Genomic DNA, 56315 nt, shown 5'->3' on the forward strand with positions numbered 1-56315 from the left:
TGGTGATGTTGCGTACCATGTTCCAGCTCCTGAATTCTTTGCCCAAGCTGTTTGTCAGCCGATGAAGTGACTATGACCCGATGCGCCTGAACCGAGCCGGAAGGCTCCATTTATCTACGGTTAATCTTGCAGGCATTCACGGTACAAAAGGGAAAAAGGGCCTCAGAAACCTGAAGCCCTTTGTCATTTTCGATATTCTGATTTTGTCACTCAGCGTGCTCCGCTGACACGCCCGCCGCATTCGTGAGTTTGCCCATTGGCATCGACCTTCAGACTGACATCATAAGCACTGGCGCCGCCCAAATTCATCCGGCCAAGGCTGAGAATTTCACCTGCCTGGGCGCTGAAGCCGCCCCCCTGATTGATATTGGTGCTATTGCCACCGCCAGCGCTTTTCACCGAAAGGCTGTATTGTCCGTGCGTTGCGCCATCGGCCCGATAGATTGCTTCGATACCAAGCGAGCCATTATGGGGCGTCGCAATCACGTCGCAGTGAGACGCCGCCTTTTCTTCCAGAATGGAGTGCGCCTGACTTACACTGGCGACGCCGACGATTGCGGCAGCTGCTCCGGCAATGGAAATCGCATAGGCCAGATGTTTTTTGCTTTGTGTAGCCATTTCTCGGAACTCCTGTGTCGGTTTTGCCGGAAAGGACGGTCTCCTTTCCGGCCTGTTGGCGCTCATGGCTGGTTAGCGGCAGGTCTGCACGAAGGCAGCGACATTGCCTGAACCGCCCTGGGAGACGTTAGCCGAGCAGTTTTTGCCGACCTGAACGCCGGCGGCGATGTTGCCGTTACCGTCCTGGGTCAGAATGGAGGTGTGATTATCGCCGAACTGGCCAACACCTGCGGCGTTGTTGCGGCCGTTCTGCCGGATTTCGGAATTGTTGTAATTGCCATCCTGACCGGTGGCAGCGGTGTTGCGGCGACCGCGCTGTTCGCTGACGGCCTGATTGTACCAGCCGTTCTGCACCACGCCGATATTGTTGCGGAAGCCGGTCTGGCTGCCACCGGCGGAATGGCCGAAGCCCCACTGGTGAATAAAGACATCGTTTGCAGTTGCAGGAACTGCGGAAAAACCCATTACAGCGACGAGTACTGCCGAGATCAAACCCTTGCGTGCCATGTTCTCTCTCCTGATCCTTCTGGGCTTTTGCCCGTGTTGCGTTAGAACACGATCAGGTTTAGCGGCAGGGTTCCGAACGCGCCCTGAAGGGCGCATTCAGAATTGGTTCATGTGGCAGAATCTTCTTCAAGCCACTAATATTTATGTGTATTTAGTTTTCACCTAGCTCGCGCGACGTGTTTTCAACCCATTGAGTTTATCGATGGCTTGCGCGCCAGCCGTACCGGAAAGCGGGGTCGAGGACTTTGCGGCAGGGCGCCGCCCTTCGGGCTGGAACGGCGCGTATTCGGGCCGCACAAGATCGAAAAGGTTCACATCGCCTCGCCACGCGCTCATCATATAGACCATGGCTGAAGGGTGGACGTCCTCAAACAATTGCGCAAACTCGGCAAGTGTCTTGGAGCGGTCCGCATCGTGACTTGTCGCGTGGATCAGGACCTTGAGCCCGTCATAAGATGTGCAACCAAAGGCCCGCAACACGACGAAAAGGGCGGCCCCGCTGGTATCATGGGCGATTTCGCCACAGCGGATTTCGTCAAGCCCGGTCACTTGCTTGAGCAAATGCGTGATGCGCGGACGGCGATTGTCGGACAACAGCTTCATAAGCGCCGTCGTGAACTCATTGGTTGCAACCGATATATGCTCGAATGTGCGCATCATCGGCGCCTGCGGCATCCGCCTGTGCGCGTAAGCGCGCAAAGTCTTGAGGCGCCCGGCTTCGGGCAGATCGAAAAAGGCCGGGGTCAAAAGCGCGGCATCGAAATCGTCGCGCTCGGAGAGCAGCCTTGCCACCTCGTGATCCATATGCGCGGAGCGGGTCAACGCGCTCAGATACGCGCCCTTGGGCTCGATTGCTGTGTTTGCGGCCAGCGCGCGATAGATCTTGCGGCTGTTGATAGGGAATAGGCGCGCCAGCGTAGTATTGGTAAGGTCCGGGCGCTGAGCGAGCGCAGCCAGCACATCCTTGTCGCCCTTGTCGATAAGGCGCATCACAATTTCTTCGGAAATCGACTTGGTACCAATCAGGTAGTCGTTCAGCGCAGTGCCAAGGTGGTCGATCACAAGCGCTTCAAGTTCCGGCGTAAGATTGTCTGCGGTTGCCAGCGTCAGCGCTGCCTTGCTGCGTGCGGATGGCGCGGCATTGGGAAACAGGCGTTGCGCGAGTGCCTCGAACTGCTCGATTTCCGAGCGCAGAGGGCGTGGGCGCTTGGCGAACGCATCGCAGGCCGCGACAAGCAAGGTATTGGCCCGCTCGACGCCGCCGGTCTCTACCAATAACTGAAATGTCTCATACGGCTGAAAGCCAATCATGGGCGACTCATTTTCGAGTTCAATTCAATTGTCGCCACTATTTCTCACAATTCGTTAGCGGACTATTAACCTTGACGAATTCTTAATGGGGCCGATCAAGAGCGATTGCGCGCCGGAATCCCGCACTGATTCCCTTTGGCTCGGGGTCGCTTTGATACGATGAGAGGTCACAATGGGTATGCTGCTTAGATTCAGTCCCAAGCCCAATCGATCAGCCAGCCGTTCAATTGCGACTGGCGCACCGATGGGCAAGGTCTTGCTGTTTACCGGCATCCGTTACGAGCGCGGCAAGGCACCGGCCACCGCAACACCGGAAAGCACTGCACGCCGCCGACGCAAGGGCTGAATAGAAATTGACCATGACTATTGATCGCGGCATCAAGGCCGCAGCAATTCTTGTTGTGTTTGCCGCTAGCCTGGGCGCTTGTGCCCGGCCGACGGGAGATTTCGGTCGCGCGGCGCCGAGCGTCATGCACGACCAGATCATGCCAACCATCGGCGCTTCACAGGCGCGCGGGCGCGGCGAGCCGGTTTCCAATTTCAACCAGACCGATCAGGAACGTGAAATGCACGATCGGGTCTGGCGCTTTCTTATTGCCCCGCATACCAAGGACTGGTTCTACGACACGGCGGTCGAGCTTCAGCGTACGCGGCTGACCGGAGCCACCGACATCAGTTTCAATCCTGACCGCTACTACAATCACCTGCGCTCAAGCGCCTTTGCGTCCTCTCGGATACGCTATCGCGCTGTCGGCAACGACATCGATATGGATCTGGCAACGATCCCGGCCACGTTCATTGCCATTTGCAACGTGATCGAGGTGGACCGTCAGCGCGGCATCGCCGTGTCCAATGTCGGCACACCCGAGAATGCCCAGCAAGCTGCCGCCCGAAAATGGGAAAACGATCAGAAAATCGCATGGTTCACGCGGGCGCTGGACTATCGGTATCAGGCCTACTCAATGGCGTTGGATCGCCTTCTCGTCGAAACCCCGCATGAAGAAGCCCGCATCGTCGATGAAAAACTGGCAGCACTTTCCCATTATGTGCGTCGCGCGAAGGCTCGTGACTTCTGTGGTGGCGGCTCGGGGGCGATTGTCAGCAAGAACGCGCCCATTCCCTCTCGGATCGAAAATGGACCGGTTTACCGCAAATAGAGCCTACCGGATCGTCAGGCACCGCAATTCATCGAGGACGCGAACGTAGCGCGCGCGCATGGCGCCATGCGCGGGAGCAACACGCAGGACCACAAATATCTCGTCGGTCGGGGTCTCAACGATCAGCATGCCTTCCTCGATCTCGAAGCGCTGTTCGGCCAAGAGCCGCGTCTGGGACGGGTTGAATATCCCCATATCGAGATAACCGCTCGAGCCCGACCGGTTTGTGGTCGAATAGATGACATGCCCCTGCCTGTTGAAGATCGCAACCGACCAGAAGCCAATCGGCAACTGACCGTTCACAACGCCAGGACCGTTCTGGAGCGAAAGCTGGCACACGCCATAAACCAGTTCGGGGTCCAGCCCCAGCGGATTGGGCTCGCCAGCCGCTATCGCATCGATCACCACAACATTTTCGTGCGCATTCAGTTCGCCGAGTCGCGTTGCAAGATCGCGCGATGCCATATCCGGCAGCGTCAGGATCACGACGAGGTGGATCAATCCACCCAGGATGACGCCAAACAGCACCCATAAGAGAAACCGTGCCATCAGCAGGCCTCCCGCGTAATCTGCGGCATTTCGGAAATCGTTGAAGTCCCACCGGAAAATATCGCAGCGTCATAAAGCGTCAGCGTCAGCCAGAACGGCCCACGACCGGCCGTCTCCAGCCAATTTCCAGCCGCGAGCCGCGGCCCGATTGCAGCATTGATCGATCCGTCCGCACCATAGGCAATGCGTTCGCTGTGCAGGGCCGCCTGCCCATCCGGCGCTGCCATCAGCGTGCCGTCCTCGTCCGTGGCGACAATGGTCCAAAAGCTTGCCCCCGGCACCCTGCCCGTCAGCCGGTAGTTGCAGGCGAGGTCAAGCGGCTCACCTTCGTTGTCGGCAAAGGCGGTGAACTGGATACCTTCGGCCTGCCCCAGTTGCATCAATCCGGCGCGCGCCAGGTAGGCTCGCGAATAAGGATCTGGCACAGGTTGCCCGATCTGTGGCCAACCGGCCCATGGCCCTTCCCGCACGGCCCCGAATATACGCCCGTCCGTCAACGCATAATAGCTTGCGCCAAAGCCGATAGCGATGGCGACCGCAAGCATGGTCAGCAGACGAAAGATGAATCCCAAGACCTATAGACTCTCACTGTCCCAAGCAACGGGCGCACTGGCCTGATCGATATTTTCAGTGCCGCGCACCTGTGCCTGACGCATTTTCTCTGTCAGATCAAGCAGCTTGATTGCGGCCGCCGGGGCAAGGCTCGGTGGTCGCTCGGCGCCAGTCTCCCCGTCTTCATCGCCATCGGCCTGAGCGATGATGAAGGGACGCGGCTCCATCTCGACGCCAAAGAGCGGCTTCACTTCGATATTTGTATGGGCATATTCCATGAATTTCTGCCAGCTTTGTGCAGGTAGCCGCCCGCCGGTGAGCCCGACTGTCGAACGATAGTCGTCGTTTCCGTACCAGACAGCAGCGACATAATTGCCCGAGAAGCCCACATACCAGGCGTCGCGATGCGCGTTGGTGGTGCCGGTCTTGCCCGCCGTGGGCACACCTTCCACAACCGCCCGTCCGCCCGTGCCGCCATAATTGACCGCATGGAGGATATCGTTCATTGCGAGCGCGACCTGCTCATCGAGCAGCCGCACGCGGTTCCGGTCGGGATCGGCTTCATAGATGACCTCGCCCCGGAGATTTGCGATGCGGGTAACGCCGAAGGCCGTCGCCTGGTAGCCGCCATTGGCAAAGACGGCATAGGATGAGGCCATGTCGATAACGCTGACCGAAGCCACGCCCAACGCCAGTGAGCGCGTTACGGGAAACTCGTTGCGAATGCCGAGCCGATGCGCCATTTCGGCAATCGGCTCGCGGCCCGTCTGGGTGGACAGGCGCACGGGTACGGTATTGATCGAGGCCGCCATGGCCGCGCGGATAGTGGTCGAGCCGCGATAGGAGCGGCCATAATTCTGCGGGCACCAGTTGCCGATACAGATGGGCGCATCCGAAATGCCAGTCCGTGGTGTGATGCCCAGCATCTCAAAAGCCGTCGCATAGACAAAGGGCTTGAAGGCCGAGCCCGGCTGGCGGGTCGAAGCTGTCGCCCGGTTATACTGGCTCTGCCCGTAATCGGTGCCCCCAACCATCGCCCGCACCGCACCATTGAGGTCGGTTACAACCATCGCGCCCTGCGAGACGTTAAATGCCGCGCCTTCCTCGCGCAGCACGGAAATGATCGAGTCTTCGGCATGCCGTTGCAATTGGGGGTCGATTGTCGTGCGCACGATGAAACCGACTTCATTGCTGTCGCCCACGATCCGCTTGGTTTCCAGAAAGGCCCAATCGAGAAAATAATTTGGCGAGTTTATCTCATGGGACCGGTCGATCGCTTCAGCAGGGCGGCGGCGTGCGCCAGTGACCTGCCCTTCGGTCAGATAGCCGGCATTGACCATGTTGGAGAGCACCACATTGGCGCGGCCACGTGCTGCCGCCAGATCGATATGAGGGGCAAAGCGCGTTGGCGCCTTGTAGAGTCCTGCGAGCATAGCTGCTTCGGACAGCGAAATATCCTGCACCGGCTTGCCGAAATAATACTCGGCTGCCGCCACCACCCCGAAATTGCCCCCGCCCATATAGGCGCGGTCGAGATAGAGTTTTAAGATTTCATCCTTGCTGTAGTTGGCCTCCAGCCAGAAGGACAGGAAAAGTTCCTTGATCTTGCGTTCGATGGTGCGCTCGTTGCTCAGGAACAGATTTTTGGCCAATTGCTGGGTTATCGATGAGCCACCCTGCAAACTGGTATCGCTCTGGGTGTTGGAGACGAGCGCGCGGAAGGTTCCGATCACATCGATGCCGAAATGGTCATAAAAACGACGGTCCTCAGTCGCGAGCGTTGCGTTCACCAGATAGTCGGGAATGGCAGATAGCGGAATGGAATCATCGGCGCGGATGCCGCGCCGTCCGATTTCATTGCCATAACGGTCAAGGAAAATAACCGAATAGTCCTCTGCCCGGTTGAACTCGCCCGATGCCGTTGCATCCATGGCCGAGAGCGCAAAGGCCGTCATCAGGACCGCGCCGATAGCGGCAAAGCTGAAGCCGTCCGAGGTCAGTTCGACGAAAATGCGTTTGAATCCGCGCACGGCAAAGATGGAGAAAAAATCCTGCAGGCGGATATAAAATCGCCCGAAGGCCCGAAAGCTGTCATAAAGAGCGGAATCGAGAGCAGCATCGGCCTCCAACAGGCGGGAATTGCCTTTGGAGCGCTTTTGCTTGGTGTAAAAAGGGTCCTGCTGCTTGCTCATTGGTCCTGACGCGGTGAAGAGAACCTTTCCCTATCTTATTGCAAGTAAAGGGTTTAGGTCATCACAATTATATGTATCTCATGCTGCCACAGCGTTAATTACGGGTAGAAACATGTCCTGGTGGGACGAAAAGCCGCTTTCGGCCATGAATGACGAGGAATGGGAAGCGCTGTGCGATGGCTGCGGCAAGTGCTGCCTGCTGAAACTTGAAGATGAAGACAGCGGAGAGATCTACACCTCCGACGTCCGCTGCAAGCTGTTGGACGGCGACACATGCGCTTGCATCGATTATCCCAACCGCCAAAAAATTGTGCCCGACTGCATCAAGCTAACGCCTGAGAAGACGCTGGAAATCAAATGGATTCCGACAACCTGCGCCTATCGCCGCCTCGCGGAAGGCCGGGGCCTTGCCTGGTGGCACCCGCTTGTTTCCGGCGACCCCAACACTGTGCATCTTGCCGGCGTATCAGTACGGGGCCGCACCATTGCCGAAGCGGATGTCGACACCGACGACTGGGAGAGCCATATCGCCGATTGGCCCCATTGGGAACCCGAAGACTGATCGGCACCCTTATCGCCTGCGTACTTGACCTGATCTGTGAGGTGCAAGCCAATGGCAATATCGGAGTCAAATCAGGGCCTTGCCGTCGTAATCGGCAGTTCTGGTGGGATTGGACGGGCGCTTGTCGATGCGTTACGTGACGCAAGCCGGTTCAATCACGTCCTGGGATTTTCGCGTTCCAGTTCGCCGGCGATCGATCTTGCCGACGAAACAATGATCGCGTCTGCGGCCACTTATGCCGCCGGGCTGGGGCCGATCCGCCTTCTGATCTGCGCAACCGGCTTTCTTCACGGCGATGGCTTTGAGCCGGAAAAAAGCCTGCGCCAACTCGATGCCCGGCATATGGCGAAGGCTTATGCGATAAATGCTATTGGCCCTGCCCTTGTTCTGAAGCATTTCGCACCGCTCCTGCCGCGGCAAGGCCGCTCAGTCTGCGCTCTGATTTCAGCCAAGGTTGGCAGCATCTCGGACAACCACTTGGGTGGTTGGCACAGCTACCGCGCGTCCAAAGCCGCTCTTAACCAGATCGTGCGAACCACGGCCTTGGAATTGGAACGGAGTAAACCGGATGCCATTGTGTTTGCGCTTCATCCGGGCACGGTAGAAACCCGATTGTCTCGGCCCTTCTCGAAAACCGGTCTCGACGTCCAGTCCCCCGCACAAGCCGCGCGCGCCATTCTCGATTGCGCTGAAAAAGTCCAACCGGAGGACAGTGGTAAATTTCTTGACCGAACCTATTCACCGCTGCCGTGGTGACGTCCTACTGTTCGATGATATCGACGCCCACATCGCTGTTTCTGGTTTCGACCGCGAGCACCCATAGGTCGGGATCGAAGTCGGTTTCCCGCCGGATGCGATCCATGATCGTCAGCGGGTCCTGACGGTCGTAGCGGACAACGAATTTGCGTTCGCCGTGACGCTCGCCAAGGACGGCTGACGAAGCTGGCACCATCAGCGTGCGCGTACCGTTAAGATGATCAATCTCGATCCATATCTGGCCGGCTATAGGGTCGCCTCTGCGCGCGACAACGCACAAATTACCCAGGTCGTTATGGCGCCGGACAAAGGCCGCGCACCAGATATCGCTGCGCAATTGGTCCATGATGATCGGCCTTGTGCATAAAAATTGAAGCGACAGACAAAGCGTGTCCAGGAAAAGTGTAAACGGTTTTCCGGTTCGGACACGCGACAAAACAAGAAGTTAGGGCAAGTCTGCGATTCAATGAAAAGCAGACTTGCCCTAGCCCTACATGTAGGCGCCAGCAGCTTCAAGCATGTCGACAAGATCGAGTGTCACTTCGCCGGTCGGGCGGTAGTTGTGGAAAATCTGGAACTGCCGGATCGCACGCGCTGTCGTTGCATCGGCTACGCCATTTACGGGCGCCTGCAGGAAGCCAAGGCGGTTCAGCCCCCGCTGAACGGTACTGACAAGATCCCGGTCGCGCGATGGTGGAACAGCTTGTGCGGCCTGTTCCTGATTCAGCGGATTTAGGCTCATCACCGTCTCGGTAATCGAAGGGGTCGCGGCGGTTTCCACCCGTTCGGGCATCGGTTGGCTCTCTTGCGCTCTTGCTTCGTGCCCCGTGGCAGGCTCGCTGTCCTCGATCAGCGCACCAATATCGCCCATTTGCGCCATGCCGACCATATTGGTCTGCGCGGACGGATCAAACAGCGGAGCTGCGGACTGCTGTTGCTGAGGCTGGGCCTGCGCCTGCTGTTGAGCGGGCTGCGGCGGCACGGGCGCTTGCTGCTGGGTTGCAGCGCCGTTTTGCGCGCCGTTAAGGGGCGCCCGTCGAACCGCATCGAGCACCTGGGGCGAAGCCGCGCCAGTGCGCGGCATATCGAACCGGCTTTCAAACGCGCGGATGGCGTCGGCGGTCTTGGGACCGTAAAAACCATCGATGGTGCCGTCGAACAGTCCCAGCGCCTGCAACTTTTGCTGCAGTTCGGCAATATCGGCATTGCCTACCGAACGGCTTTCCTGGGGCTGCACCGGTGCCGTCTGGGCCTGCGGTGTCGGCTGGGCGGCGGGTGCCGATTGCGTCGTCAGTCCCTCGGGCCGCTCGACCGGTTGCACCACAACGGGCTCTACCGGGGGCGGCGTGTTTATGCGCGAACCTGCATCGCCGCTGACAAAGAGCGGTGCAGGGTGGCGGGCATCCTGCATGAACAGAGCATTGGCGCCGCCCATCAGAGTCAGGCCGGCGACAAGCACGATACCAGAGGTCGCCATGGGTGCCTGAACGAACCGTTCAACGCACCAACGCACCCCTGCGCCCGCCAGAGCGGCGAGCGCCGAACCCAGAGCAAGAGGAATATGGGCAACAGAACCTGTGGTCATTTTGCGGCGCTTTTTCTTTCGTCTTCCAGCCATTGTGTTTCATCGTCGCTGGCTTGAGGGGGATGCAGGTGTTCGATACTGGCGGCAGGTCTGCGCCCGGCCGGTCCGTCTATGGGCAAAAGGATGGAAATCGTTGTCCCCTGCCCCACTTCCGAAAAGACGTGGAACTGGCCGTCGTGCAGGGCCACCAGTCCCTTCACGATCGACAGGCCAAGCCCGGTGCCTTCATAGCGGCGCGCCAGTCCATTCTGCGCCTGAAGGAAGGGCTCACCTATCCGGTCGATGGTTTCCGCGCCCATGCCGATGCCGCGGTCGCGTACCGAAATGTTGAGCATCTTGCCCTGCCGTTTCATCGACAGTTCCACTATCCCGCCATCATGGCTGAACTTTGTGGCATTTGACAAAAGGTTGATCAGGATCTGGCGGCAGGCGCGTTCATCGCCAACGATTTGAGGCAGGTTGTCGGGGACAAGGGCCTTGATCGAAATGTTACGATCCCGCGCTGCCTTGTCGACGATCTGGCAACAAGGCTCGACCATGCTGCCGGGGTCGAACAATTCGGCGTGAACCTCGAACTTGCCCGCTTCGATCTTTGACATATCGAGCAGCATGTTGACCACATCGAGCAGGTGATGCCCGCTTTGGCTGATTAATTCGGCATATTCCTTGTGCGCTGGTGTCAACTGCCCGCCGATATTGGCCTGCATCATGTCCGAGAAGCCGACGATCGCATTGAGCGGCGTGCGCAATTCGTGACCGATTGTCGCCAGGAAGCGCGACTTGGCCTCAGAGGCTTCCTCGGCGGCCATGCGGGCTGTGTTGATTTCCGATTCGGCATTCTTGCGCTTGGAAATGTCGCGCAGGATTCCGAGTACCTCATAGGTTTGCTCGGCATCGGTCTCGTCAACGACCGGCGACAGGCTGACCTCGACCCAGAGATAATCCGCACTGGCGCCCGGCTTGCTCGTGTCCCGGCGCATTCTGATGTCGAGCGCAGCATGGAGTCCGCGCGTACGCGCGTCGGAAAGCGCTGCCATATAGGCGGGCCGATCCATGACATGGATGCGCTCGAACAGTCCGTTGCCATCGAGTTCGAAAGCCTTGCAGCCCAGCAGCCTGGATGCGGAGCGCGACAATTGCATCATCGCGCCGTCGGCATCGTAACGCACGACCGCATCGCGGAAACTTTCGATCAGAAGGTCGAAGGTTTTCATCTGATTGCGCGCGGCAGCGGCAGCGGCAAAATTGAGCCGATTGGTGATGACGGCGATCACCATCACCGCTGCCGCATAGACGGTGACAGCAATGAACAGCCAGCCATTTTCAGTCTGCGTAAAGGGACTGGGAATCAAACCCGCGGTATGGAGAAAACTGGCAGCCAAGCTCGAAACCGGCACGGCCCAGGCCCAGCGCCGGTAGCGGCTTTGCGAGGTCAGCATGGCATATAGGGCCGCCATCAGACCCAGTGCCAAGCCAAAGTCGAACAGTGCAGGGTCCGTTAAGGTTAGCACGACGCTCATGCTGGCGATTGCCAGAACGTGGCACAACACCTGACCTTCGAGATTTTTCCGCTGGTGAAACACCAACGCGGCAGCGGCGCAGGCAAGCGCGGCACTGGCAGCGATAACCGGCATTGCGGCGCCGTACACCAGAAAATAAAGCGCGACCGGATAGGCGATCGCGGAAGCCGCCAGCATGATCATCGTGGTGAAGAACAGGGCCTGCCCGCGCAGCACGTCAGGCCGCGATGCCGCCCATTGCGGGGCTGCCAGAAACGTCCGAACTTTCGCTGCGGCAAATGGGTTACGCATAAACTACTCTACTCTAGCGCGACGGGAATCGCCCGCGCGTCTGGGGTATGGCCCCGGTATTGGCGCCACATTTTCACTCAAGCCCTAAAACACCCTTAAGTGTTTGGTCCTGAGACGTCGATTGGGCCGGTTTACGCCTGTCGGAGGGCGACAAACTGGCTTTAGCGTAAACAGATTCTTGCATAACGACCCGTTTCCGCATTGCTTCGAATTTCGATAAAATTTGAGATAAATTCGCGCTAAATCCGCCTTACAGCTTTTAGAATTGACCTCTATCTTCAGGACCAGACATCCAAGTCCGGTGCTGAAAGGCTCACAATGTTTCTGGTTCGCTCCGCATTCTGGCTCACCGCCGCATGGCTCGTAATTGCGCCTGCGCATCACGATTTCAGTGCGACCGCTGACGCTGCCGGCGCCGAGATCGTTAAGGGCGGACAAGCCCTTATCAGTGCCGGGCTTTCCAGAGCTCCGGAGTGCGCGAGCTTTGAATGTGCCGCTGGCCGCGCGATTCTTGAAACTGCGATCAACCAGCCGGCACAGGTGCCACAAATTGCACCACAACCTCATCTTACCGTTGCTGCTTCGCCCGTTCAGGCGCCGGTGCCTCCAAGGCGCCCCGACTGGGCAAGTTAGGACCAGAAGGGTCCGCCCGGAGCCGATAATAGTTCTGCCCATGCGGGCTCCGGATATGGCCGCAAACCTTCGACAAGCGTTTGCGGCCCTTTTTTTCCTCGGCGCGATGGCCTAAATAGCGCTTATGAACACGCCAGACGCCTTTACTGAAATTGCCGACAACCTCTCATTTCTCGACGATTGGGAGGATCGCTATCGCTATATCATCGAGTTGGGCCAGGCCCTGCCCGAGATCACCGATGCCGAACGCAATGCGGATAACAAGGTGCATGGTTGTGCCTCGCAAGTCTGGCTGGTCACACAGGCCAGCGAGGCCAACGGACAAACCGTCCTCACCTATCGGGGCGATTCCGACGCCCATATCGTGAAGGGGCTCGTTGCCATTTTGCTCGCGCTCTATTCCGGGCGTACGGCGCGGGACATTGCCGAAACGGACGCCCTGCCCATTCTCGATTCGATCGGGTTGCGCGAGCACCTGTCCACCCAGCGCTCGAACGGGCTTGCGGCAATGGTCAAGCGCGTGCGCGCCGACGCGCAGGCATTGGCCTAACCAATCTCACTGGGCATTGCGCCCGGTTGTACCCAGAAACGTGTCCCGCAGGTCTCTTGCCCACGCGCCAAAGGGGAAAGCCCCATGCGCGCGGCGGCAAGGTCCAGCGCCAGCCGCAGCACGATCTTGCCGCTGCGCCGTGGCCAGCCATGCAATTGCTCAACATCGTGAATGCCCATGTCATAGCCGCAAATGTCGCGCAGAACGCTTTGACAGTCGCGCGGCAGATCGGTGAGCAGGCTTTCGAGCCGCATACGGGCATCGATCGCCATATCGCTCACGCTATCTCCATTGCCCCGCAGGCCGGAAACTTTCGGCCCATAGCGCATTGTGACATTCTGCCGAATCTGCGCCTTTTCAAACAACCGGTGAATACGCAGCGCTGCTTCCATCTGATGAGACGCCAGAAAACGTGTTTCGTTCTTGCGCGCTCGTGCGAGTACGGCAACCGCAGGCAACGTGCGCGCCAGCGCCTCGGCTTGTGCCTCAATGCCCATGGACGCGCTCCAACTGCGAATTATAAGAGCATGGCGCGCGGCGAACCGTCGCAAATCCAAGTATCGCTTTTTCCAGTAGCGCAATTTCCCGCTCGGTTGCAGGGTCGTCACGCATGTCCTCGACAACGGCACACGCATGGGCAACCGTGGTACGATCCCTGCCGAAGTACCGGCCGACATCGGTCATGCTGATCTCGAGAAGCACATGGCTAAGATACATCGCTATTTGCCGTGCGACCGCCACAGGTTTTCGGGAGCGCGAATGGGTGAGAATCGCCTCGTGCCGCACGTTACGGTGACGCGCTACAATCGCAACAATTCTGGCACATGCCAGCGTGTGGTCGTTCGGCATCGCGGGATCGGTTTGCCGGAAACTCGAATAAGTCTGCACTGTCATAGGACCACTCTCTCATAAATAGGATATAATTCCTAATTATATACGTGACAAAAGTGGTTGATTCCGATAAGACAGAACGGCGTGACAGGCCGGTGTTAAAAGATGAGGGAGAAGTCGAGGCGCTCGTCCGGTTTCTCGTTTCTGCATTAGAGGCAGCGGACCCGGATGCGTTTATTATGACGCCAGTAGATGGCGAACGAACGGCTATCGATGGCAGCTTCGACCTTTTTGAGGTCGTAGCTGCATTCCGAACGAAGGTTACATCTTCGGTTCAGGAGGGCTCAAAGGCTGTGTAAACGAGGCCGCGAATCTCTTGAAGCTGCGCTAAGGATTTTTCGCTGATTTCGCACGAGAGAACTTTGCCTCCGAATGTCGTGGTATAGGCTCGGCCCATTAAAACGTCTTGCAACATTAGGGAGGACTCATTGCCGATTTTGAAATCATTCCCCCTGTACGGTCCGGCAACGGCGTGTTTTCTGGTTTGCTCAATTTGAAAAAACTCGGCCAAATGGGTCGCGGCATGTCGGGTCCCTTCAAACCGGGGGAAATGTTCGGTCATTTTCTGATTGATGGTCTTAAACCGCTTTTGGATATCGTCGGACCAGTAGCCAGGGACACACTTCATTCCGGCGTTGATGGCGCTCACCGTTTTCCCAAAGTGGAAGATATTTAGAACCCCGTCACGGGCCGCAGCAAGGGTCCAAGTCATAAGCCGTAGCCGCGCTTCGTCTTGGGCTTTCTTTTGCAACCAGTATTCAGGATTCGTAGAAAAATCTCCTTCGGGCACCACAATTGAGGCCTGCTGGGCCTCTACATGATCAAATAACTCGACGTCGTGCTGAAAGTGTTTCTCGTAAGCGCGCAGCATGCTAAAATTTTCACGCACCTCTCTCGCGGCCTCCGCAAACTCTTCTGGCACGCTTGGAAAGCGAACATGAGAATACTCGGGAATAAATGACATTGGCCCCTCCTAACAAGAGCGAAAGTTCTGGAGCAACCGACGAGCAAGAAACCGCGCGTCGTCGCGACAACGCTCTGCGCCGCGCTCTAACCACGCCGCCAAATCCGAAGACTAGCGGTAAGGAAGACAAGAGTCAGGACGAAAAAGGAAAGCCCGGTGATTGACCGGGCCTCTTTTTAGCGCGTCGTTTGCGCAGTAGCTTTGCCGCCTTCTGCTTAGGCGTAAGAGGCCGCACTAGCTTGATGATACATCAGGCGCTTTCCAGCGGCCCCGCGAAGGGCGTCTTCTGCCCGCTCCCTATCGCTGACCTTAAGGGCAGCGCGGCGATTGTAGCGGAAGTCAAATTCGGCAAGATAATGATGAAGGTGCTTTTCAGCGCAATGCTGATAGACCCCCCGCATGCCGCGTTTGAACACAGAGAACACGTTTTCGATGGTGTTGGTGTGGATAATCCCGCGCGCATATTCCTTGGCGCTGTGGTTCACCGTCTCATGGCCAGCATATTCCTTGCCGGTCTCGGTATAGAGGCGGCTTTCGTCTGTGTAGAGCGTTGAGGTGCGCGGGGCATTGGTGAACAGGATATGCTGCACCGTGGCCTTGGTTGCGTCCTTGACGTGGAACATGCGGGCACGTCCGCCGCGCTCGACAAGAGCAACAACGGTCATCTTGCGGCCACCGGGCTTGCGCTTGAGGTAAGGACGCCCCTTGCGCTGCGGTGACATGGACTGATCTTCACGCTTGCCGATGTAGGTCTCGTCGGCTTCCACGGTCTTGCCTTCGCCACCAATGGGGCCGGACGATGCAACGTCCTCTTTCATGGCCTCACGAATGCGGTGAGCCATGAACCAAGCGGTTTTGTATGTAACGCCGAGCATGCGGTGCAACTGGTGTGCGCTCATGCCCTTCTTGCTCGATGCATAAAGGTGAAAAGCGAATACCCATTTGTGCAGCGGAACCTTTGACCGTTCCATGACCGAACCAACCGTCACGGTGAACTGACCCTTGCACTCATTGCAGTAGTGTAGCCCTGAGCGGTGCGACTGCTTCCGACCGTCGACCTTTGCAATCTTGCCCTGATCGGTGTTGCCGCAATGCGGGCAGTTAGGACCATGCGGCCAGCGGATCGCCTCAAGGTGCGCGCGGGCTGCGTCTTCATCGTGAAAGATCGGGTCTGTGAAAGTGGTCATGGCTGCTAACTCCTTGACCCTTTGTCGCTTATCAGCCCACTTTTGTCAAGTATATAATTAGAATATAATTCCTATAACCGATGTGGACCTGACGGGGATAAGTCATTGCAAAAAGTTTGCGTACTGCACGGTAAAACAAAAACAGCCGCCCGATGGGCGGCTGAAAAACGTCATGCTATCAAGCGTTTGAAGCCAGGCGGAAAGGGCTCCCCCTGCCCTTTTTGTGGGCTGAGCTCAGCTTGCCTTGCGGCCCAAGCCGTTGTCCTTGGCCAGTTTCGAGCGCGTTGCCGAATAGCTTGGCGCGACCATCGGATAATCGGCGGGCAAACCCCATTTCTCGCGATATTCTTCCGGAGAGAGGTTGTAGTGCGTGCGTAAATGGCGCTTGAGGGATTTGAATTTTTTCCCGTCTTCAAGGCACACTATGTAATCGGGCGTAACCGATTTACGAACTGGAACAGCAGGCTTCTTGTCTTCGACGGGCGCGGCGACTTCTTCAGCCGCAAGTAGCTTGAGTGCGCTGTGTACGTCGGCAATCAGTCTGGGCAGATCAGCAGGACTGATCGCATTATGCGATACATAGGCTGACACGATTTCGGTGCTGAATTCCACCAGGTCAATATCGACCCTCGGTTCCATCGTTTCAGTTGCGGACATTACTTGTCCCTTTCTCTTTGGGGGCGGGTACTCGATTGGAAAGGAATATTGCGCGAAGCGCAGTATCGATGAATTAAAGTTGTTTTTGATACGATTCAAGTATCATGGGACATCTTGTCCAAAGTTTGTTTCGTCACAGTTTAGTTGAATTGCCACCTTTTCCCTCCAGCACATTATAGACTGTGCCATCGTAAGGCTTGTATCCCGCCATATAGGCTGCACGCGACAAAAGATGCGCCGATATTGGGGCCGTCAGCATGAAAAAGACTATACCGACGAATGCGCGCAGAATTACCGCAGTGTCGAAGGACACAAGGGCGATAGCGAGAAAAGCAAGCCCTGATCCGACCGTTCCGGCTTTCGACGCGGCGTGAATGCGCGTGTAGAGATCGGGCAGCCGCAAAATTCCGATAACGGCAACCAGGCTGAACAGCGCTCCGATGATCAGCAAGATACCGGCAAGATAGAACAATGCTTCCACGATCATTTGCGGGCCTCCGGACGGGTATCCTCAGCGGCAGTTTGGCTGATCTGCCAGCGCTGCAGCACAAAACGGGCGAATGCGACAGTGGACAGGAAGCCGACAAGCCCCAGCCCGATGGCTATATCCAGATAAAGCGTCAAACCTGTACGCAACGCGATGACGACGATATAGCCGATCACGATGCCGATCAGCATTTCAAGACCAAGAATCCGGTCTGGAAGGCTTGGTCCTGCGATGATCCGATACATTGCAAGCAGCAATGCAAGCGTCATCAAGGCAAGGGAAACCGTTGTCGCGTGAAAGAGAAACTCTGCGCCGCTCATTGCTCGAACACCTCCCGAATGCGGGCTTCAAAGCCATCGCGGATATTGGCGATCATCTCTTCTTCGTCGCGATATTCCAGAGCATGAACATAAAGATACTTCTTATCCTCGGATACATCGAGGCCCAGGGTGCCCGGCGTTAGCGTCAAAAGGTTGGAAAGCAACGTGATTTCCTGATCCGACTGCACCGTAAGCGGAAATGCAAAAATGGCTGGCCGCAATTGTCCATGCATATTGGGACGGCACACAAGAACCGCCACGCGCCAGGCCGATAACGCCAGTTCATAAAAGAAAAGAGCGCCAAGCGAGATAATGCGTCCCATACGTCGCAGGAAATAGGGCTGATCCACCCGGTCGCGGATGAACATGACCGCCAGTGCCGAAACCGCACCACCGAGCAACAGATTGAGCAGGGTGAACGAGCCGGTTACGGCTGCCCAGATCAAGGCAAGAATGACAACCAGAAACACAAAGGTCATGGTTGGGGTACCTCCGCGAACACAGCGCTAATATAACGATCGGGCGAGAGCATATCCATTGCTGCAATGCCGCCTGCGCTAAAGACCCAATCCGGGAAAAGACCCATACCGACGATCACCGCAATCAACGCCAAGGCAGGCACCATGCCCAGCCGAATCTCATGGGGTGTGAGCAGACGAAGGGTTTCGTTGGCCTGTTCGGACCGCTCGCCTTCATGGCCATTGCGCCAGAAAATATGGGCCCACAGCCGGCTCGCCGCAATCAGGGTCAACAGCGAATTGATAAGCAGCCCGGCCACCAAAAGCCAGTCACCGACCCGGATCGCGCCTTCGACCAGCAGAAGTTTTGGCCAGAAGCCGAGAAACGGTGGCAGTCCGGCAACGGCGAACACGAGGATTATGAAGGCTATCGACAGCAAGGCGCTGGCGCCATAGATGCCGCCCATGAAGCGGATATCGTTGGTGCCGCTCATGCGCTCTACCAGCCCGCCAATCAGATAGAGCGCGGTAAGGGTCAGAATGGAGTGCATTGCATAAATGACCCCGCCACCCACGCCGTGCATGGAATTTATCGCCAGTCCGGCAAACAATACGCCGATGCCACCGATAACCATAAAGCCGATTGCGCGCCGGATGTTGGTCTGCGCCAATGCGCCCAGCGGGCCGAGCACCATTGTCGCCACGGCAATGGCGATAATAGCCGGTTCGAGGAAATCGCGCCCCTCGGGCATGATGAGGACAAGGACACGGTAGAGCGCATAGGCGCCAACCTTTGTCAGCATGCCGCCAAACAGGGCCGAAACCGAAATCGACGGCGTGTGATATGCCGCGGGCAACCAGGCGTTGGCCGGAAAAGCCGCAGCCTTGATGCCGAAGGCAAGCAGGAACAAGGCCGCCACCGAGACCATCGAGCCGAGAGGCATGTCACCAGCCTTTTGCGCGATGTCGGCGACATTGAGCGAACCGGTCAGGCCATAGGTGTAGGCGATCGCAACCAGGAAGAAAGTCGTCGCCAGCAGGTTCAGGAAGCCATATTTCACGGCACCGTCGAGCTGCACCTTGCGTCCGCCCAGGATCAGCAGGCCGAACGAGGAGATCAGCATGACCTCGAACCAGACATAGAGGTTGAAGATGTCCCCTGTCAGGAACGAACCGCAGACACCGCAGAGCAACAGCAGGACCAGCGGGTAGAACCCGAAGCGATGCTCGCGGTCGTCGAGTTCGATCTGCGCATAAAAGATCACCACAAGCGTTGAAAGTGATGCCGCAAGACAGAACAGCGCGCTTGTCATATCGGCCACAAAGGTAATGCCGAAAGGCGGCAGCCATTTGCCCATCGTCATGGCGATTGGGCCGACTTCAAATACGCGCAGCAGAAGGTATATGTTGGAAATTACGACCGCCAGCGTGATGGCAGCGGCAAAGCCCACCTGCGCCGTGCGGTTGCCTCGGAGCATAACCAGAAGACCCGATCCCAAAAGCGTAAGCGCCACGGGCCAGATCAGGATCCAGTCTGCCGCAGGCGTTGCACTTTCGATGAAGTGCGGCGGCAGGTTCAGGGCATCGTAGGATGTTTCGGCAGTCGCCATTGTTGTTACTTGATCCTAGTAGCTGAAAGGTGGGCGTGGAGCGTCTTCGGGTTCGGCGAGCCGCATATTGTCGGTATTGTCCGCATCGAGTTCTTCGTAAGCGCGATAGCCAAGCACCAGAAGGAAGGCGAAAAGCGCGAAACTGATCACGATAGCGGTCAGGATCAGTGCCTGGGGCAGCGGGTTGGCCGAGCCTTCAAGCGGGACATATGTACCGGCAGGAATGATCGGCGGGATTTCCGTGGTCAACCGCCCGATGGTGAAGATCAGCAGATGCACCGCGTTGCCCAGCACCACAACGCCAAGCAGCATGCGGATGATCGATTTGGACAGGATGAGATAGAGCGCAACCGCAAAGAAAAGCGTTACAAGCCCAACAAGTGCGATTTCCATCAGTCTTCCTCCTCGCTGTCTTCCAGACTCAAGGCAATGGTGGCCACCGATCCCACAACCGTCGCATAAACCCCAATATCGAAGATCAGCGGCGTCGAAAGTGCGACCTCAGTGCCTTCCACATGGAAAATCAGCCACAGGCCGGTCAGGAACGGCTCCTGTGCGAACAGGGCAAAAAAGCCTGACAACGCGCCAATGAAAACGCCGAATCCCGCCAGTACGATGGGATGGATAACAAGCGCCTTGCGCGCCTCTTGAACTCCGCAGGCAATACCATAGATCGCCAGCCCGGACGCGCCGATCAGCCCGCCGATAAAGCCGCCCCCCGGCTCGTTATGGCCGCGCAGCAGCACATAAATCGAGAACATGATCATGAGCGCGGCAAGGCCGGGCGCTACTGTTCGGAAAATGACGGTATTCATTATGCGTTCCTCCGCGCGCGCGGCGTTGAAGGTTTCCGGGCCGGCTTGGCCCTCAGGCGGATCAGCGCAAGGATGGCAAGGCCGGCGGCCATGACCACCGAGATTTCGCCCAGCGTATCCACCGCGCGGTAATCGACGAGGATCACGTTGACGATGTTGCGGCCATGAGCGACCGGCGCGCTTGTGGCTTCAAACAGGCGTGTGAGCGTGAGATCGAGATCGGTCTGGAGCACGGACAAAAGCACGAAGGCAAAGCCCGTTGCCGCAGCCAGCGAAACCACGCCATCGCGTAGCGCCAATGCCGGCTCGCGGTGATCGCGCTGATCGAGATGCAGCCGCGTCATCACAAGCGCAAGAATCACGACCGAAAGCGTTTCGACCATGAACTGGGTCCAGATTAGATCGGGAGCGCCAAACAGCAGGAAGATCACAGCTACTGCAAAGCCCTGGATACCAAGCGCAACGATTGCCACCAGACGGGTTTTCGCCACCAGAACGGCTGCAAGCCCGATCACAGCAAAGAGCAGCGCACCCCATTCATAGAATGTGAGGATCGGGAAGTCCGGTATCGAAGGCGCAGTGCCGGTAATCAGCATTGGCAGATAAAGCGTGAGGGCCAGCACCACGAACATCACGAGCGTGTACCATTCGAGCTTGCCGTGATGAAGGAAACGCGTCACCCCGTCGGCGAGCCGGACCAACCCGAACATTGTTGCGTCAAAACCGATATCGAAGGTCCAGCCGATGGCATTGCCCGCCCGGCGCAGGGCACCGCGCACCGCTTCGGCTTTCCAGAACAGCACACCACCCAAAATCCATGTCGCAATCGACGCCCAGACTTTCGGTTCGGTGATCGGGAAGCCGAGATAGACACTGGCGTCCACGGCCTGATTGTAAATTGAGGCGCCGGTCGGATTGAGCACATTGGCATTGATCCAGCCGGTGAACAGACCTGCAATGACGCCCAGAACGCTCAGCACGACCGGCCCGGAATAGAGCGATAGCGAGCCTTCATGCGGCTTGTAAGGCGTCGGCTTGAGCGCCCCGAGGAAGGGCTTGAGCGCGATCAGCAGACCGACGGCCATCATCAGGCTGTTGCCCACGATCAGAACCGCGAGGAACAGGAGGTCCGGCCAGAGTCCCATGGTCATGGCCAGGTACATTTCTTCCTTTGCCAGGAAGCCCAATGCGATTGGAAAGCCGGCCATCGAGATGACAGACAGCAGTGCGGCAATAAACGTAATCGGCATTTTCTCGCGCAGCCCGCCAAGCGCCGTGATGTCGCGTGTGCCAGTGCCATGATCGATGGTCCCGGCGATCATGAACATAGCGCCCTTGAACAGCGAATGCGCACAAAGATATAGGATCGCGCCGAGAATGGCCTCCTTGGTGCCGACACCGATCAGCAACACGAGCAGACCGAGCGACCCCAGCGTCGTATAGGCCAGCATCTGCTTGAGGTCGGTCTGCCGGATCGCCAGCGCGCCGCCCAGAAGCAGCGTTACCCCGCCAAACAGCGTCAATATCCAGAACCAGGGTTCGGTGCCACCCAGCACTGGGTTCATACGTGCCAGCAGATAGACACCGGCCTTGACCATGGTTGCCGAGTGCAGGAACGCAGAAACCGGGGTCGGCGCCTCCATAGCGTTAGGCAACCAGAAATGGAGCGGGAACTGTGCCGATTTGGCGAAAGCGCCACCGATCACCAGCAGCAATGCGATGATATATGCGCCATGGCTCTGCGCCAATCCGGCCGTAGCCAGAAGGCCGGTCAACGAATTCTGCCCGGTCATGGTCGACAGCAGAATGAGTCCTGCGAGCAGCAGCAATCCGCCGCCGCCGGTCACAACCAATGCCTGAATGGCCGCGCGCCGCGCAGCCTGACGCGAATGGTCGAACCCGATCAGCAGGAAGGAGGTGATAGAGGTCAACTCCCAGAAAACGAACAGGGTGAAGATGTTGTCGGCAAGAACCAGCCCGAGCATCGAGCCCATGAACATCAGGATATAAGAAAAGAACCGTCCATGATGGGGATGACCGGCGAGATAGCCGCCTGAATAGATGACGATGAAAGTGCCGATACCCGAAATCAGCAAACCGAAAACAAGGCTCAGGCCGTCGACAAAAAAGGAGAACTCGATGCCGTAGGATGGTATCCACGGCAAGGCTGCGACAACAACATTATTGCCTGAAACCGGTTCGATAAAGCCGAGCAGCATGATAAAGATACTCAGGGGCACGATGGCGAGAATCCAGCCGGCCAACTGGCCAGTGAAGTGCTTTATCCAGGGAGCGAAAAGTGCGGCCACAAACGGTGCAATGGCAATCAGCGCAATCGAAAAATCTAGGCTTGGACCCAAAGTCGCCCCCGAAGCGTTACAACACAAACCTGCACCAGACCGCAGAACCGACCAGGCGCCTGAAGAATCACATGGCAAACATAACGCGCACCACCGCAAGCTCAACAAAAACCGGAGCCAATGGGGATAAGTTCACGTTGAAGCCGCCAGACAGAAACACCATATCCGTTAACAACATGCCCAAGGGCATATTGAAATCGAAAGGCGCCGTAACATGACCGACAAAGCAGATATTTCCAAGAGCGAATGGCGCGATAAATTGACGCCCGAACAGTTCCACGTCACGCGTGAACATGGCACAGAGCGTGCTTTTTCCCATCCATATAACGAGGAAAAGCGCGAGGGGCTTTATTATTGCGTCTGTTGCGGGGTGCCGCTTTTTACATCGGATAGCAAATACGATTCCGGTTCTGGCTGGCCCAGTTTCTTCCAGCCGGTTTCCGAAGATGCAATCAAGGAAGTCGATGACCGCAGCCATTTCATGCGCCGCACAGAAATTCGCTGCGCCAATTGCGACGCCCATCTTGGACATGTCTTTCCAGATGGCCCGGCCCCAACCGGACTTCGCTACTGCACCAACGGCACGTCGCTCGACTTCAAGCCAGGGCAATAGGCATTAAGGTTTGAGTTTGCCGCCCGCTCATCAACTGGGTCCGGGAATAAATCCCGTGGCGACAACGGTGATGTGCAACGGAGCAGCGTCACATGCCTACTGTTACCCTGGGCTAAGACCAAGACAAGGTACGCGCGCCACTCTCCGTTCTTACATCGATGCCTGCCTCGTCCCCTGGCTTGAAGGGGCGCAGACCTGCGGATCAAGTCCGCGAGAGAAACCGGGTAGGTCGGGTATCGATAACTTGAGCGCGTGAAGCCTTCGGAAGTGCCCGTACCGACGGAGGCCAAGCCGCGTGAGGCAGTTGCCCATCCCCTCCTCTTGTTTCCAGCGGCACAAAACGCCATACAATGGCAATCGAACTTCTCTCCATCGCCCTCACGTACGACCAGTTTCAGGACCATCATGAGCGACAAGACTCCGCCGATCGCACAACAGCGCCCGCATTCCGATACGCGTCACGGGATTACCCGGACCGATCCCTATGCCTGGCTTCGGGCTGAAAACTGGCGTGAGGTCATGGCCGAGCCAGCGACCTTGCCGCAGGACATCCGCGATTATCTCGAAGCGGAAAACGCTTGGTATGAGAGCGAATTCGGCGAACCGACCAAGGCGTTGCAGGAGACGATCTACAAGGAAATCCGAGGCCGCATAAAGGAAGACGATTCCTCCGTCCCGGCGCCCGACGGGCCCTTTGCCTATCTTTCGCGCACCCGCGAAGGCGACCAATATCCGCTCATGGCGCGCACACTGCGCGATGGTGGCGAGGAAGTTGTTTTGCTCGACTGCAACGCAGAAGCGGGCGATGGCTATTTTGGCTTTGGCGGGGCCGAGCATTCGCCCTGTCACAAAATGATTGCATGGGCTGCTGATCGTAACGGTTCGGAATACTACACGATCCATATTCGCGATGTTGATAGCAGCAAGGATCGCGACGAGACAATCGAGAAGGTAGGAAGCGGCGCAACCTGGGCCAATAATTCCAAATCGTTCTATTACGTTGAGCTTGACGAAAACCACCGCCCCTTCCGCGTCCGCCAGCACAAGCTCGGCACGCCGCAAAGCGAGGATGCGATTGTCTATGAGGAACAGGACCCCGGCTTTTTCGTTGGTGTCGGACTTACCCAATCGCGCAGGTTCATCACCATCTCGGTCCATGACCATCAGACATCGGAAGTCTGGCTCATCGACGCGGACAAGGGCGGCGCGCCTTTCTGCGTGGAACCACGCCACGAGAACACGGAATATTCGGTCGAGGAACGCGGCGACACGCTTTTTATCCTGACCAACGACAACGAGGCGGAAGACTTCAAGATCGTCACCGCCCCTCTGGCTACACCCGGCGCCGCGCACTGGACCGATCTTGTGCCGCACCAGTCCGGTACGCTGATCCTTGAGATCGAATTGCTTGCCAATCACCTCATCCGGTTGGAGCGCAAGGATGGTCTGCCGCGCATCGTGGTGCGCGATCTGCGGACGCACAAGGAAGAAACCATCGCCTTTCCCGAGGAGGCCTATTCGCTCGGCCTTCAGAGTGGTTATGAGTTCGATACCGCAACCATCCGCTTTTCCTATTCCTCCCCGACCACTCCGGCCCAGGTCTTTGACATGGACCTGGAAACCGGCGAACGGGTCTTGCGCAAGCAACAGGAAGTGCCCTCGGGCCACGACCCTGACCTTTATGAAACCCGCAGGCTGTTCGCCAAAGCCGCCGATGGCGAGGAAGTTCCCGTCACCCTGCTCTATCGCAAGGGCCTCAAGCTCGATGGCTCGGCCCCGGCCCTGCTTTATGGCTATGGCTCTTATGGCCATTCTCTTCCGGCGAGCTTTTCGGTTTCCAACCTCTCGCTTGTCGATCGCGGCTTTGTCTTTGCTATCGCTCATGTTCGCGGCGGCATGGACAAAGGCTATCGCTGGTACAAGAACGGGCGCGCCGAGCATAAGGCCAACACCTTTACTGACTTCATTGCGGCCGCTGAAATGCTTATCGAGAAAGGCTACTCGGCCAAAGGTCGCATCATTGCCGAAGGTGGTTCTGCAGGGGGTATGTTGATGGGTGCGGTTGCGAACATGCGCCCCGACCTCTGGGGCGGTGTCATGGCGATTGTCCCCTTTGTCGATGTGCTCAACACCATGCTCGACGATACCCTGCCACTCACCCCGCCCGAATGGCCTGAGTGGGGCAACCCGATTGCCTCGAAAGACGCCTATGATCGCATCGCGTCCTATTCGCCATATGACAATGTCGAGGCCAAGGCCTATCCGCCGATTCTTGCGCTGGCCGGTCTCACCGATCCTCGCGTCACCTATTGGGAACCTGCAAAATGGGTGGCGAAACTGCGTGCAACCAAGACCGATGGCAATGCATTGTACCTGCGAACCAATATGGGCGCAGGCCATGCTGGCGCGTCGGGCCGATTCGAGCGGATCAAGGAAGCGGCAATCGTATATGCTTTTGCGCTTAAATGCGCACAATTGGCATAAGTTTTCTCAGGCAATGCGTTGCAGGATCACAACCGGCCCTATATATAAGAAGCACTTGCTTGGTAAATTGCCGGGCGCAAGGATTTCAGACACGTAATAAGGAGGCCTTCCAATGAGCTTTTCTCTCCCCGATCTTCCCTATGCCTATGATGCCCTCGGGCCCTATATGTCGGCGGAAACGCTCGAGTTCCACCATGACAAGCATCATCAGGCTTATGTCACCAATGGCAATAAGCTGCTCGAAGGTTCGGGCCTTGAAGGCAAGTCGCTCGAAGAAGTCGTCAAGGAAAGCTTCGGCAAGAACCAGGGCCTGTTCAACAATGCAGGCCAGCACTACAACCACATTCACTTCTGGAAGTGGATGAAGCCCAATGGCGGCGGCAAGTCGCTCCCCGGCAAGCTGCAGGCGGCTATCGATTCCGACCTTGGCGGTTATGACAAGTTCCGTGAGGACTTCCTTGCCGCAGGCGCAGGCCAGTTCGGTTCGGGCTGGGCATGGCTGACCTTCAAGAATGGCAAGCTGGAAGTCACCAAGACCCCGAACGGCGAAAACCCGCTCGTTCATGGTGGCACGCCGCTGCTCGGCGTCGACGTTTGGGAGCACTCCTACTATATCGACTACCGCAATGCGCGTCCGAAATATCTCGAAGCCTGGTTCGACAATCTAGTTAACTGGGAATATGTCGAGGAACTCTTCGAAGCCGCTTCCAAGTAAGGTTTGTACCTGAAGTTTCGATGCTGCGGCCCGTCTGTCCACAGGCGGGCCGTTTGCATTGGGGATTTATCCCCGCACGCACTACCCGACTCTAAAATGATCGTGTTAAGCTTTTGTTAGCCAACGTAAGCGGACCCGATCATTGTCTTCGCCCATACCCACCATCGCCATTCTTTGTGAAAGCGCTGCTTTGACCTCCATCCTTGGAGCGACCTTGCGGCAGAACAAGTCATGGCGCGTGCGCGAGTTCAGGGATGCCAGGGCGCTCGGCTCCTATATGCGCATTGCGCCGGTGGCCATGCTGGTTTGCGACTATGCGCTGGGCGAACAAACCGCTCCCGACATCATCCTGCCTCTGCGCGAAGATCTTCTCGTTATTTCGCGGCATGTGCAGATCATCGCTATGACCCGAACCATCGACATTGCCATGCGCGGCGATTGCGTGCGGGCGGGCATCGATGAAGTTATCGTCAAGCCGATGAGCCCGCTCTACCTCGAAGAGCGCATTCGCACCCGGCTTTCGGAAGGTCCGCGCGGCTATATCGCGATTGATGACGGTTATGTCGGGCCGGAGCGTCGCGGCCGCGGCGTCATTGCAGATACGCGGGACATTCCGCTGGAACGGCGCGGGGAGAACATTGTCTCGTTCGTTGCTCACAAGGCACTGCGCTCAAAGGCCGACGAGCACCTGGAGCCAAACTAATTTTCGAGCCGCATCAGCCTGTTGAGCAGATCGTCGAAATTATCGGAGATCTGGATCAGGTGATCGATATTGCCGATACCGACCGCAGCGACGTCGGTGAAAAAGCCGCGCACCACTTCAAAGGCATTTTTGCGGTTGAGCAGGCCGACCGTCTTGCCGCTTTGCGCCCCGCCAAGATCGGCCCAGGCGGTATAAAGCGCTGAAATCGTGCCAAAATTGGCAGGCAATCCAACAATGGTCTGCCCCAGACTGGCCGCCCGCATGTTGGCGGCGCGGTGATCTTGGGCAGTCTCAATATCTATCCCTGCAGGGATGTCCACGAGAACAGTTTCGGGCGTTGTAACGAAGGTGATCTGCGTTTTGGCATGTTTAAGGGCGGCATTGACAAGAGCCTTGGGCCAAAGCCCTTCACGCAAAGGACAGATGATATGCCCGGCCTTCTTGCCAATGGCATCGCCCGCGTAGGCATAAACGCCATCGAACGGCGTCGCGCCGCTATCGGCAAATACGGTGATAACAGGCCGCTTCATATAACCGGGAACCCTCTAGCGGCCACGCGTCAAACTCCCCAATATGCCCCTGACAAGCGCATTGCCAACGTGACGGCTGACGGTTCTCACCACGGTCATTGTCGCCGCTTCCACAGGCGTCTGGCGGCTGGACGTACGACGCGCAGGTGCCGCCGCGCGGTCCTGCGCTTTGTGTTGGGCTGCCTCACGCTTGGCGATTTCAGCCTCTCGGGCCGTAAATTCCGCCTCGCGCAAGGCCTCTTGCGCCCGGCGGTCCAGCACCTCATAGGCCGACTCGCGATCATAAACCGTGTCGTATTTTCCGGCCACCGGACTGCCCGCCATGGCCGCGCGGCGCTCAACTTCTGTCAACGGCCCCATGCGCGAGGATGGCGGGCGGATCAGCGTGCGCCCGACAATCGATGGCGCTCCCTTGTCTTCCAGCACGGAAACCAGGGCCTCACCGGTTCCCAATTGAGTGATGGCCTCGGCGGTCGAAAACTCCGGGTTTGGCCGGAACGCATCGGAAGCAGCGCGCACCGCGCGCTGTTCCTTGGGTGTATAGGCACGCAAGGCGTGTTGAATCCGATTACCGAGCTGGGCCAGCACCGGCTCAGGAACATCCATCGGGTTCTGGGTCACGAAATAAACCCCAACCCCCTTGGAACGCACCAGCTTTACAACCTGCTCGATCTTGTCGAGAAGCACCTTCGGCGCCTCGTTGAACAGCAGATGTGCTTCTTCAAAAAAGAAGACGAGCTTTGGCTTGTCGGGATTGCCGACTTCGGGAAGCTGCTCGAAAAGCTCGGACAAAAGCCAGAGCAGGAAAATGGCATAGAGCCGCGGCGCACGCATCAGTTCGTCGGCTGCCAGCAGCGAAATATAGCCCCTGCCCTGTGCGTCCACGCGCATCAGATCGGCAATCTCAAGCGCCCGCTCGCCAAAAAACATCTCGCCGCCTTGCTGCTCAAGCACCAGCAAGGCCCGTTGGATTGCGCCCACGCTCGCGCTCGCAATGTTGCCATAACGGGCCGACAACTCGCTTCTGCGTTCGGAAACATAGTTCAGCAGCGAACGCAAATCCTTGAAATCGAGAAGCAGAAGCCCCTCGTCGTCGGCCACCCGAAAGGCGACATTGAGAACTCCTTCCTGGGTTGGATTGAGCTCAAGCACGCGGGAAAGCAGCAATGGCCCCATCTCGGAAACGGTCGTGCGCACCGGATGGCCCTGACGCCCGAACAGATCCCAGAAAATCGTCGGATAGCCCTCAAACGAATAATCGGCGAGCCCGATCTTTTCGGCGCGTGCGCTCAGGAAATCTTTCGGCTCACCCGGCGCTGCCAGCCCGGATACATCGCCCTTAATATCGGCGCAGAACACAGGTACGCCCGCGCGGGAAAACCCTTCGGCCAATATCTGCATTGTAACGGTTTTCCCGGTCCCGGTTGCCCCGGTTATGAGCCCGTGCCGATTACCGAATTCAAGCGCAAGATATTCCGGCCGCGTGCTGGTCCCCAGATAAACAGCGTTGTCGACAAGCATGATGCCCTATCCCGATTCCCCAGTCGGCTTTCACCCTATCTCGCTGTCATGGGCGCGGACAAGCCTACAGGTCGCAGTTGCAGCCAGATTTACCACGTCATGCAGCTCTCATGGAAAATCGGTGCCAAACCTATAGAGTCGGCCCTCACTCTTTCAAATGTGCCCGAGGTAACATGCCCCTTTCCCGCCGCCGGTTTTTGACATCGGGTTCTGCCATTGGCGCCGCACTGCCCTTTGCCACGGCATCGGTCTATGCCCAATCTGGTCTGGTGCCGGACCCCAGCATTGAACAAACCCTTGTATTGCAATCGGCCATCGACGCCGCCGCGTCCAGCGACGGGCGCCTCTCGCTTCCTTCAGGACGTTTTGTCACGCGCACATTGCACCTGCCGTCTAATGTCGTGATCTCGGGCGTTCCCGGCGCCACCACACTTATACATGCGGGCCAAGGGGCCTTGTTCGACATCAGACAGGTCCGCCATGTCACGCTCTCGGGCCTCACTCTCGACGGAAGTGGCGCCGATGGCGACGAATGGCATGGGGGGCTGATCCATGTCAGCCAGTCCAGTGACATCGTGATTGAAGCCTGCAACATAACCAATACGCAACTGAATGGCCTTTCTGCCTTGAGCAGTTCGGTCCGCATTACCAATTGCGATGTCTGGGAAAGCGCACTGTCGGGCATATTCATTTACGATGGCGAAGCCGTCTTTATCAGCAATAATCGCGTCCATGATTGTGGCAATGGCGGCATTCGTGTCTGGCGCGGCGAAAATGCAATCGACGGTGCCATCGTTACCGGCAACCGCATCTGGAACATAGATTGGACCAATGGCGGAAATGGGCAGAATGGCAACGGCATCAACGTCTTTCGCGCCGATGGTGTCATCGTTTCGGACAATGCCATATCCGACTGCACGTTTTCAGCCATAAGGCTCAACACAACCAACAACACGCAGATCGTCGGCAATACCTGCTTTAATTCCGGGGAGGTGGCAATCTTCTCGGAGTTCGAGTTTTCAGGTTCAGTGATTGCCAACAACATCGTCGATGGCGCCGCCGCCGGCATTTCCATGACCAACTATAACGACAATGGCAGGCTGGCATCGTGTACGGGCAATATCGTACGCAACATTGCCACCCACTCTGAGGTCAATCCCGACACCTCGCCCTATGGCATTGCGGCTGAAGCCGATGCCATTGTCACCGGCAATCTGGTCGATAATGTTCCCGGCGTGGGTATTCTGGCCGGCTGGGGACCGTATTTGCGCGACGTCACGATCAGTTCCAATCTTGTTCGCGATGTCCATATCGGCATCACGGTCTCGGTAGCAGACGGCGCGGGCAGTGCCGTCATAACCGGCAACGTCATTTCCGGCGCCCGCGACCACGCGATCACGGCAAATCGCTGGTGGGACATCGCCAGCCGCGACCCCGCATCGGATGGCGGCCAGTTCTCCAACCTGACCATCCGCGATAACACAATTATCGGAGGCTGATATTTACGGCGTCGGTCGCAGAGAGAAATCCGACTTCAATGCCGCACCAGTTCTTGAACGTCTGGTGGGCAAAGCGATTGAGCACTTCGGCCTGCCGAGCATCCGGTTCGGCAATGGCTTTGAGAAGTCCTGCAATCATAGCTGTGGCCGCTGGCAGGCTGCCGTCATCGCATTTGAGCGCAAAGCCCAGGCCTTTGTCGCGCAAAGCACCACAGAATACCCCTTCCGCCCCGAGCTTGACCATCAGCCTGCCATCGAACGCCTTCATTGCTTCGGTGTCGAAGGCATCGGTGCCGGCAATCAGAAAGGGATGACTGGTCGCGCTGTCGAACAGCCGCGCGGAGGCCTTGGCCATCTCCGGGGTCAGCCCTTCCCCCGTCGCCATTCGAGCAAAGCCTTGGGCAAAGTTTTTAAGCGGAGCCGCCCAGGTCGGAATCGAACAGCCGTCCGTTCCGCATTTGCTTTCGGTCAGCGCTGCGCCAATCACCGCTTCAACCGCGGCTCGTACTCTTTTCTGGACTTCATGTTCAGGCTTCACATATCCGGCGGGGTCGATACCGAGCGCCTGAGCGACGGCCAGCATACCCGCATGTTTGCCCGAGCAGTTGTTATGAAGCGCGGACGGCCTTTCGCCAGCATCGGCCAATGCCTTGCGCGCGGCCTTGTTGGTGGGCGGATGGGCACCACATTCGAGCGCCATGACGTTCAAGCCGACCTTTTTCAGAGCGTTGGCGGCAACGCGCACATGATCGGATTCACCGTGATGGGAAGCACAGGCCAAGGCCAGATTTTCGTCGTCGAGAGTAAATTTCTCGAGGGCGCCAGTAGCAAAAATCGGAAGGGCCTGGATGGCTTTGATTGCCGAGCGCGGGAAAATCTCACGCTCTATGTCACCGGCGCTTGCAACGACGTTGCCTGCCGGATCCGCTATGCAAAAGGCGCCGCGATGGCGATTTTCAACCCAATTCCCGCGTGTGAACTCGGCCAGTACCGGATTGGCATCCATAGAGAAATCCCCGCTTCTTTTCGCTCCGTTGTGGAGCGCAAGGCGCGGGGAAAGTCAACAGGACACCGAACGGCGGAAGGGCGTTTGTCGCTCACTCCCAATGCAAAGAAAGGTTACGAGCCTCAACCCAACCGGCCGATTGGCCGCGCTCGACGCGACACCAGCTTCCGGTTTCCTTATCGCTCATGCAGCGATCGACCCAAACCCACACGCGCGGCTCCAGTTGGCCGACAGCCTGATCCAGTTGGCCCGGCGCAGCGTAAAGGGTTAGTAAAGTTTGATCTCGATCAAGCGAAATGCGTGCGATCGTGTCAATGTTCTGGGAGCCGGCCATGACCGAAGGTGAGAACACTCCAGACACAGCCAAGGCGACCAGACCGCCAATAAGTGCAGGAAGCGTGAGTTTGGAAACGATGTTCATCTTTACCCCCAACAGAACGATGAATTTGCTTTGATGGGAAGTTTTTCGCACTTCGGGGTTGAATGAAGCCTGATTTAGGCATTCATCTGGTATTCATATTCGGGGAGGCGTAAAATTCGATCTTACTAAACAGGTGCCTAATGGCATTCCTTACGGAGGAGAATTACAACATATGTCCGCAACGCGTCTTTTGGTCCTCGCTGTCGTTCGCGCCCACGGCAAGGCACACGGATATCTTGTCGGCCAGGAACTGATGGCATGGGACGCCGATAAATGGGCCAATACAAAAACCGGCTCCATTTATCACGCATTGCGGCAATTGACTAAAGAACGCCTGCTGATTGAATCAAATATTCCCTCCACGGACAACACGCCGGCCCGAACCGATTATTCCATTAGCGAGAGCGGTGAAACCGAGTACCAGAAGCTTCTCGCACGGGCATTGATCAATCCCGAACCGCGTCCCGACATGCTGTGTTCGGGCCTGGTTCTAATGTCTTCACTTGAGCGTTCTGTTGCTGTCGACTATCTGAAACGCCGCCGCGACATTTTGAAAGATCATCAGGCGCAGGTGAATACTGCCTCGGCAAAAGCGAACTGGACGGGACGCAATGCCCTGCCTCCTCATGTGGAAGCGCTGTTGAGCTTTTGGGACCACCATACGTCCTGCGCCTATGACTGGGTAAGCGAGCTTATCGATAAAATAGAAGGCGGCGCTTACATTTATGCTGACGACGACCCCAAGGCGTTTGGTTGTCCGGGTTCGCGCTTTGCGCCATATGAGACGTGACGATTATTCGGCCAAGTCGGCAAAGGCAGTGATAATATCGCTCATGGTGTCGGGACTTTCGACTGGCAACATATGAGCCGCATTCTTGATAAGCTCGAAGCGGGCGCCGGGAATGGCGCGGGCGAGATTGGCGACTGCACTCGGCGATACCGCGCCGTCCTTGTCCCCCACGATACATAAGGTCGGTACTGCAACCTCGCCTGACAATGCCGTCAGATCACCGTCGCGCAAAGCCGCACACGAGGCAATATAGCCTGCTCCGGGCTGACGGATGACCATATTGCGATAGCCAGCCACGTCTGCCGGATTGTCCACGCGGAAGCCTTCGGTGAACCAGTGTTCCATCAGCGTATCGGCAAGCGCTTCGATACCATTGGCTTCCACGCTTGCAATCCGCGCGTCCCAATCCTCCGGCTCGCCGAACCTGGCCAGTGCGCCACACAGGATAAGCGCTTTGACTTTCTCAGGGTGAGTATGGGCAACCAGGCTACCCATCGACAGCCCACAAATGATGGCTGACCCTTTGCCGATCACGTCGAGCAGCTGCGCCAGATCGTCAGCATGGCGTTCGATAGTTACCGCGCCCTCGCCAGAGCCGCTTAGCCCATGCCCTCGCGCATCGTAGAGAAGGATGGAGAAACGACCCACAAGCCGCACGACAACATCGCGCCAGATACGGAAATCGGTTCCCAGCGCATTGACGAATGCCAGCACTGGTCTATCTGGCGCTGCACCAATGACCTGATAGTGAAAAACCGCGTCATCGATGCGTGTGAACTGCATTTCCGCCTCTGTCAGATGTCGAATTTTATACCCTGCGCCAGTGGGAGGGCGGACGAATAATTGACCGTATTTGTCTGGCGTCGCATGTAGGATTTCCAGACATCCGACCCGCTTTCGCGCCCGCCACCTGTATCCTTTTCGCCGCCGAACGCGCCACCGATTTCTGCTCCCGATGGACCGATATTCACATTGGCGATGCCACAGTCCGATCCTGCAGCGGAAAGGAAGGTCTCGGTTTCCCGAACATCGGTTGAAAAGATGCAGCTCGAGAGGCCCTGCGGCACGTCGTTTTGCAACGTTATTGCTTCATCTAGCGTTTCGTAGGTCATCACATAAAGGATCGGCGCAAAGGTCTCTTCACGCACAATGGCGGTCTGCCCCGGCATTTCGACAATCGCCGGTTTGACATATTGCCCGCCTGACACGCCATCGGCCTTTTCGCCGCCCGTAACCGTCCCACCCTGCGCCTTGGCCGCATCGAGCGCTTTGCCCATGGCGATAAAGGCACCCTCATCGATCAACGGGCCCACCAGAACGCCATCTTCAAGGGGATTGCCGATTGGCAGGTTGGCATAAGCCGCCTTGAGCCGCTCGACCAGAACATCACGCACGTCCTTATGCACGATCAGACGGCGGAGGCTTGTGCATCGCTGCCCGCAGGTCCCCACCGCGGAAAACACAATCGCACGAACCGCGTTTTCAAGGTCCGCAGATGGCGCGACGATCATGGCGTTATTGCCGCCAAGCTCAAGGATTGAGCGACCAAAGCGCTCCGCAACCACTGGCGCCACCGCGCGACCCATCCGGGTTGAACCTGTGGCGGAAATTATGGGTACGCTGCGCGATTTGGTCAGCGTCTCGCCAACATCAGCCATCCCGATTGCGACTTGCAGCAAGCCTTCCGGGGCATCGCTGCCAAAGCGCGCCACTGCCTTTTCCCATATCTTCTGAGTAGCCAACGCGCAAAGCGGTGTTTTTTCCGACGGCTTCCAGATCACCGGATCACCGCAAACGATCGCGAGTGCGAAATTCCACGCGAACGGTGCTACCGGGAAGTTAAAGGCCGTGATCACTCCGCATGTCCCCATCGGATGCCATGTCTCGCGCATGGAATGACCGGGACGCTCCGAAGCAATGGTGAGGCCGAACAATTGCCGCGACTGACCGACTGCCAGATCGCAAATGTCGATCATCTCCTGAACTTCGCCCAAACCTTCCTGCAGGATTTTGCCGCATTCGAGCGTCACAAGCGCGCCGAGCTCCGCCTTGGCATTGCGCAATTCTTCACCGAACAGGCGAATCAACTCGCCCCGGCGCGGCGCAGGCACCAACTTCCATTTGGCAAATGCCTTTGTCGCCTTGGCGATCATCGCTTCGACATCGCTGACCGAATGCGTTCTGACCTGCGCGATGGTGGTGCCATCGATCGGCGTTTGAACCTCCAGCGCCCCGCCCTCAAGCTGTGCCGAGGTCAAAAGGGCATCGCTCAATATATGATCGTAACGCATAGTGGCTCCCACATTTATGTTGTGAAAGCCACCATAGTCAGAGCAGGAAAACGGGCAAAGCAAAGATTGCTGATAGGGCTATGACAAACGTGAATGATCAGCGCGTAACCAGGATGGCCCGAAAGTCGTTGACATTGGTGCCTGTCGGGCCCGTTGTCAGCAAATCGCCAATCACCTCGAATGCCGAATAAGCATCATGGCCGAGCAGCATCGCTTTGGGATCGAGCCCTTCGGCGCGCATACGCGCAATGGTTTGCCCGTCGATAAAGGCCCCGGCATTATCTTCGGACCCGTCGATACCATCGGTATCGGCTGCCAGCGCCTCGATATTGCCAAAGCCTTCGATCTCATGGGCAAGCGCCAGCAGGAATTCGCTGTTGCGGCCGCCACGTCCGAAACGCCCATTGCGCAGCGTAACGGTTGTTTCGCCGCCCGATAACACAACGCATGGAGCTTGGAATGGACGGTTGCGTGTCGCGATCTCACGCGCCAAAGCGCCGTGCATCTTGGCGATCTCAGCGGATTCTCCTTCGATGGCATCTGAAAGGATATGCGCGGACAGCCCCAACTGCTCGGCCTTGGCCGCCGCGGCATCCAGCGACACGCCTGCCGAAGCGATTACATGCACGTGGTTGCGGGCGAAAACCGCGTCGTCAGGATCAGGTGCGCTCGCTGCATCGGACTGCAAATGCGCCATTACCGATGGAGGCAATTGTATCTGGTACTGGCTGATAATGGCCAACGCATCGGCCACCGATCCCGTACTGGGTACAGTCGGGCCTGACGCCACCATTGCAGGATCGTCGCCTGCCACGTCGGAAACAACGAGACTGACGACCTGCGCAGGCGCCGCTGCCGCGGCCAGGCGCCCGCCCTTGATCGCTGAAACATGCTTGCGGACAATGTTCATCGCCGTGATTGGCGCGCCCGATTCAAGCAAGGCCTTGTTGACAGTTACCTCGTCATCAAATGTCAGCGTGCCGCCCGGCGCCGACAGCAGCGCAGAACCGCCACCGGAAATCAGAGCGACCACCAGATCGTCTTCGGTCAGCCCTCGGACCTGATCGAGCAGCGCCCGTGAGGCGTCCAAGCCGGCTCTGTCAGGCACGGGATGGGCGGCGTGGATTACCTTGATGCGCTGCGCCGTCGAGGGTGTGCCGTGCCGGTCAACGACGACCCCTTGGATAGGACCATCCCAGACCGCCTCAAAAGCCGCGGCCATTTGCGCCGCCGCCTTGCCTGCACCAACCACAATGGTCCGGCCTTTCGGCTTTTGCGGCAAATGCGCCTTGATGGCCGCCAGCGGATCGGCAGCCTCCACCGCAGCATCAAACAGGGCGCGCAACAGTTCGCGCGGTGCCAGATCGGTCATGTTCTTGATTGCCTCCAGTCCCAGTCTGCACAAGTGCATGCGCAGAATCTGCGTAAAGTTAAAACCCTTGGCTCGGCTTTCGCAAGCCCGGCCAAGCTCTTATCTCAACGCTCGCCCATCTGGGCGCATTGAATGCAAAGCGTAACCGCAGGATCGGCCTTAAGCCGGCCAAGGGCAATCGGCTCGCCGCAATCGACGCAGTAGCCATACTCGTCCTCCTCAAAGCGGCCAAGCGCGGCCTGCAACGCCACCTTGCGGGCGGCACGCCGTCGTTCAGAAGCCTGGGCGATTTCCTGTGCGGCCATCGCATCCATGCGCGACAAGCGCCCTACGCTTTGCTGATCGAGCGCTACGGGCGCTCGATCAGCCTCGGTGCCGGACGACTGCTCTGCAAGCTCCTCCAGTTCCGCTTTAATGCGGGAAATGAACTCTGGCCGTAAAGCCTCCATGTCATGTTCGTTCTGTGCCATGCCCCCCTCTTCCACAACGCCGCGACGCAGGACTATTGCAAGAATGATCTGCGAGCATCACACAAATAACATAATGGCGGACGGCGTTGAACTCGGGCACAGGTAATGCTCAATACACGGGTGGAACAAGGGAGTGGGAACCTAAATGACTCAGAGCCAAGGGCCGCGCACTGGCGGGCAAATCCTTATCGATCAGCTTGCTGTGCAAGGCACAGAGCACGTCTTTTGCGTGCCTGGCGAGAGTTATCTGGCCGCGCTGGATGCACTCCATGATTCGGATATCGCCATCACGATATGCCGTCAGGAAGGCGGCGCAGCCATGATGGCCGAAGCGGCTGGCAAGCTCACCGGCAGGCCCGGAATATGCTTTGTCACCCGTGGCCCCGGCGCGACCAATGCAGCCCATGGCGTTCATATCGCCAAGCAGGATTCCACACCGATGATCCTTTTTGTCGGGCAGGTCGCGCGCGATATGCGAGAACGTGAGGCGTTTCAGGAGTTGGACTATCGCGCTGTTTTCGGTTCGATGACCAAATGGACGACCGAGATCGACGATCCAGTCCGGATTCCAGAAACAATTTCGCGCGCGTTCCACATTGCCATGTCCGGGCGCCCCGGTCCGGTCGTCATCGCATTGCCCGAGGACATGCTCACCGAGTTGGCCCTGTGCGAGGATGCGCGCCGGGTTCATGTGCCGGACAGCGCCGCTCCTGAATCGGCAGTTGCACAAACGCTCGATGCGCTGGCAAAGGCAAAACGCCCGCTGATCGTTTTGGGTGGCTCACGATGGGACACTCATTCGGTCGCTGATATGCACGCATTGGCCGAAAGGCTTGACGTTCCGATCGCTGTCTCATTCAGGCGGCAGATGCTGTTTGACGCCAGCCATACTCATTTTGCCGGCGATCTCGCGCTTTCCACGAACCCGGCTCTGCTCGATTACGCCAAATCAAGTGATCTGATTGTCCTGCTTGGAGGCAGGATGTCCGAGATTGCCAGCCAGAGCTATACGCTGCTCGGTATTCCAAATGCGGGCAAAGTGCTTGTTCACGTTCATCCCGGCGCGGAAGAATTGGGACGGGTCTATCAACCCGACATTGCGATCAATTGCGCCCCTGGCGCCTTCGTTTCTGCAATGCTGAAACATGATGGTCCGGCTGCCCTCAATCGCAGCGCCGATGTCGAACGCCTGCATACGGCTTATCTGGATTGGTCAACGCCCAAGCCGCGACACAGCGAACGTGTCGATATGAACCATGTGATGACGGTATTGCGCGACAAGCTGCCAGCGGATGCCATAATGGCCAATGGCGCGGGCAATTACGCCACTTGGCTGCATCGTTTCCACCGTTTCACACGTTATGGCACCCAGCTTGCGCCCACTTCGGGCAGCATGGGGTATGGCGTTCCGGCAGCGGTAGCGGCGGCGCGTATTGAGCGCGGCAGGACGGTTATTGCGTTCGCGGGAGACGGGTGCTTTCTGATGAACGGGCAGGAATTTGCCACCGCCGTGCAATATGACCTGCCGCTTGTCGTTCTCGTCATCGACAACGGCATGTACGGCACGATCCGCATGCACCAGGAACGGGAATATCCCGGCCGCGTTGTGGGCACAGACCTTAAAAATCCTGACTTCTCCGCTTACGCAAAGGCCTTTGGCGGGCATGGAGAAAGAGTCGAGCGCTCCGCCGATTTCGCCCCGGCGCTGGAGCGTGCGATTGCATCGGGCAAGCCCGCCATCATCCATTGCATCATCGATCCACAAGCCCTGACCATCGACCGTACGCTCGATGACATCCGAGCCAATGCGCTGCTGCAGAAAAATTAGCTTACCGAAATCTCGGCACTTGCCTGAGCGCTTTCGCCTGTGTCTTCGGTCCATATAAGTTCAAGCGTGCCGCCTGCCTGCGGTGCGATATGGAACTTAATATAGGGATTGGTCGCGACTGAGCGGTTCAGGTCGGCGCTGAATACCGGCTCGCCATTCAGCGTTGCTTCAAAGCGTTCGATCAGACGCATGGGAACCATATCGCCCGAAGCATCCGTGCGCAGCCCGCTTTCCTGCGGGTGATTGATGATGGTCAGCACTTCGCCGATATCGCCAGTGGCCAGCACTTCGGGCGCCCGCACGCGCGTCTGAAACTCATTGGCGGTATCGTAGGTGTCAGCGTCGGTTAAGCAACCGGAGGTCGTCACCCGAACTTCCTGCTCGCCAACCAGCACTGCTCCGCTTGAGAGCTTGGCGAGTGCGATAACTGTCTGGGTTTCGTTGAGACGAATGCGGGTTTCGACCGCTGGCCGACCGCTCAGCGGCGTAAAATGATATGTAGCGATTTCGGGATAGGGATTGCCCGGCGCGAAAAGATGGATCGATTCCACAAATTCGCCGTCGGCCATTGGCCTATCGACCGACAGATTGACCTGTACCGAAGCGCCGTTTTCAGACACTAGCGGCAAATCCAGCACCATGCCCTGCGCGATTGGGTCTGCTCCATCGAGCACTGCCAGCACTTCATCGACCCGCTGCCATGTGCCGGTATTTGCGACGGCGCCGAGAGGGCTGAGGCTGAACACAGCGGCGGCACCGCCGAGAACCAGAGCGGAACGGCGCGAAAGGCCTGCGGTCGAATTCGTCATGATATTGGCTTTCATAGTCATGGCCTCGATATAGTAAAGGCTCCGGCGCACCTCAAGGTTGCGGTGCTGGCAGCCGGACGGGACCGCGAAGCGCCATTGCCGCCCCAGCCAGTATTCCCGCAATCGCAACAAATGAGGTGAGGGCCAATGTGGAGAGGCCCGTAAGGCCCTGCCCTATCGAGCAGCCTAGCGCCAACGCCCCGCCACAGCCCATCAGCGCGCCGCCGAGCATATAGCGGATCATTGAGCGGGGGCGGGTGAAACCCTCGATTTTGGCGGTGCGGGTGAGCAGAGCGCTCGCAAGTGCTCCCAGGAACACGCCGATCACAATTGCGACACCGAAGGAAAGCCGCGTGCCGGTTGCAAGCATTGCGTATTGGATCGCATCACCAATAGGCGCGATAAAGGTGAACGATGCCAAAGGCGTCGGATCGAAATCGTCATAGCCGAGAATGCCCGTTACATACCATCCAGCAGGGATCAGAATGCCAATGACGATACCGCTGGAAAGCGCCTTGGGATCGGCGCGAAACGCTGCGCTTTTCAGCGCGAACGCGGCAAGACCGCCAGAGACAAGAGCCACCAGCACCCAGCGCGCGATATTTGCGTCAACACCGAGCGCGCCGATCAGCCCCGGCAGATTGGCAGGACTAACACCAACGCCAGTGCTGGAAGCCGCGTTTCCTGCCACACGCAAGGGCGCGATGAGCCCGGTCAGCGTCATGCCTGCCGCAAGCCCAAGGCACACAAGCACGAGAAACGAGCGCAGATTGCCTTGCCCCAAAAGAACCAGCGAACGTGCTCCGCAGCCGTTGGACATGACCATCCCGTAACCGAAAAGCGCCCCACCCAGCACCACCATGGGTATCGAGAATGTGCCTTGCACATATAGCGACTGGGTTAGTGACATTGGCGTCAAGGCATCAAGCATCTGACTGCCGAGGATCGCAACAGCACCGGCCAAGGCGAAAGCGCGAATCTTGCGTCCATCGCCCTCGACCCACCAGCCACGCAACCCGCTCATCAGGCAAAAGCCGGTCAATTGTCCGCAAATGCCAAAGGCGAGGCCGATAATCAGCCCCGCCCAAAGCACGAGTTCACCAGTTGTCATCGCTTGGCTTTCCTATCGGTTATGCTGGCGATGACCCCCAGGTATCCTGGGTAATCGCGTCATACCAGCCAACCGCATAAATCGCTTCCCTGCGGCGGAAGTCCTCATCAGCATCGGCCGGGCTGACACCGCCCGAGCCTTCAAGCGTGGTAATTGCACCATCCTCAACCCGATAGACCGCCGCAACCGAAATACCATATTCCGGTCCGATCAGGCTGTAGCAGGTGTTGGCCCAGGACGGCGTGCCAACATCTTCGCCCGCAAACGATGCCACGATTGCGGCCGCGGCGACCTTGCCTTGAGCATTGGCCGAAAAGCCGGATTTGGGCATTGGCGCTGCCACCGTTGCATCCCCAACCACATAGATATCGTCAACAAGCTGACTCTCAAAGGTGTCCGGCTTGATCGGCACCCATCCACCTTCGTTGGTGACGCCTGCGGCATCGGCAATCGCACCGGCCTTTTGGGGCGGCACAATATTGATCACATCGCCACGGTGAATTTCACCGAAGGCGGTTTCCACTTCCATGGCCTCGGGGTCGACACGGATCACCTCCCCGTCATTGGACAGGCTCACCCATTCGATCATGTCGCCATAGAGCGCATCCCAACCGGCCTGGAACAGCCCCTGCTTGGAAAACGCATCCTTGGAATCAAGCAGCAATATCTTGGAATTGGGCTTATTGTTCTTGAAGTAGTTTGCGATCATCGAGACCCGCTCATAGGGGCCGGGTGGACACCGGAACGGATCGGGTGGCGAGGAAAGGATGAAGGTGCCACCATCGTCCATCGCTTCAAGCTGGCTTTTCAGAAGCTGGGTCTGAGGACCTGCTTTCCAGGCATGTGGAATGATTTCCGCGGCCGCCTCGTCATAACCTTCGATCGCCCCCCAGCGCATATCGACACCAGGCGAGAGCAACAATTTGTCATATTCGATCACGTCACCTGAAGCGAGCGTAACGGTGTGGGCATCGCCGTCCACCCCTTCAGCCCAGCCGGTAACAAGGTTCACACCATACACATCAGTCAATTCATCGAAACTGTGGCCAATCGATTCAAATTCACGCAACCCGCCAAGATAAAGGTTGGAGAACGGGCAGGTATAAAACCGGCCCGACGCCTCGATCAGTGTGACATCGATATTGGGATTGGCGCGCTTGATATATTTAGCGGCTGTTGCGCCACCAAACCCACCACCCACAATCACCACGCGACCGGCAGCGCCTTGCGCGCGGCCAATCGAAGGCAACGAAAGAACGGGCGTTGCCAGCGCAACGGCACCCATCGATTTCAGGATTGAGCGTCTGTTAATCATCTCGCATCCCCTTCTTACGGCTCGATTTCGGAAAAATAGTGGGCGAGAACCTCAAGCTCTTCATCGGTATAGCCGCGCGCAAGCCGGGTCATGACCGTCGCGCCGGGAATTTCACCGGCCTTGAACGCGTTGAGCTGAGCGATCAGCACAGCATAGGGCTGGCCGGCAATCGAGGGAATCGAACCAGGGGATACCCCATCGGTTCCATGACAGCTCGCACAAGGACCGGCGAGCAATGCGCCATTGTCCTGAGCTTGCGCCACTCCGGAAAATGCAGAGATGGCCAGCGTCGCGGCCATAAGGCCGGTGGCCATCAAACGGGATTTTCGCATGTTATCGTCCCTCCTCCCTTTCATAAAAGGGCAATTTGCCCCCTTTGTTCGTTTGAAAAACAAGGTGCCATATTTTGCGTACAAATGACTAGTGCCAAACAGGAAGTGTTGTTTCGCCAAACGGCTGAAAGCGCAAACGAAATGCCATGAACCTTCAAAGCCGGGCAAGCCCATGCTCATCGAGTGCCCGGTGTCGTACCGCTACTCGTCGGGTGTCGACTTGAGCCGTGACTCTCGCAAGACTCCCATGTCGTCGAGAATGGGATAAGCTACTGAAATCAGATGCGCATTAACGCGCTTGAGATCGCGCAATATATCCAGATGCAAACCTGACGTTTCAATGGTCTCGGTCTTGTGGGCACGCAGGCGTTCCAGATGGCGCTCCGCCGATTCCGCTTCCATCCGACGAACCTCAACCTTGCAACCGACAAGTTTGCGCGCGAGATCGGTATCTCTGGTCAAAAACACGCTCTGGGACATCTGAAGAACCTCCAGTGTGCGACTGTAAAATTCGACGATCTCCGCAAGACCCTCTTCGGAAAACGTCAATCTGCGCTTGGACTTTTTCGCGGCCAGATCCGAAAGACCGCTATCGATGATGTCGCCGATATGCTCCAGATTGACCGCATAGGACATGATCTCGGTCGCACGCTGCATATCCTGGTCGTCCAGCCCTTCCCGGCCAAGCCTTGCTAGATAAGTCTTGATCGCGAACTGAACCTTGTCGATTTCATCCTCGATAGCAGCCAGTTCGCTGCGCAAGGCAGGATCGGAGCTATGCAGCGCTTTCAGGCTGCCTTCGAGCATATCGCGCACCATGTCGCCCAGTCGCAACGTCTCCCGCGCTGCTGCGCTAAGGGCAATGGCAGGTGAGCTTAAAGCGCTTTCGTCGAGATAGCGCGGGCCTTTAACGGTATCTTCCACGCTCGGCATCAGCTTTGCAACGAGCCTGGTAATGGGACCAAGAAGCGGCAGCGCGACAATCAGGAGAACAAGCGAAAATCCTATATGGGCCGATAGTGCGAGATGGCCTGTGTCAGGCCAGATATTAGAAAATAGGGGCGCCACGTACCCCGCAACTATTGTCAAGGCGACCGCCCCGATCAACCGAATGGCCAGATTGGTCAGCGCCAACCGCCGCGCCTCCACGCCCTCTTTCATGACTGCAAGATAGGGCGGAATTGCACCGCCGAGATTTGCGCCAGCGACAAGGACCAGTGCCAAAGCTGGCGGGATGATGTCGGCCTGCCCCAACAGCACGACAAAAAGTACGATTGCCAGGCTGGACGAGGCCATGAACGCCATGCCCGTTGCAAAAAGCAGCGCAAAGACCGGTGCTTGATCGAGGCTGGAAAGCAGGAAGACAACGACCTCGGACTCGCGGACAGGCTCTGTTGCGTTGCCCAACAAGCTGAGGGCCAGCAGCATAAGCCCGAGCCCCAGAATTGCCCGCCCGACACCCTTGCCCATGGCGTAGTTGCTGCGGGAAAAGACCACAACTCCCGTCAAAATGAGCAGTGGAGACAGCCAACTCAGATCGAGCGAGAGGATCAATGCGGTCAGACTTGTGCCCACATTGGCACCCAGCATGATGGCTTGAGCCATTATTCCGCTGAGCAGATCGCGAGCAGCGAACGATGCGGTGATCACCGCAGTCGCCGTGCTCGATTGCACAGCAAGCGTGGCCAGGAGACCCACAAGCACTGCCGAAAACCGGTTGGACGTGCTCCGCCCAATCCAATAGCGCAATTGCGTTCCGAACGCCCGGAGCATACCGGTCTTGATAAGCCGCAGCCCCCACAGCAGCAGCGCACCGGCACCCAATAACTCCAGCAAAATCAAAGTTGAGGCGATTTTTGTCCCTCCAGAGAACTGTTCTTGTTTCTTTTGTCTCGAGGTTTGCAGGCCTTGTGCATGTCGATGCGCAATCGACTTGGCAGCAGGTCCAACCTTCCCTTTCGCAAGGCGTATTTGGCCCTGCCGCGCGTGCATCAGTCAAGCACGATGATGGCATTGGCACTATTGCACATGCTTTTTTGCTGTGAATTGGATACACAGCTTTGCACGACTGCCATGCGGAACTCCGCTCCGTTTTTCTTCGACTTGCTGACCAAGACCATGCGTTCCGCATGGGCCGGCCCTCTGCGCTTGCGTAAGGCAGAGCAACTCGCATAAGAGGCGAAAGCCAATCGGCTTCTGGTCGCCCAGCCGGGATGCGTCAGGCCGAGTTGCCAGAACGAAATGCGCGACCGACCTGAGCGAAAAGTTCAAGGTCATAGCGGGAGTCTTTAAGCCCGGTCTTGGGCGGCTGACCCGTAGCGACGCTGTGATGGAAAGCGTCAAGCTCGACCATGAACGCATCCTTGTAAAACGGCCCTACAATTTCAGTCCGGGTTTCGTTGAGCCCCGATGTCGTGATTTCCAGTTGTGTGGGTAAGTGCCGGATATAGGGCGTGTCGTAATTGATCGCGAAGCGCTGGTTTTGGGTAAGCACCTCGATACCGGAATCAAAGCGCGCAACGTCTGAAATTACCGCCTCATAGCTGGCCGTAAAATGCCCATAGTCGAACCAGACCAGCACCGTTTCCCCGCCATGCTGTCGTGCGGCAGCGACATTCAATGGCATGCCAATTAGCTCACGCATGGCCGAAAAACTATGCGAGGCAAGACCGGTCAAAACCTGGTAAGCGCGCAGGGCGTCGGGGGGCGCATCCTCGCCAATCGCCGCGCGCAGCATCGATTGAGTGCGGGCCCGGCCAATGTCTATCTCATTGTGCGAGATGTCGTTCCCACGCAGTACGGGACGCGTCTGATCGACGAAAAACTGACTTTCGCGAATTATGTCGCGAATACGGACATGCCGGATAGCGGTGTTGGTCGGCATATGATCCTTCAGCGCCAGAAACGCCGGTGCGTAACGTCGCATATAGCCGACAAAAACGGTCCGGTCGTTGCCTTCGTCAAGGTCCAACAGCGGACCGATCTGATCGAGATTCAGACATACCGGCTTTTCGACAAAGACGTGCTTTCGAGCCCTTATCGCGGCCGCCAGCAGATCGGCATGGAGATGGTCGGGGGTGAGAATGAAAACGGCATCAATGTCGGGATCGGAGAGGATGTCGTCTGCCGTTGCGACAGTTCTTGCTCCGTAACGCGCAGCCATCGCTTCGGTCAGATTTGGCGAAATATCGCTGACCGCCGAAATCGCAAACCGCTTGTCGTCAGCCAGAAGCGGCAAATGCATCAATTGAGCGACTTCGCCCAACCCGATCAGCCCCACCCGCAATATCATTGTGCGGCCTTCTCAATGAGATCAGCGAGAAATTCGATATTGCGACGCGCAAGGCGGTGCGGTTCGAGTGCCGGATCGTCAGATGGGTCCTGTTCCACGACAACAGGCCCCGAAAAGCCGCGCGTTTCGAGCATGTCCATCACTGCGCCGATATCGATAACGCCATCGGGCAAGGGGCACATTACACCCCTGGCAAAGGATTTCCGGACGCCCAACGTTCCATCGAGAACCTGCTGGCGAACGGCTGCATCGACATTCTTGAGGTGCATGTAGGCGATGCGCTCCCAGACCTTTTCCATATAGGCCAGCGGATCCTGATCCCAGAACGCGTGATGGCCCGTATCGAAACACAATGATATATCTGTGCCATCAAGAAGGCGGTCGATCTGGTGTTCGTGCTCGATTGCGGTCGCAACATGGGGATGGAATGAAACCGTCAGGCCATGCTCGCCTTCTATGCGCTTGCGGGCTTCCTCGATCGTTCCAAGCATCGCGCGCCAGCCCTGGGCATCGAGATCCCCGATCGCATCGTCTGGATAAACATTGCCTTCATCCATAAGCACCAGATGACTGGCTCCTGCCCCGCGCAAAAGCGCCGCCAGTTCATCAAGCGTGCGGAACAGATCGTTGGCGCTATCGGGCACTGAAAAGGTATGGACATGCACGCTGCCAACGAGCGACAGCTTGCGGCGTTCAAGCGTTTCGACAAGCTCGCCTGCATCTGTCGGCAGGAAACCGAACGGTCCCAACTCCGTGGCGTGATAGCCTGCGGCAACAAGCTGGTCGAGATATTGGTCTGGCGTGAAGCGGTTGTTCTCGGGATAAAAGATTCCCCACGAACAAGGGGCATTTGCGATCAGTGTCATGGCTCCACATTTTCAAAATAGACAGGATTGGACAAGGCGCGCCGGATTGGCTGCGCAGCGACGATTTCTTCGGTCAGGCCGAAGGGAAGTGGCCCTGGCCGAATCGCGGCGAGCAACGCCTCAAGCAGGACATCGCGAGAGGCACCGGCGACGATTTCGCAACGCAGGAAGCGCTTGGGCGCGCCCTGCCAGGTCAGCACAATGTCTTCGCCTTCAATGGCAAATCTCGACAGTTCGCCATCGGCATCCAGCAGCACGAGTTCATCGCCCGATGCGCCGCGTATTTCGATCTCTGCCTTCGCCTCGCGGGCAGGCAATACCGATCCCATAGGCTGACCGTTGACCGAAAGACTGAGATGCGGGCCGGACGGGCTTTCGGTGACATATCCCCTGCCCGCCTTCATGGCCGCCAAAACGGCATGTTCGGACAGTTCCTCGAGCCAGAGAACGGTGGTCGGTCGCGCCAGCACCAACGGCCCTTCGGGCCTAAGCTCGGCAGGTTGATGATAATCAGACCCGCCGATGGCCGACAGCCGCAGTCCCGATGCCAGCCGCTTCTGGTAACGTTCAAGCGAAATCCAGTTCCAGGCCAGCCATGTGGATTGCCAGACTTCCATCAAATCGGCATCAGGAAACGCGTAATCCCATGGAATGTCCGGCTTGTCGTGATTGATCGACAGCAACCCGCCGGCCTTGTGGACCATATCGGATAGCGTATGCGCGTGGCCGGGCAGCGTCATGCGGAAATCGATCCAGCTATCGGTGCCAAAAACATTGGCATGCCCGATAGCCGTGGTCACTTCCATTGCCCGAACAAAGACGAGATCGGGCGAGGATGCGGGGTGAAAATACCGGCGCTGGGTGATGGTGTTGTGGTCGGCGATCGCGAGAAAATCGAGCCCCGCCTGTTTGGCCGCAGCGTGCAAGGTTTCAGGCGATCCCTTCGCGTCCGAATGAAATGTATGGCAATGCAGGTCGCCCTTGTACCAACCTTTTCCGGGACGCACCGGTTCTGTCCGCACCGGCTGGGGCGCGATTTCGCGCTCGCCCGCCTCCAGGGCAATCGTGAGTTCAACGGTCGCGCCCTTGAGCGGCACCTTGTAAAGTCCCAGAACGACGTTCCATTGGCCAGCAGGGATTGGCCCATGCACATAGCCCGGCGTCGCATCGTCGGTCGCAATGAAAAACCGGTCCCTTGCCCCCCCGCTCCATCCCCGGAACCCTTCCGCGCTTGGATAAGCGGTCGCCCGGCAATCGAAACAGCCCAGATCGATGATGCAATCGGGTGCCTTGGGATAGGCAAGTGTCACATCGATCCGGGTCGTGCCGGCGGGCACAGTAAAGGGCACGTAAAAGTAAGGATCTCGCGCTTGATCCTCGGGCGTTACATGCACCACTTCACGCCGTGCCACGGACTATTCCCCGTCGAACGGCAGACGCAGACCATCTGCATCGAAAAGGTGGACATGCCGGGCTTCAAAAGCCAGAGACACGTTCTGTTCGAGCCTGATTTCGTCGTCAGTGAAAATGCGGGCGGTAAACCGCGCAGCATCCGCGCGTTCTAGCGTTACCAGCGATTCCGGTCCCATATTTTCATTGGCAAACAGCTTGCCCGAGATCGTGTTGGATTCTCCGCCCGCCGCGATGTGGAGATGTTCGGGGCGCACACCCAGCGTCAAGGTCTTGCCGGTCTCCAATGCCTTGGCGGCCCTTGCGGAAACGGGCAGCGGGTCCATGGAAAGGCCGTCAGCACGTATGGAGATCCCGCCATCGGCAATCATGGCCTCCACAGGCAAAAGGTTCATGGGCGGATTGCCCACGAAATTGGCAACAAAGGTCGTTGCCGGGCGGCGATAGATTTCAATCGGCGGCGCATATTGCACAATCTCGCCTTCGTTCATCACCGCGATACGGGTTGCCAGCGCCATGGCCTCAGCCTGATCGTGCGTCACATAAACCGCAGTCATGCCCATGTCGCGCTGCAGGTGGTTGAGGAACCCGCGCGCCTCGAGCCGCAATTTGGCATCGAGATTGGAAAGCGGCTCATCGAACAGATAGACCTTGCTTGGATAAACAAGCGCGCGCGCGAGCGAAGTGCGTTGCTGCTGTCCGCCCGAAATCTGGGCCGGGACCCGTTCGAGCAAGTGGCCGATTTTGAGAACGTCAGCCACTTCCTGCGCACGCTTGTGGCGGTTTTGTTCGCTTTCGCCGCGCACCTTGAGCGGATAGGCGATATTGTCGGCAAGGTTCATGTGCGGATACAGCGCATAATCCTGAAAAACCATCGAGATCTGGCGGTCCTTGGGGTGCTTGAACGTAACGTCGCTCTCGCCAATCTCGATGCTGCCGCTGGTTGGAGTTTCCAACCCCGCGATCATCCGCAGGCTCGTGGTCTTGCCGCAACCTGAAGGGCCAAGCAAGCAGACGAATTCGCCGTCACCGATCTCGAGCGACATATCCTTGACCGCGACGAACTCGCCAAAGGACTTGCTGACATTTTTGAACTGGACTGAAGCCATTGTCTTGAATTCTCTGAAATTGTTGGGAGATCAGGCCTTGATGCCGCCAAAGAAGCGGAAGCCGAATTTCCAGCTTACAAACAGGTAGAGTGCCACCACCGGCAATGAATAGAGCAGCGCATAGGCGGCCAGCAGCGTCACGATCGGGGTGCCTGCCTCGGAATAGAACGAATAGATCGCGACCGATGCCGGCATTTTTTCCGAAGACCGCAACAGAATGAACGGGATCAGGAAGCTCCCCCAGATATTGACGAAGCTCCAGACAACGATCACCACAATGCCGGGCCGGATGACGGGCAGCGCCACGTCGAAAAAAGCCTGTACCGGCGAGGCACCCGCCACCATCGCGCTTTCCTCATAGCTCTTGGGAATACCGTCGATGAAATCGCGCAGGATGAACATTGCGGTTGGCAGCAGGCCACCGGCAAACACCAGAATGACCGAAATATGGGTATCGATCAGCCCGACCGAATTGACGATCAGAAAGATCGGCACCATCGCCGCAGAGCCTGAAACCACCGAAGAAAACAGCAGCAGGACATAGGTGACGGCGCTCTTGCCCGGCATGTTGGAGCGCGAGAGCGCATAAGCCGCCAGCGTTGCCGACACACCGACAAAGATCACGCCACCAACGCTCTGGATCAGCGAATTCCACAAGCCTCTTATGGCAAAGGTGTTGTTGAACACCGTCACGAAGTTTGACAGCGTGAAGGGGTTGGGGATCGCCAGTCCAAGTTCTGCCCGCGCATTGAATGGCGCAAAAAGAAACCAGATCAGGGGCAGGGCAAACAGCGCTCCGATCAGCGAGGCAAAGACCGAAAAGCCTATGCGCGAGAAAAAGCGCAAGAACATATGCCTCATGTCTTCACTCCCTTTGCCCGCTTGCGGCCCAGGCTGAGATAGATCAGTGCAAAGACCAGATTGATGAGCATGATGATGACGCCCACTGCCGCTCCCTTACCAAAATCGAAGTCCCGGAACGCCACGCGATAGGTGTAAATCGAGATCAGTTCGGTGCGGTAGGATGGCCCGCCATTGGTCAACAGGAAGGGCGTGAACGTATTGAACGTCCACATGGTAATCAGGATCAACACCGTCACCACATGCCCGCGAATGAGCGGCAGGCCGATGTCGCGAAACTTTTGCCAGCTTGACGCTCCGGCAACGTCGGCAGCCTGAAAATAGCTTGGCGGGATCGACGCAAAAGCCGAATTGAACAGCATCATGGAAAAGGCCGCCCCGCGCCAGACATTGAAAATCACGATCACCCAGAACGGCTGCTGCAGCAACCAGTCGCCCGGAGGCAGCCCGAGGCTTTCCATGATCATGTTCAGCGTGCCGTTGTCGTAATCGAGAAAGGCGAACCAGGCGAAACCGATCACCACTTCGGGCAATATCCAAGCCGCGATCACGAAGGTCTCGGTGATCGATTTGACGCCCTTGGGCACAGACTGCAGCAGCCATGCCAGAAGCATGCCCAGCAGCGCCTGCCCGACAAGAGCCGACAATATGACGAACTGGGTCGTCAAGATCAGCGAAAAGCCGAACTGGCCGCGCTGAAAGAAGCTGACGGGATCAAACAAGCTTATGTAATTGGCCAATCCGACAAATTCAGGATTGACCGCCGTGCGCCCCAGAAGCGTGCGGTTGGTGAAGGAAACAAAGATGACCCAGAAAAAAGGCGCAATCACAAAGACAGCGACAAGGATCGTTGCGGGCGCCATAAAAATTGCGCTCGCCCTGTTGGACAAAAGTGAAAACCGCTTCACGCAAGGCTCCCGAGAGCTTCATTCCTGCGCTGGCCGGCCCGCGTGAAAGATGCACGACAGACCGGTCAGGCAGGGAGGTGACAGAAATTTTGAATGGCCATGCGCTCAACGCCCGCGCATGGCCGCGATCTTTGCCTAGAGCAGGCTTACGGTGTTTTCCTCACCAACGATCGATGTCACAGCGGCCTTGTATTGGGCCATTGCTTCTTCCGGCGACAATTCGCCTGAAACGACAGATTCCGTCATGCGCTGAATTTCCATCGATACGCTGTTGTAGTCGGCATCGTTGGGACGGGCCGTGGTCAGCGGAAGCAATGCCTGGCTTGTCTCGTTGAGGAACGGCGAATCCGGGATCGGCACGTCGGAACGCGAACGGATGCCGGGCTGATAATCCTGAAACGCGGTCATCTGCTCCTGACTCATCATGAAAGCGAGGAATTCCCAGGCTTCCTGCGGGCTATCGGTATTGGGATTGATCACGAACCCCGTACCGCCTGAGACCGAAACGTGGCCCTGCCCACGGAAACCTGCACCAGGTTCACGGGCGGGCATCTTTTTCCAGGTCATGATCTCATCGCGGTTTTCCAGGGCGAACTCGGACCCTGGGGCCGTAACGGAACGATAGAACCAGTCGCCCTCGACCAGCATTGCTGTCCGGCCATCGCGGAAGTTGGCGAAGGTCCGGTTGCGGCCATCGGCAAGCAACTGCGCACGGTCGTCGCCCAGTGCCTCATCGACATAGATGGTCTTGTAAAGGTTGAGCGTATCGAGAATGCCCTGGCTTTCAACGATCCAGCGCCCTTCCTCGTCGACAACGCCTTCGCCCGTGCCAAGCAATGCCATCCAATAGCCTTGCATGGTCGTGGCTTCACCCATGGAAACACCAGCATTGAGCTGGAGCGGCGCATCAACGCCCGCATCCTTGAGCGCCCGTGCTGCTTCGAGCAGGTCGTCCCAGGAACTGGGCTCCCAGCTTGCCGCATCGAGCCCGGCCTCTTCAAACAGATCAGCACGCACAAAAACCATGCGCACATCGGTGCCAAGGCCAATGCCGTATGTGCCGCCATCATAGGAAAGGATCGAGCGGATACCCTCGGAAATGTGATCCCAACCTTCCCAGCTAATGGCAGGCTCGCCGATCAGGTCTTCAAACGAGCGCAACAGGCCCGCATCGACAAAGGATGGGATCAAAAAGCCATCAAAGCCCGAAATATCGGCGCCGGCGCCGGTGGAAAAGTCGAGCGCCAATTGCTGGGTCAACTGTTCGTCGGCACCGGCAAATTCGGTGAGGCTCACCGAAATCTCGCGCCCTTCTTCGGCCATCCGCGCTTCAAAGCCGGGAATGACCGAATTCTTGATCCATTCGGCTGTGGCGGAATTGACGCCGCCCTCAACGCACCGGCACGTAATTGTCAGATCGACGGCAAAGGCGGCTGCGCCTGTGCCTGTTACCACTGCAAGGCCAAGGCCCGCAGCAACAAGATGCTTGTAAACCATTTTCAATCTACCTCCCATTCGCTGGACCGACGCCTCCGCGCCGGTTGCATGAAGGCAAGACGGGTCCTCTTCCCGCTTGTCCTTCCAGCCCAGTCAGAATGAACACGTTTTCATTTTACGTCAATCCTGAAACGGAAAGAGGACAGGATGAGCGCAACTCGACCTGCCCATGTTTCCATGAGGAAATAACAAGAATATGACAGAAATACTGATATTTCTCCGCCACACCCTCGCCCCTCGCCTTGACATATGGACGCTACGAGATCACAAGATATGTTGTTCACGCGTTCAATTTTAACTCTTTTTTTGGTCAGACACTTGAGCGAAAGCACCGCTTCGGAAAAGCAGCGCGCCACCGCAGAAATGGTGGCAAAGGCGGCCCATGTCTCGCGAGTGGCGGTGTCGCGCGCGTTCAACCCCAGCGCCTCCATCAAGGCGGAAAAACGCGAGCGCATCCTCAAGATTGCGAGTGAATTGAATTACACACCGGATCGCGCTGCGCGTGCGCTCGTCACGCGGCGCTCGCATCTGGTCGGCGTTATCGTGCCCGATGTCTGCAGCCCTTGGGAGAGCCAGGAAATCGATGCGCTGACAACCGCGCTCCAGGCAGAGGGTTTTGCCACGCTGTTGTTCAAGACCCGCATCGACCTGTCGATGGACGAGACGCTTTTGACTTATATGAAGGGCTTCAATCTCGATTCCATTATCGCCTATGCTGAAAACGTAACGCCGGAAACGCTATCGCGCGTTCTCGATCGCGCCGTTCCCATTTATGTCACCTATGACCAATGGGAGGCAGCCGACAACGACGATACCGGTTTGCTTTACGACAGGCTCAATGTTCATCAGCACGAAGGCATTGAGCAAGCCGTCGCACTGCTGCATGGCTATGGCGTCAAAAAGCTGGCCTATCTGACCGGCAAGGCCCAGTCGCGTGCCAACACGGCGCGCCTTACGACACTCAGGAAGGTCATGGCGGCCCGCGGCATGGCTGCGCCCATAATCTGCGAAGGGGATTTTTCCTACGATTGCGCCCACGCGGCCGTTCTGGATCTCTTCAAGTTCGGCGAAAAGCCCGACGCGATTTTCGCCGCCAATGACGAGGGCGCATTTGGTGCGCTGGACGCGCTTCGTTTTGAACTCGGATTGCGGGTCCCCGAGGACGTCAAGGTCATCGGCTTTGACGACATCAACCAGTCACACTGGCGCAGCTACAATCTCACGACGGTCAAGGTCGACCTTGATCTGCGCATAAAGTCCCTGATCCGGCTGATTCTTCGGCGCCTCAAGCAGCCCGATGCACCGCCCATGATTGAGCACGTTCCCACCCGGCTTGTTGTTCGCGGCACAGTCGGATAGTTCAGCAGGCCTTACCGATGCTCCCCCGCCAGATACACCTGATCTACAAGACGCATCTCGATATCGGTTTCACCGAGCACGCCGAAAAGGTGCGGCGGCTATACCACAGCCGCTTCATTCCCCAGGCCCTTGATACGGGCGAGCATTTTTATGCCGAAAACCCCGATGCGCCCAAATTCATCTGGACCACTGGTGCATGGCTGATCTGGGATCACCTGCAAAACCAGTCGAAGGAGAATGTCGACCGGCTTGAGGCTGCAATCGAGAAGGGCATTATCCGCTGGCACGCCCTGCCCTTCACAACGCATACCGAATTGATGAGCCCCGCGCTTTTTGAATGCGGGCTCTCATTTTCCCAGGAACTGGATCGCCGGTTCGGCAAAAAGACGATTGCCGCCAAGATGACCGATGTACCGGGTCATACGCTCGGCATGGTCCCGCTTCTGGCCAACGCCGGCGTCAGGTTTCTCCATCTTGGCGTGAACACCGCCTGCCCAGTGCCTGACGTGCCTCCAATCTTTCGATGGCGTGCGCCGGATGGATCGGAAGTTGTGGTTATGTACCAGAATTCCTATGGCGAGACTTACTTCCCGGACGGCATGGGAACCGGGCTCAGCTTTGCCCATACAAACGATAACATGGGACCGCAGGCCATCCATCAGACGGTCGAGATCTTGCGCGAATATGCACATCGCTACCCGGATGCCGATATCCGCGCTTCAACACTCGATGCCTTTGGTCAATTGCTTTGGGGTCGCCGCGAGCAATTCCCTGTTATCGAGCACGAGATAGGCGATAGCTGGATCCACGGCGCTGCAGCCGACCCCATCAAGGCGGCCCGGTTCCGCGCTTTACAAAGTCTTTTCGATGAGTTCTCCGGCGATGGGCTGACCGACAGTCGCCTTGCCTTTGGCCGACACCTCACAATGGTTGCAGAACACACATGCGGCGTCGATATAAAGACCTTTCTGCGCGATGAAACCGCGTGGGACCGCATCGCCTTCGATGCCGCGCGAATGCGCGACTACCGCTTCTCCTATGCCGAGGCCTCTTGGGCCGAGCAGCGCGGTTACATCGATCAAGCCATTTCGGCGCTGGACGGCGATGACAAGGCGAGGGCTGATGCAGCATTGAAAGAAATTACCCCGCCTCCGCCTGTCATGCTTTCGTCCGCGCGTGCCGATGTCGAGATCGAGGGCTGGGCTATCCGTCTCGATCCGCAGAGCGGTGATGTTGTTGAGTTACGGACGCCAGACGGAACAACAATTTCAGGCAATGATGGTCCGCTTTTGGGTTATCGTCACGAGAGCTATGATGATCGTGACGTCCAGACCCACATGGATACCTATCTGATCGACCGGCCGGAATGGGCCTATCTCGATCACGCCAAGCCCGGCCTTGAAAAGGCGGAGACGGCCCTTTCCGTTGTCTGGACGCCGCAGCTTGAAGGCATCGGCCAAGCCGGAGATGACCTCGTCATCGGCATGAAAATGCCCGAGCGCGCAATTGCGACGCTCGGTGCGCCCGAGCGTATCGAATACCGGCTTGCGGTGCGCGATGACGCGCTGCAGATTGCCGTGGTCTTGCGCTGCAAACCGGCGAACCGGATGCCCGAGGCCGGCTTTTTTTACTTCCGTCCGCATGATGCGGCCAATTGGTCATTTCTCAAGACCGGTCTTTGGGTTGATCCAACCGACGTTGCCACGCATGGCGGGGGGCAATTGCAGGCCGTGTTTCAAACGCGCGGCGTCAGCGATGCAGCAACGATTGCGTTGACTCCGCTCGACACCCCGCTTGTCGCTCCGGTCGATTGGCCGTTCATGGCCTATAATCAGAACCGGCCCGATTTTGCAAAAGGACTCCGCTTCTGCCTTTACAACAACAAGTGGGGCACAAACTTTCCCATGTGGTGGGAAGGCGACTTTCAGGCCCGTTTCCAGATCAGGACAAGCGATAAAAGCACTGGGAATTGACCCAGAAGGCGTCGCACATTTACTGCACTGCCTTTCCCGCTGGGTGAATATGAAGCGATCTGAGCTCCCGCCCGGCAACTGATTGCCCCAACCTATGATAAATCTTGCAAAAATGTGACACAAAAGTGTTGGCAAGATGCGACGTTCTTGCCAATCTGCCGCGTTCAGGAGGAGTGCCGTGCCCGTGGAACAAAATGACGAGATCAGCCTGCTCGACCTGCTTGTCATCATGGCAGAGAACTGGCTGTTGTTGTTTCTTGTACCGCTAGCGGTTGGAGCCATAACATTTGCGTTGCTACAGGCTCAGCCGCAATATTATCGAGCCAGTGCTGTTTAACCAAAGCCAAAACCAGTTATGCACCGCAGTGCCGCCTCTCCTGCGCGCCAACCTATTGCAGATCAAAACGCCCAACAACGCGCTCTTTTGAAAACAATTGCCGCAGCGACCGGTCGCGTGTCCGTTTCTGGCCTATGCGCTGCTGGCCGGCGTCCCGAAACATCGACGCTTTGGAGCAGCAAAAGGAGGAAAGGTCGCGGGCGAAAAAACGATTCAAATTCACTTTATTGACATTTTGCAGATAAAATGGTGGCATCGCCTTGTTGCTTTAAAGGAGTTTTCATGGCGAGCACCCCGGACGACACGCGCGGCACATCCTATCCATCCCGCCCGGTAGGCCCTATCGTGTCTTCGGCCCATC

Annotated in this window: 59 protein-coding genes (2 of these 59 only partly in view); 17 read left to right on the forward strand and 42 right to left on the reverse strand. The window is 57.6% G+C overall.

The window, feature by feature from the left end; genetic code table 11:
- From EO133_RS07745 to EO133_RS07760, 4 genes are all read right to left on the reverse strand, one after another.
- Positions 1–19 carry the start of a curlin gene (locus EO133_RS07745; RefSeq protein ID WP_127072074.1) on the reverse strand. The gene continues 392 nt to the left of window position 1, outside the view, so 19 of the gene's 411 nt are visible here — the first part of the coding sequence; its start codon is at positions 17–19; its stop codon lies off the left edge, out of view.
- 191 nt (positions 20–210) lie between these two features.
- Positions 211–618, reverse strand: a complete 408-nt coding sequence (gene csgH, locus EO133_RS07750; protein ID WP_127072075.1) for a curli-like amyloid fiber formation chaperone CsgH — start codon at positions 616–618, stop codon at positions 211–213.
- Between the two features lie 72 nt (positions 619–690).
- Positions 691–1125: a curlin gene (locus tag EO133_RS07755; RefSeq protein WP_127072076.1), complete on the reverse strand. Its 435-nt coding sequence runs from the start codon at positions 1123–1125 to the stop codon at positions 691–693.
- A gap of 162 nt (positions 1126–1287) precedes the next feature.
- On the reverse strand, positions 1288–2436 hold the full coding sequence (locus EO133_RS07760; RefSeq protein WP_127072077.1) for a DUF2336 domain-containing protein: 1149 nt from the start codon (positions 2434–2436) through the stop codon (positions 1288–1290).
- Between the two features lie 172 nt (positions 2437–2608).
- Between EO133_RS07760 and EO133_RS20200 the strand changes: the two genes are divergently transcribed.
- A complete protein-coding gene (locus tag EO133_RS20200; protein ID WP_164734925.1) occupies positions 2609–2782 on the forward strand; it encodes a hypothetical protein in 174 nt (57 codons plus the stop codon).
- A 13-nt stretch (positions 2783–2795) separates the two neighbouring features.
- Positions 2796–3593: a hypothetical protein gene (locus EO133_RS07765; RefSeq protein ID WP_127072078.1), complete on the forward strand. Its 798-nt coding sequence runs from the start codon at positions 2796–2798 to the stop codon at positions 3591–3593.
- A gap of 3 nt (positions 3594–3596) precedes the next feature.
- Here the strand turns inward: EO133_RS07765 and EO133_RS07770 are convergent, their stop codons facing one another.
- From EO133_RS07770 to EO133_RS07780, 3 genes are read right to left on the reverse strand one after another with little or no spacing between them, the layout of a single operon-like run.
- Positions 3597–4142, reverse strand: a complete 546-nt coding sequence (locus EO133_RS07770) for a DUF1254 domain-containing protein (RefSeq protein ID WP_127072079.1) — start codon at positions 4140–4142, stop codon at positions 3597–3599.
- Positions 4142–4714, reverse strand: a complete 573-nt coding sequence (locus EO133_RS07775; RefSeq protein ID WP_127072080.1) for a DUF1214 domain-containing protein — start codon at positions 4712–4714, stop codon at positions 4142–4144. The genes EO133_RS07770 and EO133_RS07775 overlap by 1 nt, the downstream gene beginning before the upstream one ends.
- Before the next feature lie 3 nt (positions 4715–4717).
- Entirely contained in the window at positions 4718–6886 is a 2169-nt protein-coding gene (locus EO133_RS07780; protein WP_127072081.1) for a transglycosylase domain-containing protein, read from the reverse strand.
- A 112-nt stretch (positions 6887–6998) separates the two neighbouring features.
- Between EO133_RS07780 and EO133_RS07785 the strand changes: the two genes are divergently transcribed.
- Together EO133_RS07785 and EO133_RS07790 are read left to right on the forward strand one after the other, a co-directional pair.
- Entirely contained in the window at positions 6999–7448 is a 450-nt protein-coding gene (locus EO133_RS07785) for a YcgN family cysteine cluster protein (RefSeq protein WP_127072082.1), read from the forward strand.
- A gap of 51 nt (positions 7449–7499) precedes the next feature.
- The gene (locus EO133_RS07790) at positions 7500–8204 is read left to right on the forward strand and encodes an SDR family NAD(P)-dependent oxidoreductase (protein ID WP_127072083.1); all 705 of its coding nucleotides are present in this window, start codon (positions 7500–7502) and stop codon (positions 8202–8204) included.
- 4 nt (positions 8205–8208) lie between these two features.
- On the opposite strand, the gene EO133_RS07795 is transcribed toward EO133_RS07790, so the two are convergent.
- The 3 genes from EO133_RS07795 to EO133_RS07805 form a co-directional block, all read right to left on the reverse strand.
- Positions 8209–8550, reverse strand: a complete 342-nt coding sequence (locus EO133_RS07795; RefSeq protein ID WP_127072084.1) for a DUF1491 family protein — start codon at positions 8548–8550, stop codon at positions 8209–8211.
- 144 nt (positions 8551–8694) lie between these two features.
- Positions 8695–9789: a peptidoglycan-binding domain-containing protein gene (locus EO133_RS07800; RefSeq protein WP_164734926.1), complete on the reverse strand. Its 1095-nt coding sequence runs from the start codon at positions 9787–9789 to the stop codon at positions 8695–8697.
- The gene (locus EO133_RS07805) at positions 9786–11600 is read right to left on the reverse strand and encodes a PAS domain-containing sensor histidine kinase (protein WP_127072086.1); all 1815 of its coding nucleotides are present in this window, start codon (positions 11598–11600) and stop codon (positions 9786–9788) included. Before EO133_RS07805 ends, EO133_RS07800 begins: the two co-directional genes overlap by 4 nt.
- A 318-nt stretch (positions 11601–11918) precedes the next feature.
- On the opposite strand from EO133_RS07805, the gene EO133_RS07810 reads away from it, so the two are divergent.
- Both EO133_RS07810 and EO133_RS07815 read left to right on the forward strand, forming a co-directional pair.
- Positions 11919–12233, forward strand: a complete 315-nt coding sequence (locus EO133_RS07810) for a hypothetical protein (RefSeq protein ID WP_127072087.1) — start codon at positions 11919–11921, stop codon at positions 12231–12233.
- A 124-nt stretch (positions 12234–12357) separates the two neighbouring features.
- Positions 12358–12783, forward strand: a complete 426-nt coding sequence (locus EO133_RS07815) for a SufE family protein (RefSeq protein ID WP_127072088.1) — start codon at positions 12358–12360, stop codon at positions 12781–12783.
- Here EO133_RS07815 and EO133_RS07820 read toward each other — a convergent pair.
- The 12 genes from EO133_RS07820 to EO133_RS07880 all read right to left on the reverse strand — a co-directional run bounded on the left by EO133_RS07820 (position 12780) and on the right by EO133_RS07880 (position 22532).
- Entirely contained in the window at positions 12780–13280 is a 501-nt protein-coding gene (locus EO133_RS07820; protein WP_127072089.1) for a DUF6456 domain-containing protein, read from the reverse strand. The genes EO133_RS07815 and EO133_RS07820 overlap by 4 nt on opposite strands.
- Positions 13270–13677, reverse strand: coding sequence for a helix-turn-helix domain-containing protein (locus EO133_RS07825; protein WP_127072090.1), 408 nt, complete (start codon positions 13675–13677; stop codon positions 13270–13272). The genes EO133_RS07820 and EO133_RS07825 overlap by 11 nt, the downstream gene beginning before the upstream one ends.
- Positions 13678–13948: 271 nt before the next feature.
- Complete coding sequence (locus EO133_RS07835; RefSeq protein ID WP_127072092.1) at positions 13949–14638, reverse strand: hypothetical protein; 690 nt, start codon at positions 14636–14638, stop codon at positions 13949–13951.
- 215 nt (positions 14639–14853) lie between these two features.
- Positions 14854–15825, reverse strand: a complete 972-nt coding sequence (locus EO133_RS07840; RefSeq protein WP_127072093.1) for an IS1595 family transposase — start codon at positions 15823–15825, stop codon at positions 14854–14856.
- Positions 15826–16059: 234 nt separating this feature from the next.
- Positions 16060–16482 (reverse strand): Ros/MucR family transcriptional regulator, encoded by a 423-nt coding sequence (locus EO133_RS07845; RefSeq protein ID WP_280516125.1) that lies wholly within the window; start codon positions 16480–16482, stop codon positions 16060–16062.
- Positions 16483–16615: 133 nt separating this feature from the next.
- Positions 16616–16969: a monovalent cation/H(+) antiporter subunit G gene (mnhG, locus tag EO133_RS07850; RefSeq protein WP_127072094.1), complete on the reverse strand. Its 354-nt coding sequence runs from the start codon at positions 16967–16969 to the stop codon at positions 16616–16618.
- Positions 16966–17289, reverse strand: a complete 324-nt coding sequence (locus tag EO133_RS07855) for a cation:proton antiporter (RefSeq protein WP_127072095.1) — start codon at positions 17287–17289, stop codon at positions 16966–16968. The genes mnhG and EO133_RS07855 overlap by 4 nt, the downstream gene beginning before the upstream one ends.
- Entirely contained in the window at positions 17286–17768 is a 483-nt protein-coding gene (locus EO133_RS07860; protein ID WP_127072096.1) for a Na+/H+ antiporter subunit E, read from the reverse strand. Before EO133_RS07860 ends, EO133_RS07855 begins: the two co-directional genes overlap by 4 nt.
- Positions 17765–19357 carry a Na+/H+ antiporter subunit D gene (locus EO133_RS07865; RefSeq protein ID WP_127072097.1) on the reverse strand — a complete coding sequence of 531 codons (1593 nt, stop codon included), beginning with the start codon at positions 19355–19357 and terminating at the stop codon, positions 17765–17767. Before EO133_RS07865 ends, EO133_RS07860 begins: the two co-directional genes overlap by 4 nt.
- 15 nt (positions 19358–19372) lie before the next feature.
- Complete coding sequence (locus tag EO133_RS07870; RefSeq protein WP_127072098.1) at positions 19373–19750, reverse strand: Na+/H+ antiporter subunit C; 378 nt, start codon at positions 19748–19750, stop codon at positions 19373–19375.
- Positions 19750–20172, reverse strand: a complete 423-nt coding sequence (locus EO133_RS07875) for an MnhB domain-containing protein (RefSeq protein WP_127072099.1) — start codon at positions 20170–20172, stop codon at positions 19750–19752. Before EO133_RS07875 ends, EO133_RS07870 begins: the two co-directional genes overlap by 1 nt.
- Positions 20172–22532, reverse strand: a complete 2361-nt coding sequence (locus EO133_RS07880; RefSeq protein ID WP_244640816.1) for a putative monovalent cation/H+ antiporter subunit A — start codon at positions 22530–22532, stop codon at positions 20172–20174. Before EO133_RS07880 ends, EO133_RS07875 begins: the two co-directional genes overlap by 1 nt.
- Positions 22533–22746: 214 nt before the next feature.
- Between EO133_RS07880 and msrB the strand changes: the two genes are divergently transcribed.
- The 4 genes from msrB to EO133_RS07900 all read left to right on the forward strand — a co-directional run bounded on the left by msrB (position 22747) and on the right by EO133_RS07900 (position 27047).
- On the forward strand, positions 22747–23145 hold the full coding sequence (msrB, locus tag EO133_RS07885) for a peptide-methionine (R)-S-oxide reductase MsrB (RefSeq protein ID WP_127072100.1): 399 nt from the start codon (positions 22747–22749) through the stop codon (positions 23143–23145).
- Between the two features lie 405 nt (positions 23146–23550).
- Positions 23551–25629, forward strand: coding sequence for a S9 family peptidase (locus EO133_RS07890; RefSeq protein WP_127072101.1), 2079 nt, complete (start codon positions 23551–23553; stop codon positions 25627–25629).
- 112 nt (positions 25630–25741) lie between these two features.
- Positions 25742–26344 carry a superoxide dismutase gene (locus EO133_RS07895; RefSeq protein ID WP_127072102.1) on the forward strand — a complete coding sequence of 201 codons (603 nt, stop codon included), beginning with the start codon at positions 25742–25744 and terminating at the stop codon, positions 26342–26344.
- A 142-nt stretch (positions 26345–26486) separates the two neighbouring features.
- Positions 26487–27047, forward strand: a complete 561-nt coding sequence (locus tag EO133_RS07900; protein ID WP_127072103.1) for a response regulator — start codon at positions 26487–26489, stop codon at positions 27045–27047.
- On the opposite strand, the gene EO133_RS07905 is transcribed toward EO133_RS07900, so the two are convergent.
- On the reverse strand, positions 27044–27577 hold the full coding sequence (locus tag EO133_RS07905) for a hypothetical protein (RefSeq protein ID WP_127072104.1): 534 nt from the start codon (positions 27575–27577) through the stop codon (positions 27044–27046). The two genes, EO133_RS07900 and EO133_RS07905, sit on opposite strands and share 4 nt — an antisense overlap.
- Positions 27578–27592: 15 nt before the next feature.
- Positions 27593–29098, reverse strand: coding sequence for a helicase HerA-like C-terminal domain-containing protein (locus EO133_RS07910; RefSeq protein ID WP_127072105.1), 1506 nt, complete (start codon positions 29096–29098; stop codon positions 27593–27595).
- Positions 29099–29271: 173 nt separating this feature from the next.
- On the opposite strand from EO133_RS07910, the gene EO133_RS07915 reads away from it, so the two are divergent.
- The gene (locus tag EO133_RS07915; protein ID WP_164734927.1) at positions 29272–30597 is read left to right on the forward strand and encodes a TIGR03808 family TAT-translocated repetitive protein; all 1326 of its coding nucleotides are present in this window, start codon (positions 29272–29274) and stop codon (positions 30595–30597) included.
- On the opposite strand, the gene EO133_RS07920 is transcribed toward EO133_RS07915, so the two are convergent.
- Positions 30584–31603 carry an asparaginase gene (locus EO133_RS07920; protein WP_127072107.1) on the reverse strand — a complete coding sequence of 340 codons (1020 nt, stop codon included), beginning with the start codon at positions 31601–31603 and terminating at the stop codon, positions 30584–30586. The genes EO133_RS07915 and EO133_RS07920 overlap by 14 nt on opposite strands.
- Before the next feature lie 91 nt (positions 31604–31694).
- Positions 31695–32024, reverse strand: a complete 330-nt coding sequence (locus tag EO133_RS07925; RefSeq protein WP_127072108.1) for an SH3 domain-containing protein — start codon at positions 32022–32024, stop codon at positions 31695–31697.
- A 172-nt stretch (positions 32025–32196) separates the two neighbouring features.
- Here EO133_RS07925 and EO133_RS07930 point away from each other — a divergent pair, with 172 nt between their 5' ends.
- Positions 32197–32814 (forward strand): PadR family transcriptional regulator, encoded by a 618-nt coding sequence (locus EO133_RS07930; RefSeq protein WP_127072109.1) that lies wholly within the window; start codon positions 32197–32199, stop codon positions 32812–32814.
- A gap of 3 nt (positions 32815–32817) precedes the next feature.
- On the opposite strand, the gene pcaD is transcribed toward EO133_RS07930, so the two are convergent.
- From pcaD to EO133_RS07950, 4 genes are all read right to left on the reverse strand, one after another.
- Complete coding sequence (pcaD, locus tag EO133_RS07935; protein WP_127072110.1) at positions 32818–33597, reverse strand: 3-oxoadipate enol-lactonase; 780 nt, start codon at positions 33595–33597, stop codon at positions 32818–32820.
- Between the two features lie 11 nt (positions 33598–33608).
- Positions 33609–35105, reverse strand: a complete 1497-nt coding sequence (gene amaB / locus EO133_RS07940) for an L-piperidine-6-carboxylate dehydrogenase (protein ID WP_127072111.1) — start codon at positions 35103–35105, stop codon at positions 33609–33611.
- A 97-nt stretch (positions 35106–35202) separates the two neighbouring features.
- Positions 35203–36477: a glycerate kinase type-2 family protein gene (locus EO133_RS07945; RefSeq protein ID WP_127072112.1), complete on the reverse strand. Its 1275-nt coding sequence runs from the start codon at positions 36475–36477 to the stop codon at positions 35203–35205.
- A gap of 104 nt (positions 36478–36581) precedes the next feature.
- Positions 36582–36947 (reverse strand): TraR/DksA family transcriptional regulator, encoded by a 366-nt coding sequence (locus EO133_RS07950; protein ID WP_244640818.1) that lies wholly within the window; start codon positions 36945–36947, stop codon positions 36582–36584.
- Positions 36948–37092: 145 nt separating this feature from the next.
- Between EO133_RS07950 and EO133_RS07955 the strand changes: the two genes are divergently transcribed.
- A complete protein-coding gene (locus EO133_RS07955; protein WP_127072113.1) occupies positions 37093–38775 on the forward strand; it encodes a thiamine pyrophosphate-binding protein in 1683 nt (560 codons plus the stop codon).
- On the opposite strand, the gene soxZ is transcribed toward EO133_RS07955, so the two are convergent.
- The 12 genes from soxZ to EO133_RS08015 form a co-directional block, all read right to left on the reverse strand.
- Positions 38772–39584 carry a thiosulfate oxidation carrier complex protein SoxZ gene (gene soxZ, locus EO133_RS07960; protein ID WP_164734928.1) on the reverse strand — a complete coding sequence of 271 codons (813 nt, stop codon included), beginning with the start codon at positions 39582–39584 and terminating at the stop codon, positions 38772–38774. The two genes, EO133_RS07955 and soxZ, sit on opposite strands and share 4 nt — an antisense overlap.
- A 52-nt stretch (positions 39585–39636) precedes the next feature.
- On the reverse strand, positions 39637–40695 hold the full coding sequence (locus tag EO133_RS07965) for a YeeE/YedE family protein (RefSeq protein ID WP_127072115.1): 1059 nt from the start codon (positions 40693–40695) through the stop codon (positions 39637–39639).
- Positions 40696–40714: 19 nt separating this feature from the next.
- Positions 40715–42010, reverse strand: a complete 1296-nt coding sequence (locus tag EO133_RS07970) for an NAD(P)/FAD-dependent oxidoreductase (protein ID WP_188681912.1) — start codon at positions 42008–42010, stop codon at positions 40715–40717.
- A gap of 14 nt (positions 42011–42024) precedes the next feature.
- Positions 42025–42342, reverse strand: a complete 318-nt coding sequence (locus EO133_RS07975) for a c-type cytochrome (RefSeq protein ID WP_127072116.1) — start codon at positions 42340–42342, stop codon at positions 42025–42027.
- Positions 42343–42543: 201 nt separating this feature from the next.
- The gene (locus tag EO133_RS07980; RefSeq protein ID WP_244640819.1) at positions 42544–44166 is read right to left on the reverse strand and encodes a Na/Pi cotransporter family protein; all 1623 of its coding nucleotides are present in this window, start codon (positions 44164–44166) and stop codon (positions 42544–42546) included.
- Positions 44167–44560: 394 nt separating this feature from the next.
- Positions 44561–45634 (reverse strand): Gfo/Idh/MocA family protein, encoded by a 1074-nt coding sequence (locus EO133_RS07985; RefSeq protein ID WP_127072117.1) that lies wholly within the window; start codon positions 45632–45634, stop codon positions 44561–44563.
- Entirely contained in the window at positions 45631–46500 is an 870-nt protein-coding gene (locus EO133_RS07990; RefSeq protein ID WP_127072118.1) for a sugar phosphate isomerase/epimerase family protein, read from the reverse strand. Before EO133_RS07990 ends, EO133_RS07985 begins: the two co-directional genes overlap by 4 nt.
- Positions 46497–47912 (reverse strand): CehA/McbA family metallohydrolase, encoded by a 1416-nt coding sequence (locus EO133_RS07995; RefSeq protein ID WP_127072119.1) that lies wholly within the window; start codon positions 47910–47912, stop codon positions 46497–46499. The genes EO133_RS07990 and EO133_RS07995 overlap by 4 nt, the downstream gene beginning before the upstream one ends.
- A gap of 3 nt (positions 47913–47915) precedes the next feature.
- Positions 47916–49019: an ABC transporter ATP-binding protein gene (locus EO133_RS08000; protein WP_127072120.1), complete on the reverse strand. Its 1104-nt coding sequence runs from the start codon at positions 49017–49019 to the stop codon at positions 47916–47918.
- 30 nt (positions 49020–49049) lie between these two features.
- Positions 49050–49880 carry a carbohydrate ABC transporter permease gene (locus tag EO133_RS08005; RefSeq protein ID WP_127072121.1) on the reverse strand — a complete coding sequence of 277 codons (831 nt, stop codon included), beginning with the start codon at positions 49878–49880 and terminating at the stop codon, positions 49050–49052.
- Positions 49877–50788, reverse strand: a complete 912-nt coding sequence (locus EO133_RS08010) for a carbohydrate ABC transporter permease (protein ID WP_127072122.1) — start codon at positions 50786–50788, stop codon at positions 49877–49879. Before EO133_RS08010 ends, EO133_RS08005 begins: the two co-directional genes overlap by 4 nt.
- A gap of 135 nt (positions 50789–50923) precedes the next feature.
- On the reverse strand, positions 50924–52285 hold the full coding sequence (locus EO133_RS08015) for an extracellular solute-binding protein (RefSeq protein ID WP_127072123.1): 1362 nt from the start codon (positions 52283–52285) through the stop codon (positions 50924–50926).
- A 363-nt stretch (positions 52286–52648) separates the two neighbouring features.
- Between EO133_RS08015 and EO133_RS08020 the strand changes: the two genes are divergently transcribed.
- The 4 genes from EO133_RS08020 to EO133_RS08030 form a co-directional block, all read left to right on the forward strand.
- Positions 52649–53644, forward strand: a complete 996-nt coding sequence (locus EO133_RS08020) for a LacI family DNA-binding transcriptional regulator (protein WP_188681918.1) — start codon at positions 52649–52651, stop codon at positions 53642–53644.
- A 17-nt stretch (positions 53645–53661) separates the two neighbouring features.
- Positions 53662–55617 (forward strand): DUF5054 domain-containing protein, encoded by a 1956-nt coding sequence (locus tag EO133_RS08025; protein WP_127072125.1) that lies wholly within the window; start codon positions 53662–53664, stop codon positions 55615–55617.
- A 178-nt stretch (positions 55618–55795) separates the two neighbouring features.
- Entirely contained in the window at positions 55796–55954 is a 159-nt protein-coding gene (locus EO133_RS20205; protein WP_164734929.1) for a Wzz/FepE/Etk N-terminal domain-containing protein, read from the forward strand.
- Positions 55955–56236: 282 nt separating this feature from the next.
- A protein-coding gene (locus tag EO133_RS08030) for a winged helix DNA-binding protein (RefSeq protein ID WP_127072126.1) crosses the window boundary here: on the forward strand, positions 56237–56315 show its 5' end (the start). 473 nt of this gene lie beyond the right edge of the window; 79 of the gene's 552 nt are visible here — the first part of the coding sequence; it begins with the start codon at positions 56237–56239; its stop codon lies beyond the right edge, outside the window.

Origin of the sequence: Pelagibacterium lentulum (genome assembly GCF_003992625.1) — a bacterium.
GTDB classification, from domain to species: domain Bacteria; phylum Pseudomonadota; class Alphaproteobacteria; order Rhizobiales; family Devosiaceae; genus Pelagibacterium; species Pelagibacterium lentulum.

Excerpts from the sequence above, each read along its gene's own strand:
- csgH (WP_127072075.1), bottom strand. The coding sequence starts at position 618 with ATGGCTACACAAAGCAAAAAACATCTGGCCTATGCGATTTCCATTGCC.
- EO133_RS07755 (WP_127072076.1), bottom strand. The coding sequence starts at position 1,125 with ATGGCACGCAAGGGTTTGATCTCGGCAGTACTCGTCGCTGTAATGGGT.
- EO133_RS07760 (WP_127072077.1), bottom strand. The coding sequence starts at position 2,436 with ATGATTGGCTTTCAGCCGTATGAGACATTTCAGTTATTGGTAGAGACC.
- EO133_RS20200 (WP_164734925.1), top strand. The coding sequence starts at position 2,609 with ATGGGTATGCTGCTTAGATTCAGTCCCAAGCCCAATCGATCAGCCAGC.
- EO133_RS07765 (WP_127072078.1), top strand. The coding sequence starts at position 2,796 with ATGACTATTGATCGCGGCATCAAGGCCGCAGCAATTCTTGTTGTGTTT.
- EO133_RS07770 (WP_127072079.1), bottom strand. The coding sequence starts at position 4,142 with ATGGCACGGTTTCTCTTATGGGTGCTGTTTGGCGTCATCCTGGGTGGA.
- EO133_RS07780 (WP_127072081.1), bottom strand. The coding sequence starts at position 6,886 with ATGAGCAAGCAGCAGGACCCTTTTTACACCAAGCAAAAGCGCTCCAAA.
- EO133_RS07785 (WP_127072082.1), top strand. The coding sequence starts at position 6,999 with ATGTCCTGGTGGGACGAAAAGCCGCTTTCGGCCATGAATGACGAGGAA.
- EO133_RS07790 (WP_127072083.1), top strand. The coding sequence starts at position 7,500 with ATGGCAATATCGGAGTCAAATCAGGGCCTTGCCGTCGTAATCGGCAGT.
- EO133_RS07795 (WP_127072084.1), bottom strand. The coding sequence starts at position 8,550 with ATGGACCAATTGCGCAGCGATATCTGGTGCGCGGCCTTTGTCCGGCGC.
- EO133_RS07800 (WP_164734926.1), bottom strand. The coding sequence starts at position 9,789 with ATGACCACAGGTTCTGTTGCCCATATTCCTCTTGCTCTGGGTTCGGCG.
- EO133_RS07805 (WP_127072086.1), bottom strand. The coding sequence starts at position 11,600 with ATGCGTAACCCATTTGCCGCAGCGAAAGTTCGGACGTTTCTGGCAGCC.
- EO133_RS07810 (WP_127072087.1), top strand. The coding sequence starts at position 11,919 with ATGTTTCTGGTTCGCTCCGCATTCTGGCTCACCGCCGCATGGCTCGTA.
- EO133_RS07815 (WP_127072088.1), top strand. The coding sequence starts at position 12,358 with ATGAACACGCCAGACGCCTTTACTGAAATTGCCGACAACCTCTCATTT.
- EO133_RS07820 (WP_127072089.1), bottom strand. The coding sequence starts at position 13,280 with ATGGGCATTGAGGCACAAGCCGAGGCGCTGGCGCGCACGTTGCCTGCG.
- EO133_RS07825 (WP_127072090.1), bottom strand. The coding sequence starts at position 13,677 with ATGACAGTGCAGACTTATTCGAGTTTCCGGCAAACCGATCCCGCGATG.
- EO133_RS07835 (WP_127072092.1), bottom strand. The coding sequence starts at position 14,638 with ATGTCATTTATTCCCGAGTATTCTCATGTTCGCTTTCCAAGCGTGCCA.
- EO133_RS07840 (WP_127072093.1), bottom strand. The coding sequence starts at position 15,825 with ATGACCACTTTCACAGACCCGATCTTTCACGATGAAGACGCAGCCCGC.
- EO133_RS07845 (WP_280516125.1), bottom strand. The coding sequence starts at position 16,482 with ATGTCCGCAACTGAAACGATGGAACCGAGGGTCGATATTGACCTGGTG.
- mnhG (WP_127072094.1), bottom strand. The coding sequence starts at position 16,969 with ATGATCGTGGAAGCATTGTTCTATCTTGCCGGTATCTTGCTGATCATC.
- EO133_RS07855 (WP_127072095.1), bottom strand. The coding sequence starts at position 17,289 with ATGAGCGGCGCAGAGTTTCTCTTTCACGCGACAACGGTTTCCCTTGCC.
- EO133_RS07860 (WP_127072096.1), bottom strand. The coding sequence starts at position 17,768 with ATGACCTTTGTGTTTCTGGTTGTCATTCTTGCCTTGATCTGGGCAGCC.
- EO133_RS07865 (WP_127072097.1), bottom strand. The coding sequence starts at position 19,357 with ATGGCGACTGCCGAAACATCCTACGATGCCCTGAACCTGCCGCCGCAC.
- EO133_RS07870 (WP_127072098.1), bottom strand. The coding sequence starts at position 19,750 with ATGGAAATCGCACTTGTTGGGCTTGTAACGCTTTTCTTTGCGGTTGCG.
- EO133_RS07875 (WP_127072099.1), bottom strand. The coding sequence starts at position 20,172 with ATGAATACCGTCATTTTCCGAACAGTAGCGCCCGGCCTTGCCGCGCTC.
- msrB (WP_127072100.1), top strand. The coding sequence starts at position 22,747 with ATGACCGACAAAGCAGATATTTCCAAGAGCGAATGGCGCGATAAATTG.
- EO133_RS07890 (WP_127072101.1), top strand. The coding sequence starts at position 23,551 with ATGAGCGACAAGACTCCGCCGATCGCACAACAGCGCCCGCATTCCGAT.
- EO133_RS07895 (WP_127072102.1), top strand. The coding sequence starts at position 25,742 with ATGAGCTTTTCTCTCCCCGATCTTCCCTATGCCTATGATGCCCTCGGG.
- EO133_RS07905 (WP_127072104.1), bottom strand. The coding sequence starts at position 27,577 with ATGAAGCGGCCTGTTATCACCGTATTTGCCGATAGCGGCGCGACGCCG.
- EO133_RS07910 (WP_127072105.1), bottom strand. The coding sequence starts at position 29,098 with ATGCTTGTCGACAACGCTGTTTATCTGGGGACCAGCACGCGGCCGGAA.
- EO133_RS07915 (WP_164734927.1), top strand. The coding sequence starts at position 29,272 with ATGCCCCTTTCCCGCCGCCGGTTTTTGACATCGGGTTCTGCCATTGGC.
- EO133_RS07920 (WP_127072107.1), bottom strand. The coding sequence starts at position 31,603 with ATGGATGCCAATCCGGTACTGGCCGAGTTCACACGCGGGAATTGGGTT.
- EO133_RS07925 (WP_127072108.1), bottom strand. The coding sequence starts at position 32,024 with ATGAACATCGTTTCCAAACTCACGCTTCCTGCACTTATTGGCGGTCTG.
- EO133_RS07930 (WP_127072109.1), top strand. The coding sequence starts at position 32,197 with ATGTCCGCAACGCGTCTTTTGGTCCTCGCTGTCGTTCGCGCCCACGGC.
- pcaD (WP_127072110.1), bottom strand. The coding sequence starts at position 33,597 with ATGCAGTTCACACGCATCGATGACGCGGTTTTTCACTATCAGGTCATT.
- amaB (WP_127072111.1), bottom strand. The coding sequence starts at position 35,105 with ATGCGTTACGATCATATATTGAGCGATGCCCTTTTGACCTCGGCACAG.
- EO133_RS07945 (WP_127072112.1), bottom strand. The coding sequence starts at position 36,477 with ATGACCGATCTGGCACCGCGCGAACTGTTGCGCGCCCTGTTTGATGCT.
- EO133_RS07950 (WP_244640818.1), bottom strand. The coding sequence starts at position 36,947 with ATGGCACAGAACGAACATGACATGGAGGCTTTACGGCCAGAGTTCATT.
- EO133_RS07955 (WP_127072113.1), top strand. The coding sequence starts at position 37,093 with ATGACTCAGAGCCAAGGGCCGCGCACTGGCGGGCAAATCCTTATCGAT.
- soxZ (WP_164734928.1), bottom strand. The coding sequence starts at position 39,584 with ATGACGAATTCGACCGCAGGCCTTTCGCGCCGTTCCGCTCTGGTTCTC.
- EO133_RS07965 (WP_127072115.1), bottom strand. The coding sequence starts at position 40,695 with ATGACAACTGGTGAACTCGTGCTTTGGGCGGGGCTGATTATCGGCCTC.
- EO133_RS07970 (WP_188681912.1), bottom strand. The coding sequence starts at position 42,010 with ATGATTAACAGACGCTCAATCCTGAAATCGATGGGTGCCGTTGCGCTG.
- EO133_RS07975 (WP_127072116.1), bottom strand. The coding sequence starts at position 42,342 with ATGCGAAAATCCCGTTTGATGGCCACCGGCCTTATGGCCGCGACGCTG.
- EO133_RS07985 (WP_127072117.1), bottom strand. The coding sequence starts at position 45,634 with ATGATATTGCGGGTGGGGCTGATCGGGTTGGGCGAAGTCGCTCAATTG.
- EO133_RS07990 (WP_127072118.1), bottom strand. The coding sequence starts at position 46,500 with ATGACACTGATCGCAAATGCCCCTTGTTCGTGGGGAATCTTTTATCCC.
- EO133_RS08000 (WP_127072120.1), bottom strand. The coding sequence starts at position 49,019 with ATGGCTTCAGTCCAGTTCAAAAATGTCAGCAAGTCCTTTGGCGAGTTC.
- EO133_RS08005 (WP_127072121.1), bottom strand. The coding sequence starts at position 49,880 with ATGAGGCATATGTTCTTGCGCTTTTTCTCGCGCATAGGCTTTTCGGTC.
- EO133_RS08015 (WP_127072123.1), bottom strand. The coding sequence starts at position 52,285 with ATGGTTTACAAGCATCTTGTTGCTGCGGGCCTTGGCCTTGCAGTGGTA.
- EO133_RS08020 (WP_188681918.1), top strand. The coding sequence starts at position 52,649 with ATGGTGGCAAAGGCGGCCCATGTCTCGCGAGTGGCGGTGTCGCGCGCG.
- EO133_RS08025 (WP_127072125.1), top strand. The coding sequence starts at position 53,662 with ATGCTCCCCCGCCAGATACACCTGATCTACAAGACGCATCTCGATATC.